The following is a 56,046-nucleotide window of genomic DNA, read 5'->3' as shown; positions in this document are numbered from 1 at the left end:
GACAAGTACCTTCCGGAACATGCACAGTCCCTTCCTGACGTTCGCGACGGGCGCGCCCGACGGGCGCCCTCGTGACTGTTGCCCTGTCTACACCCGCTCAAGAACACCACGGGCCGAATCACCACCGGCCGGTCGCTCATCCGCGGCATCGTGAAGATCATCGTCGCGCGGTCGGCCGGCCCTCGGGCCGCCGCTGTCGCACATCGTGTGCGGCGGGCTTCCCGGGCCCCGCCCGCTCAGCCCAGAAAGCTCAACCGCACCTGGCGTTCGGGATTGGAGACGTTCGTGTCCACCAGGCACACCGACTGCCAGGTCCCCAGCTCCAGCCGCCCGCCGAGCACCGGCAGTGTCGCGTGGGGCGGGACGATGGCGGGGAGCACATGGTCGCGGCCGTGACCGGGGCTGCCGTGGCGGTGCTGCCAGCGGTCGTCGGAGGGGAGCAGGGTGTGCAGGGCCGCGAGGAGGTCGTCGTCGCTTCCGGCGCCGGTCTCGATGATCGCGATTCCGGCCGTGGCGTGCGGCACGAAGACGTTCAGCAGGCCGTCGCGTCCGGCCGCCGCCTCCCGCAGGAAGGTCTCGCAGTCACGGGTGAGGTCGACGACCGTCTCCGCGGAGCCGGTGGTGATGTTCAGGACTCGGGTGGTGAAGGCATCGGACATGCCCCGATTCTCACCCGTGCACCAGGATGCGACTACGACCGGCCCGTGGTACGAGGGGTCCATTCCACGAGACGCCATTGACCGGGCACCGGCGACCTGACTACTTTCTGCCGCATGTTGCGTTCAGCCCTGCTCACCACGCGCGGTCACATCGACCTGCTGCGGGTGGCCTCCGCCGCGTGTCGCCGCGGCCGCTGACGCCCTTTCACACCTCGCCCGTACGGCACTCGCCCCTCCCGGCGCGCCCGCGCTCCACCCCACCCGCACGTCATGAGCCCGCACCTGGTTCCTGACGCGGCGGAGTTCTGGCGCACCCCTCTCCGGCCGCTCTCCTCCCCGTGGAGCATCCATGACCGTCAGCCATGCCCCGCCCGGCCCTTCCGAGTCCGATATTCCTGGAATATCCGCGGCAGTCGAGCACACCGCGCGGGCACCGGCGTCACCCGACCTCGTCCCGATCGTGCCGAGTTCCACGCGCCGCGCCCGCGTCCCCCGCTGGCTGCGCCGCACCGCCGGCCCCCTTCTGCTGCTCGCGCTCTGGCAACTCCTCAGCGGTACGGGCGTACTGGCTTCCGGAGTCCTCGCCCCGCCGGGCACCATCGCGCGGGTCGGCGCCGATCTGGTCACCGACGGCTCGCTGCCGAACGCGATGGGCGTCTCCTTGCAACGCGTCGCCGTCGGGCTCCTGTTGGGAACCGTCATCGGCACCGGTCTCGCACTCGTGTCCGGGCTCTTCCGTATCGGCGAGGACCTGGTGGACGCGAGCGTGCAGATGCTGCGGACCGTGCCCTTCGTCGGGCTGATCCCGCTGTTCATCATCTGGTTCGGGATCGGCGAGGCCCCGAAGATCGCCATCATCACGCTGGGCGTCTCCTTCCCGCTCTATCTGAACGTGTACGCCGGTATCCGCGGCGTCGACTCCCAGTTGATCGAGGCCGGGGAGTCGCTCGGGCTCTCCCGCCGGGGGCTCGTGCGGCACGTCGTGCTGCCGGGCGCGCTGCCCGGGGCCCTGACCGGGCTTCGCTACTCCCTCGGCATCGCCTGGCTGGCGCTGGTCTTCGCCGAACAGATCAACGCGGACGCCGGGATCGGCTTCCTCATGGTGCAGGCCCGCGACTTCCTGCGGACCGACGTGATCGTGGTCTGTCTGATCGTCTACGCCTTCCTCGGCCTGCTCGCCGACTTCGTCGTCCGCTCCCTCGAAAGGCTGCTGCTGCAATGGCGACCGACATTCACAGGCCGGTGACCGCGGAGAAGGCCGCATCGGCGGCGCACATACCCGCGCGGACACAGACCCCCGCACACGCGCCCGCACAGGTCCGGTCGCACGCGCAGGCGGAGGCATCCGCGCCGCTCCCGGCCGTACGCGTCCAGGGGCTGACCCGCGTCTTCGAGGGCCGCGCCGTCATCCAGGACCTCCATCTCGACGTACGGCCGGGGGAGTTCGTGGCGCTGCTCGGTCGCAGCGGCTGCGGCAAGTCCACGCTGCTGCGCATCCTCGCCGGGCTCGACCGTGACATCGAGGGCTCCGTCCTCGTCCCGCGCCGCAAGGCCGTCGCGTTCCAGGCACCGCGGCTGATGCCGTGGAAGAAGGTGTGGCGCAACGTCCTGCTCGGACTGCCCGGCAAGCCCGAACGCCCGGTCGCCGAGCAGGCGTTGACGGAGGTCGGTCTCACTCACCGCTCCGACGCGTGGCCCAAGACGCTCTCCGGTGGCGAGGCCCAACGTGCCTCACTGGCACGCGCGTTGGTGCGCGAGCCCGATCTGCTGCTGCTCGACGAGCCGTTCGGCGCGCTCGACGCCCTCACCCGGATCACGGCGCAGCGGCTGGTCGGCGAGTTGTGGCAGCGGCGCGGCTGCGCGGTCCTGCTGGTGACGCACGACGTGGAGGAGGCCGTGCTCCTCGCCGACCGGGTCCTGGTCATGGACGAGGGCGCCATCGCGTACGAGACCCGGGTCGGGCTGGACCGCCCGCGTGACATCGCCGACCCCCGTTTCGCCGCTCTGCGTGCCGGGCTCCTGGAACGCCTGGGCGTCGACAGCACGTCCTGAACTCCCCGCGCCCCGGACCTTCGTCCCCTCCACCGGCCGTGCGACGCCCACGACCGCCCCACCTCCGGACCGACCGAACGGAAATCGCCATGCGACGACGCCTCGTCCCCGCCGCTCTCCTCCCCCTGGCCCTGCTGCTCACCGCCTGCGGCGGCACCTCGGTCGCCGGCACCGCCGCGGGTGCCGGAACCGACGGCAAGGGTTCCCTCACGCTCGACGTCGGTGACCAGAAGGGCGGTTCGGAGGCGGTGCTGCGGGCCGCCGGGGAGCTCAAGAACCTCGACTACAAGATCAAATGGTCGACGTTCACCTCCGGCCCGCCTCTCCTCGAGGCCGTCAACGCCAAGGCCGTCGACATCGGCGGGGTCGGCAACACCCCACCGGTCTTCGCGGCCGGCGCCGACTCGAAGATCTCGGTGGTGGCCGCCTGGCGCGGCACGTCCAAGGGTGAGGCCGTCCTCGTACCGAAGAACTCGTCGTTGAAGCGCCCCGCGGAGCTGAAGGGCAAGTCCATAGCCGTGGCGCAGGGTTCGTCCGCGCACTACCAACTGATCGCCTCGCTCAAGAAGGCCGGTCTGAAGCTGAGCGACGTGAAGGTCAAGTACCTCCAGCCCGCCGACGCGCTGGCCGCGTTCACCGGCGGCAAGGTGGACGCGTGGGCGGTGTGGGACCCGTACACCTCGCAGGTGGTCGAGGCCGGACGGGGCCGGATCCTGACGGACGGCGACGGGGTGGTCAACGGGCTCAGCTTCCAGGTGGCCGCGCCCGGCGCGCTCAGGGACAGCCGGAAGGCGGCGGCGGTCAAGGACTACCTGGAGCGGCTGCGGCGCGCCCAGGACTGGGTCTACGACCACCCGGACGCCTGGGCGAAGGTGTGGGCGAAGGACACCGGGCTGCCGTACGGGGTGGCGCTCGCCTCGGTGAAGCGGACCAACGCCAGCCGTATCGCGGTCGCCGTCGACAAGCCGCTCATCGCCTCCGAGCAGCGGATCGCCGACACCTTCACCGGCCTCGGGCTCATCCCGCGCAAGGTCGACTTCTCGGCGTTCGTCGACACCCGCTTCAACGGCGGGCTGCCGGCCTCCACCACCACTCCCCGCGTCTACAAGGAGTCGTGACATGACCGTCCATCTCCACTGGTTCCTGCCGACCGGCGGCGACGGCCGCACCCTGGTGGACCGGCACGCGTACGCGTCCAACGCAGTCGGCCGCGCGCGGCAGGCCGAGGGGGTCCGGGCCCCCGACATCGGGTATCTGGCCCAGATCGCGAAGGCCGCGGAGCAGTTGGGCTTCGAGGCCGTGCTCACTCCCACCGGCACGTGGTGCGAGGACGCATGGCTGACGACGGTGGCGCTGGCCCAGCACACCGAACGGCTGAAGTTCCTGGTGGCGTTCCGGCCCGGTGTGGTGTCGCCGACCCTGGCGGCGCAGATGGCCGCGACCTACCAGCGGATCACGCGGGGACGGCTGCTCCTCAATGTGGTCACCGGTGGCGACTCGGCCGAGCAGCGGCGTTTCGGCGACCGTCTCGGCCACGATCAGCGGTACGCGCGTACGGACGAGTTCCTGTCCGTGGTGCGCGGCGTGTGGAGCGGGCAGCCGTACGACTTCGACGGGAGCCACTACCGGATCGAGGGTGGCCTGACGGCGCTGCCGCCCGACCCGCTGCCGGAGATCTTCTTCGGCGGTTCCTCGGCCGCCGCGGGGCCGGTCGCGGCACGGCACGCGGACGTCTATCTCACCTGGGGCGAGCCTCCGGCCCAGGTGCGGGAGAAGATCGACTGGATTCGCTCGCTGGCCGAGCGCGAGGGGCGGACGGTCCGCTTCGGCATCCGGCTGCACTCCGTCTCCCGCGACTCGTCCGCCGCGGCCTGGTCGACCGCGGACCGGCTGCTCGACGACCTCGACGCGAACACGATCGCGGCCGCGCAGTCTGCGCTCGGGCGCAGTGAGTCGGTGGGCCAGCAGCGCATGCTGGCGCTGCACGGCGGTTCCCGCGACGAGCTGGAGATCTCCCCGAATCTGTGGGCGGGCGTGGGTCTCGTACGCGGTGGCGCGGGCACCGCTCTCGTCGGCAGCCACGTCGAGGTCGCCGACCGGATCGAGGAGTACCACGCTCTGGGTATCGAGCACTTCGTGCTCTCCGGGTATCCGCACCTGGAGGAGGCGTACTGGTTCGGGGAGGGCGTGATCCCGGTTCTGGCCGCCCGGGGGCTGCTGCCTCCGGCCCCGGAGCCGCTGCCTCCGGCCCCGGAGCCGCTGCCACGTACGGCGGCGGGAGGTGGTGCGCCGCTGCTGGTCGCGGGCGGCCGTTGAGGAACTCCCGTCGGGTGGATCACACCTGGTCCACCCGGGGGAAGATCTCCGGCTCCGGCCGAGTTGGTAGAAGCGTGAACAACTCTGGGGCGCGGGCGCGCGCGGTCGATGTCGTGGTGGTCGGTGCCGGTCAGGCGGGACTGTCCAGCGCCTACCACCTGCGGCGCACCGGTTTCGAGCCGGAGCGCGACTTCGTGGTGCTGGACCACGCGCCGCGGCCCGGCGGCGCGTGGCAGTTCCGCTGGCCGTCGCTGACCTACGGCAAGGTGCACGGAATGCACTCGCTGCCCGGGATGGAGCTGGAGGGCGCGGACCCGGCCCGGCCGTCCTCGGAGGTCATCGCCGCATACTTCGACGCTTACGAGCGCAGGTTCGATCTGCGGGTGCGGCGGCCCGTCGAGGTGACGGCGGTCCGGGAGGGCACCGAGGGACGACTGCTCGTCGAGACCTCTGACGGTACGTGGTCGGCGCGGGCGCTGATCAACGCGACGGGCACCTGGGACCGGCCGTTCTGGCCGCGCTATCCGGGACAGGAGACCTTCCGGGGACGGCAGTTGCACACGGCGCAGTACCCCGGGCCCGAGGAGTTCGCCGGGCAGCGGGTGGTCGTCGTGGGCGGTGGCGCGTCCGGCACCCAGCACCTGATGGAGATCGCTCGGTACGCGGCCGCGACGACCTGGGTGACACGGAAGCCGCCGGTCTTCCGCGAGGGGCCGTTCACCGAGGACTTCGGCCGGGCGGCCGTCGCGCTCGTGGAGGAACGGGTACGGCAGGGCCTGCCGCCCAAGAGCGTCGTCTCGGTGACGGGGCTGCCGTTGAACGACGCGATCCGTCAGGCCCTCGCCGACGGAGTGCTGGAGCGGCAGCCGATGTTCGACCGCATCGTCCCGGACGGCGTCGAGTGGGCCGACGGACACCGCGTGGCCGCCGACGTCATCCTGTGGGCGACCGGCTTCCGCGCCGCCATCGACCATCTGGCGCCGCTGCGGCTGCGCGAGCCGGGCGGCGGTATCCGCGTCGAGGGCACCCGTGCCGCGGCCGATCCGCGGATCCATCTGGTCGGCTACGGGCCGTCGGCCAGCACCATCGGCGCCAACCGGGCCGGACGCGCGGCGGTACGGGACATCAGGCGGCTGCTGGCCGGAGTGCCGGCCGGCGCCTGACGTCCCGCACGGCCGCCGTTCAGCTGGAGGGCGACGAGGCCGCGGACGCGCCCGCCCGGTTGTTCCGGTTGAACTCGGCGACGTTCCTCTGGTGCTCCTCGTAACTGGCCGTGAAGCGGGTGTCGCCGGGCTTGACGGTGACGAAGTACAGCCAGTCGCCCGGGGCCGGATTGATCGCGGCGCGCATGGCGTCCTCGCCGGGGTTGGCGATCGGGGTGGGCGGCAGACCCATGCGCTCGTAGGAGTTGTAGGGGCTCTTGAGCTTCGTGTCGCTCGCTGTCGTGTTCAGAGTGGAGCGGTTCAGCGCGTAGTTGAGCGTGGAGTCCATCTGCAGCGGCATGCCCTGCTGGAGCCGGTTGAAGATCACGCGGGAGACCTTGGCCATGTCGGCCTTGGTGGCGGCCTCCGCCTGGATGACGCTCGCGATGGTGACGACCTGGTAGACGTCCATCGCGTTGTGCTGGGCTCCCGCGGTGATCGGGTTCCGGTGGAATCGCCTGTCCGCCGTGTCGACCATGAAGCGCAGCAGCGACTGCGGTGTCGCCCCCGCGTCGACCGGGTACGTCGCCGGGAACAGGTATCCCTCCGGATTGCCCGCCGCGATGTCGGGCAGTTTCAGATGAGCCTTGGCCAGGGACTTCTTGGTGGCGCCCGCGGGCAGGGCGAGCACCTTGTCGACGGCCCGGTAGACCTGGCCCGAGCGCCAGCCCTCCGGGATCACGAGGGACGCGCGGGGTGCCTCCTCGCCTCCGACGATCAGCAGCGGCACCGCCACGGCGGTGACCGCCACGACGGCTCCGGTCGCGACGAGGGCGACCCGGCCCCGGCGCGTCAGTCGAATCGTGCTCCGTCGCGGAGTGTTCATCTGCATGCGGGCACGGTAACCCGCTAATCGTCACAATTCCGGCATATCGTCATCTTGTCGGCTCCAGTTGTGCGTCTCGGCGGACGAGAGCCGCGTAGCGCCCGCCCCGCTCCAACAACTCCTCGTGCGTGCCGCGTTCGACCGCGTGGCCGGAATCCAGGACCACGATCTGGTCCGCACCCCGGATGGTGGACAGCCGGTGCGCGATGGTGAGCGTGGTCCGGTTGGCCGACAGCGCGTCGATCGCCTCCTGCACGGCGTGCTCCGTGCGGGTGTCGAGGGCACTGGTCGCCTCGTCGAGGATGAGCACCGGCGGGTCGCGCAGGATGGTGCGCGCGATGGCCAGGCGCTGCTTCTCCCCGCCGGAGAAGCGGTGGCCGCGCTCGCCCACGACCGTGTCGTACCCGTCGGGCAACGACGCGATGTGGTCGTGGATCTGGGCCGCCCGCGCCGCCGCCCGCAGCTCCTCGTCGGTGGCGTCCGGCCTGGCGAAGCGCAGGTTGTCCGCGACCGAGGCGTGGAAGAGGTACGTCTCCTGGGAGACGACGCCGATTCCCCGCGCGAGCGTGTCGAAGTCCAGGTCGCGCACGTCGATCCCGTCGAGCGTGACACGGCCGCCCGTGACGTCGTACAGCCTGGGCACCAGATAGCTGAGCGTGGACTTGCCGGAACCGGTCGGACCGACGACGGCGAGGCTGCCGCCGGCGGGCACCGTGATGTCGATGCCGTCGAGGATCGGACCGCTCTTGTCGTCGTAGCGGAACTCGACGTCCTCGAAGCGGATCTCGCCCTTGACCTGGTCGAGGTGGATCGACCGCTCCGGCTCGGTGATGTCGATGGGCAGGTCCAGGTACTCGAAGATGCGCTGGAAGAGCGCGAGCGAGGTCTGGATCTGGACACCGGTGGACAGCAGGCTCACCGCCGGGCGGAACAGGCCCTGTTGGAGCGAGACGAAGGCGACGAGCGTACCCAGCGAGACGGACGGGCCGCCGAACTGGATGGCCATGCCCGCCGCCCAGTAGATGACGGCGGGCATGGCGGCCATCACGATGCCGATGACGGACATCCGCCAGCGCCCCGCCATGTTCGACTTCACCTCGAGGTCGACCAGGCTGTCCGACTCGGCCGCGAAGGCCTTGGTGAGCGAATCACCGCGGCCCATCGTGCGGCCGAGCAGGATGCCGCTGACGGAGAGCGACTCGGTGACGGTGGCGGCCATCGCGGCCATCTGCTTCTGCCGCTCGGTGGCGATCTTCTTGCGTTCGTTGCCCACACGGCGGCTGATCCACACGAAGACCGGCAGCAGGAGCAGCGAGACGACGGTGAGCCGCCAGTCGAGGGCGATCATCGCGACGATCGTGGCGACGACGCTCGTGAGGTTCGAGACCAGCGAGGTGGCGGTGGAGGTCACCGTCGCCTGCATGCCGCCGATGTCGTTGGCGATGCGGGACTGGACCTCTCCCGTGCGGGTGCGGGTGAAGAAGGCGAGCGACATGCGCTGCAGCCGGCCGTAGACGGCGGTGCGCAGGTCGTGCATGACCCGCTGGCCGACCGTCGTGGAGATCAGGGTCTGCAGTACGCCGAAGATGCTGGTGACGACCGCGCTGAGGATCATGCCGAGCGCGAGCAGGCTGAGCAGACCCGTACGGCCCTGGGGGATGGCGACGTCCAGGATCTCCCTCAGCAGGAAGGGTGTCGCGACCGTGACGAGGGACGAGGCGCCGACCAGCACGCCCACGATCGCGAGGCGGCCGCGGTAGGGCCGGAAGAGCTTCAGGATGCGGCGCACCTGCCGCGGCTGTTCACTCTCGGCGGGTGACGGGGTCCAGGTGGATCGCTCGGGGCGCATGGGCTCCTACGGAGGGTGAGGGAATGGTTACGGAGACGGATGAACGGTGACTCACGGAGCTTAGCTCATTGTTACCTATACTCACAATGAACCGCATCCTGATATTGTTCCCGCATGACCACCCCCGATGCCGACGGCCTCCTCGCCGAGCAGTTGCTGCGGCTGACCCGCCGCGTGCACCGCATCCAGAAGCGGCATCTGGAGCAGCGCGGGCTGGGCATCACCCCGGCCCAGTCCCGGCTGTTGCGCACGCTCGCGCACTACGGCTCGCCGCCGCGCATGGCCGATCTCGCCGAGCGGCTCGAGGTGGTCCCGCGGGCGGTGACCACGCTGGTCGACGGCCTGGAGGCGAGCGGAAAGGTGCGCCGGGTCCCCGATCCCAGCAATCGGCGGGTGATCCGGATCGAGGTCACGGACCAGGGTCGCACGGCACTGCAGGAACTGCGGGGCGCACGCCGGTCGGCCGCGGAGGAGATCCTCGCCCCGCTCTCGGACGAACAGCGCGAGGTGCTGGGCGGGCTGCTGGACACCCTCGTGGACGGGATGCCCCGGCTGGAAAAGCGCTGCTGAGGGGCAGCTGACGGGGCTCGGCACACACGACGGTCCCGCGCACCGGCTCCGCGGTGCCGGAGCGGGTGCGGGTACGGGTACGGGTGCGGGTGCGGGTGCGGGTGCGGGTGCGCAACCGTCGGGTCCACGCAGGGCGTAGTGCTCGCTCGTCGTCCCGACCGCGTGCCGTTGATCGCGCGGCACGTCGGCCGTGTAGGTCGCGTCGCCGTCATAGGTGTCGTCGAGCCGTGACCACGCGGTGGTCGTCACCCGGCCGTGCGAGGTGTCGACGTAGCCGGAGACCGTCAGCCGGTGCCCCTCCCCCACCGTGTCGAGCCGCTCCGGCGAACCGGGTGTGTACGACGAGGTGTTGGCGAGGCCATCCGCCGTGGCCTCGGTGAGCGTGCCGCTCACGTGGGCGCGACGACGCGCTCACTGTCGCACGGGGTGGTGAGCGTGCCGTTCTGTAGGGTGAGAACACGGCTGGGGGTGTCGGGGGTCGCAGCCGGCCGCGTGGTCCTCCCCTTCGCGTACAAGGTCAGCGTGACCTTCACGTCGAGGACGCCGGTGTGCGTGTCGTCGACGACGTTCCCGATGAGCATCTCGACGTCGCCACCGCGCCGGAACGTGTCGCCGTAGCGCGTCACGTCCTTCGCGACGGGCCACTCGACGCCGTCGCGAGGGTGAGTCTGTCGCCCAGGGTTCGGGAGTGGACGTGCGGAAGATCTCCACGCCACCGACGTGCAGATGGCCCAGCCGGTCGTACTGGCGGCCCTTGACCTTCCCGTCGAGCCGCAGGGCGCCCTTCCGCCGGCGGTCGCCGCAGCCACCCGCCGGTGCGTAATTCCCCCGGTACGGCGTGAAGTCCCTGAACTGAGACTCGGGAGACTCGGCGGGGGTCACCACACAGGACCTGGCGTCGGGCCTGGAGATCGCCGGGGCGGCGGTCACGGGATCGTGCCAGTCGGTGCCGAACTCCGCGGGGGCGGCGACGCGCGCGTGAGGAGTCGTGACCGGACTGCCGGGGGGTGGCGGGGGACAGGGGCCGCCGGGGTGACTACGCGGCCAGATCCGCCCTGTCCCCCATCACCACGACGGGGTGCCGGCGCGGGTCGAGCGTACGCAGCAGATGCTCCATGGCCGGCTTGGGCAGACTCACGCAGGCCGACGTACCGCTGCCGTGGTCCAGGTGCAGCCAGATGCCGCCGCCCTTCGACCGGCCCTGCGGACGGCTCGGGTCGTCGGGCGGTGTACCCGGGCGGCGGTTGAAGTTGATGGCGATGACATAGTCGAAGTCGTGCCAGTAGGACTTGGCCCAGCCGCGGGGGGCCTGGTACGCCCGCGACCGGTCGTACGGGAGAAGGGCGCCCGGGTCGTCGAGCACTCCGCCGGCGTCGGTGAGTGTGAACACCCCTACGGGACTGCGCTTGTCGTCCTCGTGGTGGTCGGTGGTCCAGCCCTTCACCCCGTTGTGCGCCTTCCCCACACGCTGTGTGTCCCAGGTGGATCCGGACTTCGTGTAGAGAACGACCGTCGAGTCGGCGGAGTTCCTTCCCGCGCCGTAGACGGCCACGACCTGACGGGAGTTGGACGGGATGCGCGACCGCAACCCGTCGCCGACCCCCGGGATCCGCGTACCGCCGACGCCGCCCGCGGGGGCCCGCTCGGTCTCCCCGCCCAGCCCCTTCGCCGAACCGCTTCCTCCGCCCGGACCGCCGCATGCCGAAAGGGTCATCGCGAGGACTCCGCACGCGGCCGCGGCGATCCCCGTCCGCATCGCACCGTTTTTTCGCATGCGGTCCATCGTCGCACCACTTATCGGACGAACAGCCCCTTACCCCAGCCCCTTTGAACACAAGGCGCCCTCCCGGACCCGCGTCCGGCGGCCCGGAACGCGGGCGAGACCGGGGGCCTCGTGCTGCCCGGGGCAGGTCACGCCGGGAATGTGCCGGACGGGCCGAAACCTTCCCCCAAGGGAAAAAACCGCTTGCTTCGGACGGTGTCCTGCCGCGAACCTTTCACGGTTTGCTGCCGGCCTCCGCGACCGGCTTGGTCGCCGAAACGTTACGGCTTCCCCTCACCCCTGAACACACCCCTTACACGAGCCACTGGGACGCCATGCAGATTCAAGACCTTCCCTATCCAGACCCGGGTGTGCCGGACGCCCGTTCCGGCCCTCGTTTCCTGCGGTGGCTCGGCCGGAATCAGCTGGGCGGCCAGTTCAAGGCCCTGGCCTGGGGACTGCTGCACTTCGTCGCCGTCGCCGGGCTTCCGTTCTGTGTGGGCCTGGCCGTGCAGGCCGTCGTCGACAGATCCGGCACACGGCTCGCTCTGACCGGTGGGCTGATGGCGCTGTGCGGTGCCGGCATCGCGCTGGGCGAAACCATGCTGCACCGGGCCGCGGTCACCAACTGGATCACCGCCGCCGCACGCGTCCAGCAGTTGCTGGCGCACAAGACCGCCCAGCTCGGCTCGGCGCTCACCCAACGCGTCGCGGCCGGCGAGGTCGTCGCCGTCTCCACCGGCGACGTCGAGAAGATCGGCTGGTTCGTGGAGGCTCTGTCGCGGTTCGCGGCGGCCGCGCTGACCGTCGTCCTCGTCTGCGTCGGCCTGGTCGTCTACCAGCCGGCCCTGGGCGTGATCGTCGCCGTGGGCGTGCCCGTCCTGGCACTCGCCGTGCTGCCGCTGCTGCCCCGCGCCACCCGCCGCGCCGACCTCCAGCGGGAGAAGGCCGGACGCGCCACCGAGCTGGCCTCGGACACCGTCGCGGGTCTGCGCGTACTGCGTGGCATCGGCGGCGAGGAACTGTTCCTCGACCGCTACCGCCGCGCGTCCCAGGAGGTCCGCCGGGCAGCCGTGCGCAGTGCCCGGATGTGGTCCCTGATCTCGGCCGTCCAGGTGCTGCTGCCCGGCCTGCTCATGATCGCCGTCATCTGGCACGGCGTGCACCTGGCCCGCGACGGCCGGATCACGGTCGGCGAACTGGTCACCGTCTACAGCACCGTCATGCTGCTCACCTATCCGCTGCGGCACTTCGAGGAGATCGCCATGGCGTACTCCTTCTCCCGTCCGTCCGCCAAGCGCGCCGCCCGGGTGCTGTCCCTGGAGCGGGCCACGGACAGTGGCGGGTCGCGCTCGGCCGAGGTGCCGGGCGGCGACCTGTACGACCCCGTCACCGGGCTTCTCGCGCCCTCGGGGCGGCTCACCGCCGTGGTCTGCGGCGACCCGGACGTGGCGGGCGTGCTCGCCGAGCGTCTGGGCGGCCATCCCTCCGTGGAGGGCACCTCGGTGCTCCTGGGAGGGGTACCGCTCGACGACCTGCCGCTCGGCTCCGCGAGGACGGCCGTCCTCGTCCAGGACAAGGACCCGGTGCTGCTGTCCGGCTCACTGCGCGAGCTGCTGGACGTGCCCTCCTCGGGTGAGGTGAGCGCCGCCGAGGCGCTGGCCGCCGCGCAGTGCGGCGACGTCCTGGACGCGCTGACACAGGGCTCACTGGACACCGAGGACCCGATGGACGCCCGCATCACCGAGCGCGGACGCTCCCTGTCGGGCGGCCAGCGCCAGCGTCTGGCCCTGGCCAGGTCACTGGTCACCGATCCCGGCGTGCTGGTCCTGGACGAGCCGACCTCCGCGGTCGACTCGCACACCGAGGCCCGGATCGCCGACGGTCTCCGCGCTCTGCGCACCGGACGCACGACGGTCGTCCTCACCTCCTCACCCCTGCTCCTGGACCACGCGGACCGGGTCGTACTCGTCCACGAGGGCGAGGTCGTGGCCGTCGGAGTGCACCGCGAGCTCGTGCTCGGCGAACCGCGGTACCGGGCGGTGGTCACCCGCGAGACGGACGAGGAAGCCGCCGCCGACGGTGTACGGGCGGGCGTCAAGACCAGCGACGCGACGGACGGGCTCGACAAGATCGACGAGCGCGACAGGCACGACAGGCACGACGAGCACGACAGGCACGACGGGCTCAGTAGGAACAGCAAGATCGACGCACTGGAAGAAATCGAGGAAACCGCATGATCGGCGTGGCGCCACCGGCGTACGACCCGGCGGCCCCGACGACGGCGAACACCCTGCCCGTCGGCGCCGCCGCGACCGTACGCGCCTACATCACCGAACTCTTCCAACGGCACCGCCGGGCCTTCCTGCTGCTCGTCACCGTCAACACGGTGGCCGTGGTGGCCTCGATGGCCGGGCCCTATCTGCTGGGCGCGATCGTCGAGCGGGTCTCGGACCATGCGCGGGATCTCCACCTCGTACGCACCTCCGCGCTGTTCCTCGCCGCACTCGTCGTCCAGGCCGTGTTCGTGCGTGAGGTCCGGCTGCGCGGCGCCATGCTCGGCGAACGCATGCTCGCCGACCTGCGCGAGGACTTCCTCGTCCGGTCGGTCGGGCTGCCGCCGGGCGTGCTGGAACGGGCCGGTACGGGCGACCTGCTGTCCCGTATCACCACCGACATCGACCGGCTCGCCAACGCCATGCGCGAAGCCGTGCCCCAGCTCGCCATCGGCGTGGTGTGGGTCGTGCTGCTGCTCGGCGGGCTGGCCGTCACCGCACCTCCCCTCGCGCCCGCGGTCCTGGTCGCCGTCCCCCTCCTGGTCGTCGGCTGCCGCTGGTACTTCAAGCGCGCCCCGTCCGCCTACCGCTCGGAGGCGGCCGGCTACGCCGCCGTCGCCGCCGCCCTCGCCGAGACGGTGGACGCCGGACGCACCGTCGAGGCGCACCGTCTGGGCGGGCGCCGCATCGACCTCTCCGAGCGCCGCATCAAGGAGTGGACTGCCTGGGAGCGCTACACCCTGTGGTTGCGCTCGGTGCTCTTCCCCGTCGTCAACCTCACCCATGTCACGGTCCTCTGTTCGGTCCTCATGACCGGCGGGGTCTTCGTCCTCCAGAGCTGGATCGACGTGGGTCAGCTGACGACGGGCGCGCTCATCGCCCAGATGCTGGTCGACCCGGTGGGCCTGATCCTGCGCTGGTACGACGAGCTGCAGGTCGCCCAGGTCTCGCTCGCCCGGCTGGTCGGCGTCCGCGACATCGAACCGGCCGCCGGTGATCCGGAGGTGAGGCCGGACGGGCGCGACGTGCACGCGGACGAGGTGCGGTTCGGCTACCGCGCCGGCGTGGACGTGCTGCGGAAGGTCTCCCTGGAGGTCCCGCCGGGCACCCGCCTCGCGCTGGTCGGCCCGTCCGGTGCGGGCAAGTCCACCCTGGGAAGGCTGCTGGCCGGGATCTACGCCCCCAGAGCCGGCCGCATCACGCTCGGCGGCGCCGAACTCTCGCGGATGCCCGCGGAAGCCGTCCGGACCCACGTGGCCCTGGTCAACCAGGAGCACCACGTCTTCGTGGGCTCCCTGCGTGACAATCTGCTGCTCGCCCGGACGGGAGCGGCCGACGCGGAACTGTGGGCGGCCCTGGGCGCGGTCGACGCCGACGGCTGGGCGCAGGCTCTGAGCGACGGTCTGGACACCGAGGTCGGTTCGGGCGGTCTTGCGCTCACCCCGGCGCAGGCCCAGCAGATCGCGCTGGCCCGGCTGGTCCTCGCCGATCCGCACACGCTGGTGCTGGACGAGGCGACCTCGCTCCTCGACCCGCGGGCGGCCCGTCATCTGGAACGCTCGCTGGCGCGCGTGCTCGACGGCCGCACCGTGGTCGCCATCGCCCACCGGCTGCACACCGCCCACGACGCGGATGTCATCGCCGTCGTGGAGAACGGCCGGATCAGTGAGCTGGGCAGCCACGACGACTTGGTCGCCGCGGACGGCGCCTACGCGGCCCTGTGGAGGTCCTGGCACGGATGAGGTGATCGCGACCGACCGGCGCGGCACGGACGCGCGGGCCGCGCCGGTCCGGTCAGGGGCCCGTGCGTGGACCCCCGTGGAGCGGCCCGCGCCGGTCCTGTGGGGCCCGCGCACCGGTGTCCTGGTCCTCGCCGCGTGCACGGGTCCGTCCCGCGTCGGAGCCTGTGGCGTTGCGCGGTGCCGAACCGGGGTGGAAGGCTGGATGTCGGCACCGATTCGGGGAGCGGCCGGGAACCACCCGGTTCGCGCGGGGCGGGGCCGGTGTCCAGTGACCGTGCCCGCCGTCGAGGGTGGTGGGACCGGACTCACCCGCATCACCTGGAGGTACCCGTGGAGAGCGCCGACGGATGGGGAGACGACGTCTACCAGCCCGATGGATCCGAGGTGCAGGACGACGCGGGGCTGCTCGACGTCGAGGACACCCTGGACTCCGACGGTGTGGGTGACCCACTCGATCGTGGCTGGTCCCCGCCGGAGCGCCCGTGGGCGGTGGAGCACTCGGGGGTGACCGCCTCCGAACGCAGGCACGGCGAGACCTTGGACCAGCGCCTCGCGGAAGAGCTTCCCGATGTCACGGAACCCGGTGGCGACGGCATCGGGGACTACCAGGACGGGGACGGCGAGCCCCTGGACAACGAAGTGGGCACCGCCCGCTCCGGCCGTCTCGTCGCCCCTGCCGAAGGAGCGCACGAGGACGGGGAGAGCGGGCTGATCGCCACCGACGTCGGCATCGACGGCGCGGCTTCCTCGGCCGAGGAAGCGGCGATGCACATCGTCGACGAGGACACCCTGTCCGGCTGACCGGGCCCTCCCCGGCCCGCCCTTCCCACGCAAGGAGAACCCATGCAGCAGGAGAAGCAGCCCGACTACCACGCTGTGGTCTTCCGTGACCGGGCCGCCGGATTCGCCTTCCTCACCCGCTCCACGGCGACGAGCGAGCGGACCATCGATTGGGACGACGGCGAGACCTACCCGGTCGTCGACGTCGAGATCTCCTCGGAGAGCCACCCCTTCTACACCGGCAAGGCCCGGACGGTCGACTCGGAGGGCAGGATCGCGCAGTTCGAGAAACGCTACGGAAGCTCCGGACCGGCCGGGGACGGGAAAGATACGGCGTGAGGCCCTGAGTCCGTCGCAGCCGGCCGCCCGCGCGCCACATCCGGCGGGTGCGGGAGCACCGCGTCCACGGGGCGCGGGAGGACCGCTACCCACGGGTGCGGGAGCGTCGCCACCCACGGGTGCGGGAGCGTCGCTACTCACGGGTCCCGGAGCACCGCGTCCATGGGGCGCGGGAGCACCGCTACCCACGAGTCCGGGAGCGTCGCTACCCACGGGTGCAGGAGCACCGCATCCACAGGGCATGGGAGCACCGCATCCAATGGGTACGGACGCACCGCATCCGACGGGTGCGGGAGCACTGTCGTCGCCGGACGCGGCGCTCGCCCGGCCGGTCAGATGAAGTTGAGCGCCGCCGCGCAGCCCACCCCGCCCAGCAGCATGAACACCGGCATCAGCACCTTGAGCTCCACCCAGCTGCCGGCCCGGAAACGCAGCACCTTGGGCGGCCCGATCGGGTACCACCGCTTGCGGCCGAGCGGGATCGGCCACAGGATCGGGCACCCGGACACCGTCAGCGCGTCCCCGATGTCGTGCACCAGGGCACCCAGGACGATCGGCAGACCGAGCCACAGGTACTCCTGGCCGGGCGTGGTGAACAGCCAGTCCGAGCCGTTGCCCGGCTTGTCCAGGATCCCGGCGAGGATCCAGGCGCTCGTCGCGGCCAGGAGCCAGACCAGGACATCGCTGCTGGACCCGCGCGCGGCCCGCCACAGCAGCCCCTCGATCGCGAGCACCATGTGCACGAACAGGAGCGCCAGGACCGCCCAGCGCCCACCGGTGATCGCCAGCAGGGAGGACCCCGCACCGATGGCCACCGCCCACAGCCAGGTGTGCGTCAGCGTGCGATGGCCACCGGAGCGCCGCGGGTCGCCGGCCTTGCGTGTCGACTTGTAGACCGCGTACGAGAGCTTGTCGACGATCTCGCACAGACCTCGTGAGATCGGCCCGAAGGCCCGCGAGATGGTCGCCGCCTTGTGGTCCAGGTCGGGGGCGAGCGCGGCCCCCGCGCAGATCAGGGCCCCGACGAGGAGAACCGGCCAGGGCATGGTGTGACCGGTGGCGGCGGCCGCCGCCCCGACACCGAGCCAGGCCGCGGCCCCCGACAGTGAGTGTGCTGGTCCCATCATGGCCGTTCCCCGCCCCATTCCACTTGTACCGCTGTCCAGTTGCCCGCGTGCGGTGACGCCGCGCAGGCGCCACAGCGTAACGTTCATGATCTTCGGCCGGACATCCGATTCCCCCATCGGGCGGGTCGACAGGCAAGATGGGGGCGTGACCCTTATCGATCAGCTGCCGCAGACCGCAGATCCCGACGCCCTCTACGAAGCCTTCGAGTCGTGGGCCGGGGAACGCGGTCTCACGCTCTACCCCCACCAGGAGGAGGCGCTGATCGAGGTGGTCTCGGGGGCGAACGTGATCGTCTCGACCCCCACCGGCTCGGGGAAGAGCATGATCGCTGCGGGTGCGCACTTCGCCGCGCTCGCCCGGGACGAGGTCACTTTCTACACGGCACCGATCAAGGCGCTCGTGTCGGAGAAGTTCTTCGAGCTGTGCAAGATCTTCGGCACCGAGAACGTGGGCATGCTCACCGGCGATGCCTCCGTCAACGCCGACGCGCCCGTGATCTGCTGTACCGCCGAGGTGCTGGCGTCCATCGCGCTGCGGGACGGCAAGCACGCCGATGTCGGCCAGGTCGTGATGGACGAGTTCCACTTCTACGCGGAGGGCGACCGCGGCTGGGCGTGGCAGATCCCGATCCTGGAACTGCCCCAGGCTCAGTTCATCCTGATGTCGGCGACGCTCGGCGACATGTCGATGTTCGAGAAGGACCTCACCCGGCGCACCGGCCGCCCCACGTCGGTGGTCCGCTCGGCGACCCGGCCCGTGCCCCTCTCCTACGAGTACGTGCTGACTCCGCTGACGGAGACGCTCACCGAACTGCTCGCGACCAGGCAGGCCCCGGTCTACATCGTCCACTTCACCCAGGCGCAGGCCGTGGAGCGGGCGCAGGCGCTGATGAGCATCAACATGTGTACCCGGGAGGAGAAGGACCAGATCGCCGATCTGATCGGCAACTTCCGGTTCACCACCAAGTTCGGCCAGAACCTCTCCCGCTACGTACGCCATGGAATCGGCGTCCATCACGCCGGCATGCTGCCCAAGTACCGTCGGCTGGTCGAGAAGCTGGCCCAGGCCGGCCTGCTGAAGGTCATCTGCGGCACGGACACCCTCGGCGTGGGTGTCAACGTCCCCATCCGCACCGTGCTGTTCACCGCGCTGACGAAGTACGACGGCAATCGCGTACGTACGCTGCGCGCCCGCGAGTTCCACCAGATCGCGGGGCGCGCCGGACGGGCGGGCTTCGACACGGCGGGGTACGTCGTCGCTCAGGCCCCCGAGCACGTGATCGAGAACGAGAAGTCCCTCGCCAAGGCCGGCGACGACCCGAAGAAGCGCCGCAAGGTGGTGCGCAAGAAGGCTCCCGAGGGTTTCGTCGGGTGGACGGACAGCACCTTCGAGAAGCTCATCTCCTCCGATCCCGAGCCGCTCACCTCCCGCTTCCGGGTGACCCACACGATGCTTCTGTCGGTCATCGCCCGGCCCGGGAACGCCTTCGAGGCGATGCGGCATCTGCTGGAGGACAACCACGAGCCGCGCAAGCAGCAGTTGCGGCACATCCGGCGGGCGATCGCGATCTACCGCTCGCTCCTCGACGGCGGCATCGTCGAGAAGCTGGACACGCCGGACGCCGAGGGCCGCATCGTGCGTCTCACCGTCGACCTGCAGCAGGACTTCGCGCTCAACCAGCCGCTGTCGACGTTCGCGCTCGCCGCGTTCGACCTCCTGGACCCCGAGTCCCCGTCCTACGCCCTGGACATGGTCTCCGTCGTGGAATCCACGCTGGACGACCCGCGGCAGATCCTCGCCGCCCAGCAGAACAAGGCGCGGGGCGAGGCCGTGGCCGCGATGAAGGCGGACGGCGTCGAGTACGAGGAGCGTATGGAGCGGCTCCAGGACGTCTCGTACCCCAAGCCGATGGAGGAGTTGCTCTTCCACGCCTACAACACCTACCGCAAGAGCCACCCGTGGGTCGGCGACCATCCGCTGTCGCCGAAGTCCGTGATCCGTGACATGTACGAACGCGCCATGTCCTTCACGGAGTTCGTCTCCTTCTACGAGCTCGCGCGCACCGAGGGCATCGTCCTGCGCTACCTGGCCAGCGCCTACAAGGCTCTGGAGCACACCGTCCCGGACGACCTCAAGTCCGAGGACCTGGAGGATCTGATCGCCTGGCTGGGCGAGTTGGTGCGCCAGGTCGACTCCAGCCTGCTGGACGAGTGGGAGCAGCTCGCCAACCCGGAGGTGATGACGGCCGAGGAGGCACAGGAGAAGGCCGACCAGGTCAAGCCGGTCACCGCGAACGCCCGCGCCTTCCGTGTCCTCGTCCGGAACGCGATGTTCCGCCGCGTCGAACTCGCCGCGCTCGACAACGTCCACGAGCTGGGTGCGTTGGATACCGACTCCGGCTGGGACGCCGACGCCTGGGGTGAGGCGATGGACAAGTACTGGGACGAGTACGAGGACCTCGGCACCGGCCCCGACGCCCGCGGTCCCAAGCTGCTGTCCATCGTGGAGGAGCCGCAGAACAGCCTGTGGCGCGTCCGTCAGACGTTCGCCGACCCGAACGGCGACCACGACTGGGGCATCAGCGCGGAGGTCGACCTCACGGCGTCCGACGTGGAGGGCCGTGCCGTCGTCAAGGTCACCGACGTCGGCCAGTTGTGAGCACAGGAGAATCCCCCGCATGACGAACCCAGCCGAGAGACTCGTCGACCTGCTCGACCTGGAGAAGATCGAGGTCAACATCTTCCGTGGCCGCAGCCCGGACGAGTCGCTGCAGCGTGTCTTCGGTGGCCAGGTGGCGGGCCAGGCGCTGGTCGCCGCCGGGCGCACCACGGAGGGTGACCGACCGGTGCACTCGCTGCACGCGTACTTCCTGCGCCCGGGCCGGCCGGGCGTGCCGATCGTGTACCAGGTCGAACGGGTCCGGGACGGGCGCTCTTTCACCACGCGGCGTGTCACCGCCGTGCAGCAGGGGCGCACGATCTTCAACCTGACCGCCTCCTTTCACAAGCCTGAGGAAGGGACCTTCGAGCACCAGCTGCCGCCGGCTCGCGAAGTCCCCGACCCCGAGTCCCTGCCGACGCTGCCGCAGGAGATCACCAGGCATCTGGGCACGCTTCCGGAGGCGTTGGAACGCATGGCGCGCCGCCAGCCGTTCGACATCCGGTACGTGGACCGGCTGCGCTGGACGCCGAACGAGATCAAGGACGCGGAGCCGCGCAGCGCGGTGTGGATGCGGGCCGTGGGACCGCTGGGCGACGACCCGCTCGTGCACACGTGCGCCCTCACGTACGCGAGTGACATGACGCTCCTGGACGCCGTCCGCATTCCGGTGGAGCCGCTCTGGGGTCCGCGAGGCTTCGACATGGCCTCGCTGGACCACGCCATGTGGTTCCACCGGCCGTTCCGGGCGGACGAGTGGTTCCTGTACGACCAGGAGTCGCCCATCGCGACCGGCGGGCGAGGGCTGGCCCGCGGACGCATCTACGACCTGAAGGGACGCCTGCTCGTCTCCGTCGTCCAGGAAGGCTTGTTCCGGGCGCTGTGACCATGTGCCGGGCCCCGTCAGGCCCTCAGGTGCTTCTGCGGTCCAACCAGCCGAGCAGCCCGCGTCGCCAGCCGCGTTCCCCGGTCGCGGGCAGGTCTTCGGGGCCGGCTGTCCCCGGCCGCGAAGCCATTGCCGTGGAGACGACCGCGGTGGCGGGCGACACCGGTGCGGTCGGAGCGAAGGCAGCCGGAGCGGGGACCACCGGCCGGGAGGCCACCGGGGATGTACGGGCCTGGGACGCATGGGCCGGGAGTGAATGAGCCGGGGACGATCCGGCCGGTTCCGGGACGACGCCGGGCTCGGCCCTCTGCGTCGGACGCGGTGCGGGGTGCGTTTCTCGGGCCTCGGCGACGGCCTGACCCAGGTCGGCGCGGAGCCAGCTGATCTCGTCGGGGTCCTCGGCTGTCATGATCCGGGCGACGAGGTGCGCGGCGGGCGAGTCCGGCGTGCCGTGGGAGGGGCGTTCGGGGCGGAAACGGCTCAGGCAGGCGCGCTCGTACGGATCCCTGATGACCTCCGCCACCTGCACGGGGTCGAGCAGGGAGGCCACGACCGCCGCCCTCGCCCAGGGGCCCTCGGTCTGGCGCAGCAGGAATCCCATGTGCCGTCCCCGCCAGTTGCGGGGCCGGAGGTCCAGGCCGGCCTCCAGTTGGTCCCGCAGTCCTTCGGGCGTACGGCCCCTGAGCAGCGGAGCGTTCTGCTTGTCGGCCGGGAAGCGGTGCAACTCCTCGGCCAGGTAGAGCCAGACCACGGCTCGATAACGGTTCAGGTAGAACTTGACCGGCACCACGAGGCCCAGGCGTGCGAGGCGTGTGAACCGGGCGGTGGAAATGCCCAGGAGGGCGGCACCCTCTGCCGTGCCGACAGCCTTGACGCGCTCTCGCAGCGCCTCGGAAAAGCCCTCTTGAGAACGCACGCGGTCGGTCTCCGCACGGGTGACCCGGCGTCCCCCTCCCCCTTCGTCGGGAACTGTGCGCACGTATCCGAGGTGCACGGCCAGGTCGAACTCGCCGCGCCTGAGCTCCAGTTCCCGGGCGGCGCGGGCGAGCGACCAGGTGGCGGACTGCGTGGCTGACTGCGTGACGGTGTTACCGGACATGACGGTCTCCCCCGTGGAGTGCGGTGCTCGCGCCGGTGTGCGCTTGCCTCGAGAAAAACCGTAGCGGGTCCGGACGATCCCGCGGCGCGCCTGTGGATAACTCCGCGGCGTGACCCGTCTCCGCAGGTCAGGAGTCCAGCGAGGGCGATCGCTCCGGTTGGCGTGTGTCCACCCGCAGGTGTTCGCCGACACGGTTCACCAGCAGGGTCATCTCGTAGGCGACCTGCCCGATGTCGGCCTCCGCGGCACTGAGAACGCACAGGCAGCTGCCGTCTCCCGCCGCGGTGACGAAAAGCACCGCCTCGTCGAACTCGATCATCGTCTGACGCACCTCGCCCGCGCCGAAGTGCCGACCGGACCCCTTGGCCAGACTGTGCAGACCCGACGAGACCGCCGCCAGGTGTTCGGCGTCCTCGCGTCGAAGTCCCGTACTCGCGCCCGTCACCAGCCCGTCGTTGGAGAGCACCAACGCGTGCCGTACGTGTTCGACGCGCTCGGTCAGGTCGTCCAGCAGCCAGCCGAGCCGTGTGTTCTGCTCCATGTCCGTCTCCCCGTGTCGTCTCTCCCCCTGACCGGAGGATTCGACCAGCCAGCCTTCCCCACGGCCGCCCTGCGAGCAAGGAGGATGGAGGCATGGCACAGAAGATGACCGACGAGCAATGGCGGGCCTTCGTCTCGCACGGAACCCGTACCGCGAAACTGTCGACCGTCCGGGCGGACGGCAGTCCGCATGTGGCGCCGATCTGGTTCCTGCTGGACGGCGACGACCTGATCTTCAACACCTCGAAGGAGACCGTGAAGGGACGGAACCTCGCCCGTGACGGCCGAGTCGCCCTCTGTGTGGACGACGACCGGCCGCCGTTCGACTTCGTGGTGCTGGAGGGTCGGGCCGAACTGTCCGAGGACCCCGACGAGTTGCGCCTCTGGGCCGCCCGCATCGGTGGCCGCTACATGGGTGCGGATCGGGCGGAGGAGTTCGGGAAGCGCAACGGAGTCCCGGGCGAACTCCTCGTACGCGTGCGGATCGACAAGGTCCTCGCCTACTCCGCGGTGGCGGATTAAGGGGTGCCGTTCGGGTCAGCCGGCTGAGAGAAGCGGTGCCTCGCGGCCGGGTCGCCCCAGCGACGCCTGCATGTTCCGAACGGCACGCCCTGGATCCTTTCGCCCGTGGGCCTCCGGCGACCCGGCGGTCTCAGCCGACGGAGTCGAGCAGCCGGGCGGTGTGCACCCGCCCGGCGTACTCCACCAGTCGGATCAGCACCTCTTTCCCGGAGTCGCGGTCACGGGCGTCACAGAGCACCACCGGCGTGCCCCGGTCGAGGTCGAGGGCACGGGACACGTCCTGGGCTCCGTAGGCCCGGGCGCCTGCGAAGCAGTTGACGGCCACCACGAACGGGATGTGCCGGTGCTCGAAGTAGTCGACCGCGGGGAAGCAGTCCTCGAGGCGCCGGGTGTCCGCGAGGACGACGGCGCCGAGTGCGCCCAGCGACAACTCGTCCCACAGGAACCAGAACCGGTCCTGGCCCGGGGTGCCGAACAGGTAGAGGGAGAGACCGGACCGGATGGTGATGCGGCCGAAGTCCATGGCGACGGTCGTCGTGGCCTTGCGGTCCACTCCCTCGGTGTCGTCCACCGACTGCCCTGCCTCGCTCAGCAGTTCCTCGGTGCGCAACGGGCGGATCTCGCTGACCGCGCCCACCAGGGTGGTCTTTCCCACGCCGAACCCGCCGGCGACCAGTATCTTCAAAGCCAGCGCGGACGACTCGGCGGCCGAGGCGTCGGAGTTCTCGGAGACCATCGATCACTTCCCTCGGGAGTGCCGACCAAGGTCGGCATGGCCCTTGCGCACACGCTGTGGTGGGACCCAGGTGCACGGCGGGCGCTTCGGTGCATTCGGTACATGTCTGCGGGTGCGCGAAGTCAGCATCATGGCAACTGCGTCTTCCCCGCGCGGGACCGGACCGCTAATGGACCGTTGCGACCGTCTCGCGGCTGTTCGGTGTCCGGATGCGGGCGACGGCGGGTGCGGGTCAGGCCGACAACGTTCATCTGGGGCGTGTTGCGAAAGTCCCGTCGTCCGCCCGGAGGGCGGGCCTCGCGGCGTCCGGTGCGTGCTCTCGGCGTGCCGGGCGGAAGCCCGCGTACTGGACCGTACTCGGGTTTTCGCCCGGTGCGGCGAGAGTACGTGCCAGGCGTCGCGAGGCAGGCGGGACTTTCGCAACATGCCCTAGAGCGCCCTCAATCCTGCGATCACCTCGTGGAGGATCCGCTCGTCGGGCAGTTGTGCGGGCGGCACCGGGCGGCTGACCGTTACGCGGCCGCGTTCCAGAAGGTCGCCCAGCAGGACTCTGACCACGCCCACCGGCAGGTCGGTGTCCGCGGCGAGTTCGGCCACCGACTGGGTCTCGACGCGGCACAGGTCGATGAGGTGGCGGTGTTCCGGCCCGAGCAGCGAGTCGTCGGCCCCGGACGCGGTCGTGTCGAGCGTGACCAGGGCGATCAGGTCGAAGCGGACCCCGGTGGGGCCGGGTTGGGTGCGGCCGCCCGTCATCGCGTACGGGCGGACCAGGGGCCCGGCCTCGTTGTCGTACCACTGGCTGCCCACCGCGTCCTCGCTCATCCGTATCGGCCTTCCTCGGCCGATCCGGCGGCGGGCGGCGGCGCGGCGGCGCGCGGAGGTGCGTGGAGATGCTCGCCGACGCGCTTGACCAGCCGCGCCATCTCGTACGCCACCAACCCGATGTCGGCCGTCGCGGCGGTGAGAACGGAGAGACAGGAGCCATCGCCCGCCGCCGCCACGAGCAGAAAGCCGTCGTCCATCTCGACCAGTGTCTGGCGTACGCCTCCGGCGCCGAAGTGGCGGCCCGCGCCCTTCGCCAGGCTGTGGAAGCCGGAAGCGACGGCGGCCAGGTGTTCGGCGTCCGCGCGTCCGAGGCCGGTGGAGGCGCCGACCGCCAGCCCGTCGTTCGACAGCACCACCGCGTGCCGTACTTCGGCCACACGCAGCACCAGGTCGTCCAGCAGCCAGTCGAGCTCGCCGGATCTCTGGGCAGCCCGCAGGCTCGGGTCCTGAATCACGCGGGGTCTCCTTCGCCGCTGTCGCCACCCGCATCGGGGGCTGAGGTGCCGCCGCGACCGGCTGTCCGGCCGCTACCACGCGCCCAGCCGGCGCGATAAGCGGCCATTCGGTCCCGTACGAGTTCGGGGGTGCGGGTGTCCTCGCTCCTGGGACCGGGGACATGTGCCGGCTCCTCGGGGCGCTGTTCACGCAGTTGGGGTGCGAGACTGGCCTGCCGTACGCGTCTGGGGAGGCCGTCGTCACCGTCGGAGGCTTCCGGAGGACGGTGCAGCCGCAAGGTGGTGACTCCTGGTGGCGGCGTCTCGGGTGAGGTCTTCCCGGGGGCTTCGACGGCGGCCGGCACGGGAGCCACGAGGACGGGCCGCTCGGCCGGCGCCTGGACGGCCTCCCTTTCGGGCGCTGCCGACACGCGCGCGTACTCGCGTTCCGCGGGCCCTTCGGTGTCCGCCCTGCGAGGGGCTCGTTCCGCCGGACCCGGCTGCAGCAGCGCCGTGGGCAACAGGACGACCGCGGTGGTGCCTCCGTAGGGCGAGGTCCGCAGGTGCACCTTGATGTCGTGCCGGGCGGCGAGTCGGCTGACCACGAAGAGACCGAGCCGGTCACTGTCGGACAGGTCGAGCGTCTCGGTCTCCTCGATGCGCCGATTGGCCTCGTCGAGCGTCTCCTTGCCCATCCCGAGCCCCCGGTCCTCGACCTCCAGCGCGTAGCCGTTGCCGACCGGCTCGCCGGTGATACGGACATGGGTGTGCGGAGGTGAGAACTGCGCGGCGTTCTCGACGACTTCCGCCAGGAGGTGCGTGAGGTCCGCGACAGCGGCGCCGATGACGGACGCCTCCGGGAACTGCCGTACCTCCACGCGCGCGTAGTCCTCGACCTCGGACACGGCCGCACGGACCACGTTCGTCAGTGAGACCGGCATGCGCCAGGCCCGGCCGGGAGCCGCGCCCGAGAGAATGATCAGGTTCTCCGCGTGCCGCCGCATACGGGTGGTGAGGTGGTCGAGCCTGAAGAGGTCGCCCAGTTCGTCCGGATCCTCGGACCGGCGCTCCATGCTGTCCAACAGGCTGAGTTGACGATGTACCAGGACCTGGCTGCGCCGGGCGAGGTTGACGAAGACTCCGGAGATCCCGCTCGCGAGTTCCGCGCGTTCGACCGCGGCGCGCAGGGCGGCCCGGTGGACGGTGCTCAGGGCCTCCGCGACCTGACCGGTCTCGTCCTCGGAGGGCGGTCCGGACGGGGCCTCGGCCCGCACGTCGATCTCCTCCCCCGCGCGCAGTTTGCGCATCGCGTCGGGGAGTTTGCGCCGGGCGATCTCGAGGGCCCTGTTGCGCAGGGCCACCAGTTCGACGACCAGGCCGCGGCCGATGCGCACGGAGATGACGAGTGACGCGGCGACGGCGGCGAGACCGAACACGACGGCGGCGCCGGCGGGCGTTCGCAGACCGCGGGTCAACGGGTACTCCCGGCCCTCGACACCTCGGCCCGCGTGGGCCTCGATCGTGCGCATGGCGTCACGCACGCGCGCGTGAGGCGCGTTCCAGTCGGCCTCCGACGCGGCGGCGAGGGCGGCGGCGCCCGGCCGGGAGGCGAGCGCACTGTCCTCGACGGCGCCCACGTCGGCGTACGCGCTCCCGCCCATGAGGTCGCGCCAGGACGCTTGTTCAGCCCCCCGTAGATCCGCGACGGACGCGTCGGTCAGCGCACGGCGGGTGGCGACGGCTCCGGTGAACAGCCGCAGTCGTTCCCCCTCCAGCGTGCCCGCGAGCCGCGCGCCGGCCAGCACCGTGTCCTCCTGCGCGAGCGCCTCCCTCGCCCGGGAGAACTCGAGGAGCACGCGCGCCTCGGATCCAGGTCCCGGGTCCTGGACGCTGGTGAGCGCGCCGGTCACCGTGAAGGCGGCCGAAATGGCCTTGGTGTACTGCCCGTAGACCTCGTTCCACCCGGCACGGCGCTCGCGTACGGCGATACGCAGTGTTCGCAGGTCCTCCGCCGCGGTGACGAAGGAGTCGAGGCGGCCGGCCACCCCGGCAGGCAGGTCGGCGCCATCGGCGACGGTGTTGCGGTCGCCGAGCCGCAGTTTCGCCACCGCGCGGTCGGTACGTTCCGCGAACGTCCTGAGGTCGCTCGGCCGCTCGGACTCCGGATCGGTCGCGTAGCGGACCGTGGCCGTCCGCTCAGCCTGCAACGCGGTGACGGCGTTGTCGATCGGGACACGGATCATCGAGTCCACGCGTTGCAGCTGTCGCAGTCGCGCGACGTCCTGAGCCGTGGTCACCGTGGCGTACGCCCACAGCGCGAACAGGGAGACGACCGGCACCATCAGCAGGCAGACGATCTTGGCCCGCACGGTGCGGGGGCGCGGGTTCCAACGACCCCCGCGACGCGGGATCGCGCCGGGACGCGGGTTCCCCTCGGGTCCCGTCCCGTCGGCGTCCTCGTCGAGGCCGCCGTACTCCTCGGCGGGCGGGCCGGCGTGGGCGCGACGGCCGCGCGCCGGAGCCTGGGACGGCGACTCGGCGCCGGTTGCGGGGGTTTTACGGGGTGTACGCATGGCCTCCTCACTCAATGAATCGGGGGCGTTCCGGGCAGGTCGGCCGGGCACCGGGCCGCGGCTAGCGGGCGGCGCTCTCGACCGGCCGCTGGGCCGCCGCGGACGCCTCACGCTCGCGAGCCGTGGGTGACAGTGCGACGAACGCCGAGGTCAGGAAGAGATAGGACCCGAGGCCCACGGCGAGGGGGAAGACGAACTGCATCACCGTGGCCCCGGGAAGAGCCTCACCGGAAGGGCTGACGCGGACGCTCACCGCCAGCATTCCGGTGTAGTGCATGCTGCTCACGGCGCCGCCCATGACGAGTGAGGCCCCGACGACCGCGACGGGCGACTTGATGTTGAGCCCCGCCCACAGGGCCGCGGTCGCCGCGACCACGGCGATCACCACCGAGAGTCCGACGAGCATCGGGTCGTAGCGCACGGAGCCGTGCAGTCGCAGCGCGGCCATGCCGAGGTAGTGCATGCTCGCGACCCCCAGCCCCGTGGTGAGTCCGCCGAGGGCGAGCGCACGTCCCCGGTCACGGCCGTACCCGACGGCGAAGATGCCCGCGCCCACAACGACCAGGGCCACGAGCAGGCTCAGGATCGTCAGCGGGACGTCGTAGCGGATCTCCGTGCCACTGACGCCGAACCCGAGCATCGCCACGAAGTGCATCGTCCAGATGCCGGTGGCGATCGCCGAGGCCGCCGAGAGGAGCCAGTTGCGACGCGCGCGTCCGGTGGCGGCGAGCGCGCGGACGGTGCAGCGCAGCCCGAGAGCGGCGCCGGTACAGGCCATCGCGTACGACAGCACGGGGGTCAGCCACCCGAAGGCGGCGTGGTCCAGGTGTCCCATGGCCCACGGACGCTAGCCCGACCCGGGGCGCACAAAGGGGGCGCATTTCGAAAGGTGTTGCAATATGGCGCAGAAAGGCGGGCGAGCGATCACATCACGCTCGAACGTGTGCGCAGCGTCGTCCTTCATGTCGGTGCGGGATCATGCGGAACATGAGCGACGACCACACACACGTCCGGGAGTTCTTCTCACCGCGCGCCGCCGGCTGGGACGCCAGATTCCCCGACGACGGGCCCGCCTACGCGGCCGCGGCGGCCGAACTCGGCCTGCGTGAGGGCGACCGGGTACTCGACGCGGGCTGCGGCACCGGGCGCGCCCTGCCGCCGCTGCGGGCGGCCGTGGGACCGTCCGGAGTGGTCATCGGGGCCGATCTGACCCCGGCGATGCTGGCGGCCGCCGTACGGGCCGGGCGGGGCCGCGAGGGGCAGCTGCTGCTCGCCGATGTCGCCGCGCTGCCGCTGCGCACCGGGTCGCTCGACGCCGTGTTCGGCGCGGGCCTCATCGCCCATCTGCCGAACCCGGAGGCGAATCTGCGGGAGTTGGCGCGTGTGGTGCGTCCCGGTGGCACGCTGGCGCTGTTCCATCCCATCGGCCGGGCGGCGCTCGCGGCCCGCCAGGGTCGCAGGATCACGCCGGACGATCTGCGCGCGGAGGCGAATCTGCGTCCCCTGCTGGCGGGTTCCGGATGGGACATGACGTCGTACGCCGACGAGGACGAGCGCTTCCTGGCGCTCGCCGTGCACCGGAGCTGAGACCTCACACTATTGCGGCGATCTCGGCCACGAGGGCGTCGGGGTTGTCGAACATGATGTTGTGCCCCGCCCCGGGGACGCTCACCACGCGCACACCGGCGGCCTCCAGCCCCCTTCTGTCGTCCAGTTCGCCGCTCAGTTCCCCTTGCAGGTAGACACGGGCCACCGTCGACCGCTCCAGCAGGTGGCGCATGGTGGGCGTGGTGCCGCGCGCGAGCCCGGTCGCGGTCCGGTGGAGGGCGAGCGGGTCGGCGAGTCGCATGGTGGCGGCCCAGGCGGGGCCGACCTTGTCGAGCACGCGCGCGTGGCCGCCGTTTTCGACGTACTCCCGCTCCGCGTACGAGGCGATACCGCTGCCGCCCGCGTCGCCCGGGGCGTACGGGTCGAGATTCGCTTCCACGAGGACGAGCCTCGACACGAGGTCGGGCCGGCGGTCCGCGAGCACGATGGCCACGGCTCCGCCCATGCTGTGGGCGACGAGCTCCGCCGCCGTGACACGGGCCTCGTCCAAAGCGGCGGCCAGGGCGTCGGCGTGGTCCTCCAGGGTGTAACCGAAGTCCACGGGCCGGTCACTGATGCCATGACCCGGCAGGTCGACGAACAGGGAGCGACGTCCTGCCAGTTCGGGCCGGGCGGCGATGTGGGCGTTGTAGACCGCCGATGCCGATCCCAGGCCGTGCACATATACCCGGGCCGGATCCACCCCCGCGACTTCCGTCCAGCGGATCCGACTTCCGCTGCCGTCGAACTCTGCCTGCTTCATCGCTTCTCCTCCTGGAGCCGTTCCGTCGGCCGCGACGTTCCCGTCTTCCCGTGGAGAATACATCGCCTCCGAGGTATTACGAGTGCGATGTATCGGGTGTGCCGATGGCGATGGAGCGAGGTGTGGTGGAGCGGAGCTGCTGGCGGGCCGGTGCGCAGCGTCCGTGCGACACAATGCGAGACATGCTGGAACTGGCCATCCTCGGCTTTCTGTACGACTCCCCCCTGCACGGCTACGAACTCCGCAAGCGCATCACCGCGCTGACCGGGCACGTGAAACCCGTCGCCGAAAGCACGCTGTACCCCGCGATCAAGCGGCTGGAGAAGGCGGGCATGCTGGCGCGGACGACGGAGCCGGGAGCCGTGGCCGCCCCCCGCCATGTCCTGACACTCACCGAGGACGGCAAACGCGCACTGCGCCGCCGACTCGCGGAACCCGCGCGGAGCGACATCTCCGACGAGAACCGATGGTTCACCGTGCTCGCCTTCCTGCGGCACCTCGACGACCCGGCGGCCCAGGTCTCGGTGCTGCGCCGCAGGCTCGCCTTCCTGGAAGAGCCGGCGAGCTTCTTCTACGAAGGCGACCGGCCACTGCGTGCCGAGGAACTGGACGACCCCTTCAGGCGAGGCGTCCTGACCATCGCGCGGGCCACGAGTGTGGCCGAACTGTCCTGGCTGCGGGCCACTATCGCCTCACTCGACGCGAGTGACGGGTGAGGCGGAGCAGCCGCGCACACCCGGCACCGGGCATGTTCCCAGCTCGGCGACGCGGTAGCCGTTCGGATAACCCTTGATCTCCCGATTCTGCCGTGCGTAGTGCGGGGCCCGGCGGGGCGGCAGCAGCCGGACCAGACGGCCGCGCGCCCGTACCGCACGGCGCACCAGCGCGCGAGTGGCGGCGCCCGGTGGCTCGTACCGGAACGCCCGCAGCAGCGGTTCGTCGAGCAGTGCGAGCGTCGAGGCGCGCAGCAGGGGCGCCAGCGGGCGCGGGTACCAGGAGGCCATCAGGTCGAGGGTCGCGTCGGAGACGCGACGCGCGCCCTCGTCCCACCCGAAATGGGCCTCTTCATAGGCGTCGAGGCATGCCTCGAACTCCTCGTACGTCTCCGGGATGTCCTGGATGCCCATGTGCCGCCCCAGGGTGCCGTAGTGGACGGCGGACGCGACGATCTCGTGCCGGGACATCCTGCGCCACCCGTAGGCGTCGATCCACCGTTTGGGCACGACCACGAAGGTGCAGAGCACGTACCGCATGTCCGCGTTGCAGATGTCGTAGCTGCGGTGCATCTGGTTGATGCGCCGGATCGCGGTACGCCCCTCCCCGGAGTCGAAGCCATGCTCGACGACGGTGTCCAGAAGCAGCGCGGTGTCGTCGTAGCGCTTCTGCGTGCGGTCGGTGAGCTCCGCCGTCTCGGCGAGCAGCCTGCCGATGCCTGGGACGGCGTACGTGCGGTACAGGGCCAGCTCCAGGGCGCGGGCGAGGTCCCAGGGGAATTCGTAGACGGAGCTGAGCCGGTAGATCTCCGACGCCTCTTCGCGCGGGTCCATCCGCCGGATCCGCTCGAGCCGCTCGTAGCGCTTCACCGAGCCGTCCCCCTTCTGCCGCCGAGGCTCCAACTCTACGTTGAGTAGCAGCACAGGAACGGTCAGCGATGACGAGCCCGCAGGGGAAGGCGGTCCGATGTCCGGCATGTTCGCCAGATTCCGCAGGTTGTGGGGCCCCAGGACGGCCGAGGAGACCGGAGGGCGGCGGCCTGCGAAGCAGCGCCCCGAGAAGCGCGCGCACAACTTGTTCGAGGCCGCCGCCGCATATGTGTCGGCGTGCGCGGAGGACGACCAGGAGCGGATCGACGAGGCCGCGACCTGGGTGTCGCCCGAGGCCCTGTCGTTCGGGGTGAACGAACTGGCCTGCCGCGCCGTCATCGCCCTGGCCCGCGAGCGTGATGAGTCACCCCGTACCGTGGCGCGGACGCTGCTCGGTCTGCCGACCGGCTGAAAGCCGGGGGCCGCGACGGTCGTTTCGCCCCTGTCCAGCCGGATAACTGCAGCTCCGCGTGTGCTTCGGGCCCGTGACAAGCACCTTCCGGTCGCACTAGGGTGCGCCGACGAACGTAGCGATGGGGAGGTTGGGATGGCCGGGACGGACGATGACACCGTCACCACCGGGGACGATGACACCGTCGCCACCGGGGACGACGACGCGCTGTATGTGTTGACGGCGGTGCTGCTGACGCCCGCGAAGTTCCCCAGCGTGCTGGGGGACGACTACCCGGAGGCCTGCGCGGCGCTGGATCTGGCGCCCCTGTCCGACGGGTACGGGATCGTGCTCGGCCAGGACGGCGACGGCGCGCGGTGGACGGTCGTCATCGACGATGTCTCTTTGGTCGCCGTCGCCATCGCGTCCTGGGACTGCGGCATGGAGCACGAACTGTCCCCCGACGAGCGGACGGTCGTCTGCGCGCTGCCCGGCTGGCCCCTCGCGGTCGCCGTCGCGGCTCCGGGGGTTCCCGCCCCGCACGATCCCGCTCCCGAACTCGCGGAGCGGCCGCCGCTCAGCCCCCCGGACACCACCGGCTGGGGGCCGGCGCAACGGCGTCTCGGCGCCGACGAGATCGCCCTCCAGTGGTCGACATGGCGGGAACAGATCGACGACGACGAGTTCGTCACGGCGGAGAGCGACGATCAGGCCGGGGACAAGGCTCACGTGGAGGACAGGGCGCAGGACAGGACTGAGGACGAGAACACGCCTCAGGACGAGTCCGCGAGCGGCGGCAGGAGCCGCAGCGGTGTCCGCCGGGTGCTCGCCGAGGCGCGGTCCTACGTGGACACGCCGCCGCCACTCGGCCGTGTGCGCTCGTCGTTCGCCACCGGCGACGCCCGGACGCTGCGGGCCGACGGCCCGGGCTGGTCGATGGTCGCCCGGACCGACGACATCGCGTTCGTCCTCCTGGACGACGAACCCGGTGAGGTGCTGCCCGTCGGGCGCGGCCCCGAACTGCCCGGTCTCCTGGAAGCCCTCGACAAGATGGCCGTTCGCCCCAGCTGAGCGAGCGCGTCGCGCGACCACCGCGGACGGTGCGTGCTGCCGCCCACGGACCGTAGGGCCGGCAGGTCCGCGAGCGGCGGCGTAACCGCCTCCCGCTACGCCGGGCCCGGGACCGGGCCCAGGCCGGGCCGCACCGGCCCGGCAGCGCTCAGCGTCCGAGCTCCTTGCGGGTGATGCGGCGCAGCCGGCGCCGCTGCGAGGGGTCCAGCGTCAGGTACGCGGCCGCGGGAACCCCCACCACGATCAGGAAAGCGGCCCACCAGGGCAGCCAGATCAGCAGGATGAGGCCGACCGCCACACCCCCTGCGGCGATCTTCGCGTTCTTCGACATGTGTCGCCTCCTTCGCGGCTACTGCCGCTCTCTGTCTTGAAAACGGGTCCGCGCCGTCCACGGTTCCGGTGCGCGACCCTGAGACATCCCTGAGTCGCTCCCCTACTCGCCCCTGAGTCCTTCCGCACACACCACCGAGTCCTTCCGCGACTACTCGGCCCTGAGCGGCTCACCGACCTCGTACATGTGACGCAAGGCCTGCCGGTAGGAGTCGACGAGCCCCGTTTCCGCATAGGGGATACCCAATTCCCGACAGTGTGCGCGTACCAGCGGCTGGGCGCGCCTCAGATGAGGCCGGGGCATGCTCGGGAACAAGTGGTGCTCGATCTGGTAATTGAGGCCGCCGAGGAACCAGTCGGTCAGGACGGCGCCGCGAATGTTGCGCGAGGTGAGCACCTGGCGTTGCAGATGGCCCCAGCGTTCACCGTCCGGGTCGGGCATCTCCATACCCTTGTGGTTCGGTGCGAAGGCCATGCCCAGGTGCAGGCCGAACAGCGCCTGGTGCAGTGCGGCGAAGGCCAGCGCCTTGCCGAGGGACATGGAGGTGAGCAGCAGCGTCGCGTACGCCGTAACGTGCGCCACCAGCAACAGGGCCTCCACCGCCCGCTCGCGTGGCGTCTGCCTCCGCAGATCCCGGAAGCCGTGGACCTTCAGAGCGACACCCTCCAGGAGAGTGAGCGGGAAGAAGAGCCAGGCCTGGTTGCGGGTGAGCCAGCGCCGGAAACCGGCCCGCTCCTTGGCCTGCTCACCGGTGAAGACCAGGACGTCGGCGACGACGTCGGGGTCCTTGTCGATGTGGTTGGGGTTGGCGTGGTGCCGGTTGTGCTTGTCGTTCCACCAGCCATAGCTCATTCCCAGGAGCAGGTTGCCGTGGATCAGACCGATCACGCGGCCGGTCCTCTTGCCGACGGTGATCTGGGAGTGGCCCGCGTCGTGACCTATGAAGGCCGTCCGGGCCGAGACCACGGCGAGCGGCGGGGCGAGGAGCGTCGTCCACCACGTGTCGCCGAGCAGGACGACGCCGGTCACGATCGCGGCCAGGAAGAGCGTGTTCACGGTGATCGTGAGCGCGTACCAGCCGCGGCGCCGCTCCAGGAGACCCTGATTTCTGACGACGCGCAGGAGGGGTGCGAACCCGCTTCCTGGGGACTGCCCGATGCCTACCCCTGGAGGGTGTTCCGCGACGGCTGCGGCGGTGTCGGGCATGGTTGGGTCTCCGGTTCTCTCAGGGTATGGGCTGACCTGATGAAACGTACGAATCGGGGCCCATCGGCAACCATGGCGCCATCACCCGGATGGGTACGGAGGCTTCCCCCGCACGCGCAGGGGGGTTACCTGCACCCCCGTTGCGAGTGAGCCGTTTCAGTGCGGCGGCGTACCCGCCCGTGCGGGGGAAGTGCTGTACCCTCGGCGGCTCCGGCCCCCAGTAGTCAAACTTGAGGAATGCGTCATCGCCGTGCAGAGAATTCCTGCGGCCACATCCGCCGAGATCTCCGAACTGGCCCTCTGTTGTGCCGTTTTCATGCCCGCCGAACCCGCCCGCACCGGGCGCGTCGCCTTCTGGCGGCCCGAGGGTGACATCCCTCCCGCGGTGGCGTCGGGCACGACGCGGGACCTGACCGTCGTACTTCCCGGCGACGGGGGTGTCGAGCTGGTGACCGTCGCCGCCGTCGAACTTCCCGTCCGGGCCGCGCTGCCGGTCCTCACACGCGCGCGTGCCGTCGCGCAGGCGCACCGGGCGACCACGTTCTGGGGTGCCGCCTCGGTGCTCGCCCTCCAGTTCGCCGCTCGGGGTCTGCTGCTGCCGGGGCTGACGGGCGACGGCCACGACGCGTGGCGTGCCGGGCCGCTGCGCGCCGACGATCTGGAACGGATGCGCGAGCTCGCCTCCGCGATGCCACCGGAGGCGCACGCCGTACCAGTGAGTGACGTCGAGCCACCGCGGCTGCCCGACCCGGGGCGGTTGCTGCACGCCTTCCTCGACGCGGTGGCCGACGCGCTGCCCCGCTCACCCGCCGCGACGCTCGCCGCCGGTGGTCCGGCCTTCACGGCCCAGGAGCCGCAGCACGTGCCACAGCAGCGCGCCTGGACCGCCGAGGTGGCCGCGGGACACGACGCGGGCGTACGCGTCTCACTGCGCGTGGAGATCCCGGGCCTGTCGTCGGTCGAGGGGGATGCGACGCGGGCGCCTTTCCGCGGGGTGCCGCAGGTGCACAGCGTGAGCGATCCCGGCGTCGTCGCGGACGCCTCCGCGGTCTGGGCCGGTGCGCCGGGTTTTGGCCCGCGGGCACGGATGGACGTCCTGCTCGCACTGCGCCGCGCGGCCCACGCCTGGGCCCCGCTCACACCGCTGCTCTCGGCGACGGTTCCGGATGCCCTGGAACTCGCGGACGAGGAGGTGACCGAACTCCTCGGCGAGGGCGCCCGACTGCTGGCGTTCGCCGGTGTCGACGTGCACTGGCCCAAGGAGCTGGCACGCAAGCTGACCACGCGCGCCGTCGTCGGTCCGTCCGAAGAGGGACGGAGGCTGAAGAAGGTCGCGTGGGACACGCCGTCCCTTCTGTCCGCGGACGCCCTGCTCACGTTCAACTGGCGGTTCGCGCTGGGCGATCAGGAGCTCACCCGGCAGGAGTTGGACCTGCTCGCCGAGGCGAACCGTCCGATGGTGCGGCTGCGCGACCAGTGGGTCCTCGTCGACCCTCACGCGGTGCGTCACGCCCGAGCACGGCAGGACCGCGAGGTCACACCCATCGACGCGCTGAGCGCCGCTCTGACGGGCTCGGCGGAGGTCGACGGCCACCGGGTCGACGTACGGCCCTCGGGGTGGCTGGCGACGCTGCGGGAGCAGCTGGCGGACCCGGAGGCGCAGGAGCCGGTCGGCCCGCCGGTCGCACTCCACGGAACACTGCGGGACTACCAGCTGCGCGGTCTCAACTGGCTGGCCCGGATGACCTCCATGGGACTGGGCGGCTGTCTCGCGGACGACATGGGCCTGGGCAAGACGATCACCCTGATCGCACTGCATCTGCACCGGCAGACCGAACCGTCCGGCGCGGGCCCCGCACTCGTGGTCTGCCCGGCCTCCTTGATGGGCAACTGGCAGCGCGAGATCGAGAGATTCGCCCCTGGTACGCCGGTGCGCCGGTTCCATGGTTCGCGGCGCAGCCTGGACGGTCTGAAGGACGGGGAGTTCGTGCTCACCACCTACGGCACGATGCGGCTCGACGCCGTGCGGCTCGGCGAGGTGTCCTGGGGCATGGTCGTCGCCGACGAGGCCCAGCACGTGAAGAATCCTTATTCCGCGACGGCTCGGGCCCTGCGCACCATCGGCGCACGCGCGCGCGTGGCGCTGACCGGCACGCCGGTGGAGAACAGCCTCTCGGAGCTGTGGGCGATCCTGGACTGGACGACACCGGGTCTGCTCGGAAGTCTCGGCTCCTTCCGGACGCGGTACGCGCAGGCCGTCGAGGGTGGTCAGGATCCGGCGGCCTCCGAGCGGCTCGCCCGCTTGGTGCGGCCTTTCCTGCTGCGACGCGGCAAGTCGGATCCCGGTATCGCGCCCGAGCTGCCGCCCAAGACCGAGACCGACCACGCCGTCTCGCTCACGGCGGAGCAGACGGGTCTGTACGAGGCGGTGGTGCGCGAGACGCTCGCGGAGATCTCGGGCGCGGACAGCATGGCGCGGCGCGGCCTGATCATGAAGCTGCTCACCGGACTCAAGCAGATCTGCAACCACCCGGCGCAGTACCTCAAGGAGGACCTGCCGAGGATCCCCGGCAGGTCCGGGAAGCTGGAGCTGCTGGACGAACTGCTCGACACCATCCTCTCCGAGGGCGCGAGCGTTCTGGTCTTCACCCAGTACGTGCGGATGGCACGCCTCATCGAGCGCCATCTCGCGGCACGTGGCGTTCCGACCCGGTTCCTGCACGGAGGGACACCCGTCAACGAGCGCGAGGCGATGGTGCGGCGCTTCCAGGAGGGCGGGATCCCCGTCTTCCTGTTGTCGTTGAAGGCCGCGGGAACGGGCCTGAACCTGACGCGGGCCGAGCATGTCGTGCACTACGACCGCTGGTGGAACCCGGCGGTGGAGGCACAGGCCACGGACCGCGCGTACCGCATCGGCCAGAGCCGGCCCGTGCAGGTGCACCGGCTGATCGCCGAGGGGACCGTCGAGGACCGCATCGCCGAGATGCTGCGGCGCAAACAGCGATTGGCCGACGCCGTCCTGGGTGCCGGGGAGGCGGCGCTCACGGAACTGACCGACGTGGAACTGGCCGAACTGGTGGAACTTCGCGGGGGCACACGATGACGGACGGTGACAAGGAGCGTACGTTCGCGGCGCTGCCTCCCTCGCGCGGGCGGGGCTTCGCGCACACGTGGTGGGGGCGCGCCTGGGTGAAGGCCCTGGAGGACGCCGCGCTGGACTCCGAACAGCTCAGAGCGGGACGCGGGCTCGCGCGCGCGGGAGCGGTGGGTTCCGTGTCGGTGCGTCCGGGACGCATCACGGCCGTCGTCCGGGATCGCGATCACACCACGCATCGGGCCGACGTCCTGGTTCAGGAAATGACCGATGAAGGGTGGGACCGCTTCCTGGACATGGCCGTCGAACGGGCCGGACACGTCGCGGCGCTGCTCGACCGTGAGATGCCGCCGCACCTGGTCGAGGACGCGGCGGACGCGGGCGTCGAACTGCTCCCGGGGCTCGGCGACCTGGAAGCCGACTGCGACTGCGGGGCCTGGGACCACTGCGGGCACACCTCGGCGCTCTGCTATCAGATGGCGCGCCTACTGGATCAGGACCCGTTCGTCCTGCTGCTCCTGCGCGGGCGCACCGAACCGACGCTGCTCGACGAACTCCAGCAGCGCGGCGGTAGCGTCGGCGGCGCGAACGTACGGAGCCGGCGTCCCCGGGCAGTGCCGCAAGCCCGTTCACAAGGCGTGGCCGCCGCCGAGGCGTACGCGGCCGGTGACATCCTGCCTCCCCTGCCCGTCCTTCCCGGACTGCCCGCAGGGCCCGGACGGCCGCCTTCCTTGGACACGGGGGCCGCGCCCGCGCCCGGCGTCGACCCGCCCGCCCTGGAGTTCCTGGCCATGGCGACGGCGGCCGAGGCGTACCGACTGCTGGCCCGTTCGATCGGACCGGACCGTGGATCGCGGTCACCGGAGGAGGAGTTGACGCTCGAGCAGGACGCGGTCCGCCTCGCGGCGGCCGGTCCGGACACGTCGATCGCCCGGCGACTCGCCCATGGATCGGGGCGGGACGGCCAGGAACTGACGCTCGCGGTGCGTGCCTGGCAGTTCGGCGGAGCGGTGGCGCTGACCGTGCTCGAGGACGAGTGGACCGTGGGCGCCGAGGCTCTCGCACGCGCGCGTGCCGCGCTGGCGTCCGCCTGGGACGAGGACGAGCGGCCGTCGCTGATCGCGTCCCGCAACCACTGGACCGTGGTCGGCGCGCCGGTCCAGCTGCGCCTTGGGCAGGACGGCCGGTGGTGGCCGTACCGCAAGGAGCATGGCCGTTGGACGCCTGCGGGACCCGCGGTCGGCGATCCGGCCACGGCTCTCGCGATGGCGGCGGGAGACCCGCGCGGCGTCTCGACCAACGGATGAAGCAGCACGCCCGTCGCCTCGCGGCCGGGCGTACGCGCGTCTGAGGCACCGAATCAAGAGCTCAGGACCGTTCGCGTACGAGACGCGTGCGTGCGGCGCGAACAGCGGCCACGCGTGCGTGCCGGTCACGCCAGAGGTGCGGTGAGCCTGCGCGTGCCGCCGCCGATGTCCGCGGCCAGACTGCAGGCCACCTTGTCGATGCCTGTCCTGTAGGTGCCGGAATCCGGGTACTGCACGAGCGTGCCGCGGACGGTGCCCGCCGGCTGCTGTGCCGCCTTGCGTTCCAGGGGTGCCGCGCAGAGGGACGAAGCGGCCTTCTTGAGGGCGGCGTCCGTGGAATAGGTGCCGTTGAGCTCGCCCAATTCGACGACTTCCGCGTCGTGCGGCGCGCGGCACGAGCGCTTGGCGGCCTGCCCGGGCCGGGCCGCGCTGGTGTCGAAACAGTCGCCTGTCCCCAACATGTAGTACGGCACTTCGTCGTCGGCCAGATCGGGGACGAGTGACCGGAGATCACTCGGCAGATCGCTGAGCAGACCGCTCGGCAGTTCCGACGGAAACTCCGAGGGCAGCCCTGAAGGCAGCGCAGTGGGCAGTTCACTGGGCAGCCCGGACGGGATGCTCAGTGAGGGTGAGGGAGAACTCTCCGTGCCGCTACTGGTCTCGGCGGGCCCCTTCTTGTCGGGCTTGTCGCTGCCGCCGCCGACCAACAGGATCACGGTGACGACGGCTGCGAGGGCCACGACCGCGACGAGCACCAGGAGCAGGGGGTTTCGGCGCCGCCCTCCACGATGCCCTCCAGGGCCACCGGGCGGCGCCGGAGGCGGTGGCGGGGGCGGTGGCGGGGGGTACCAGCCGCCGCCTCCGTCCTGGGACGGGGGGCCGTAACCTCCCGAAGGGGAGCCATGGCCGCCGGACGAGGGCACGTAGCCTTCAGGCGGCGGACCGAAGCCACCGCCTCCTGAAGGCGGTGTGTTCTCCGGCGGCCGAGGGGGCTGGGGCGGTAAGGGCGGCGTGGCCATACCACCCAGAGTCGGCTCGAACCGGTCACATGGCGACCCCCGCGCGGAAGTTGATACGGACTCATGCCACGGACCGCATGATTCCGGGTAATTCCCGCGGAGATCGGCACCGGGAGGCGCGGGCCCGCAGTACCGGTAAGCGGGCCCCACGCCTCACCGACTCGTCGGTCAGCCCCGTGCGCCGAGCAGGTGGTCCATGGCGAGCTGGTCGAGCCGCTCGAAGGCCATGCCGCGCGCGGCCGCCGCTTCCACGTCGAACTCCTCGAAGGCCGCACGGTCCGCGAGCAGCGCCTGCAGGCCGTCAGCCGCGGTGGGCTGCGTCAGTTCGTCCAGGCGCGACGCGCGCAGCGCCTCCTGGACCTCGGGGTCGCCGCGGAAGGCGGCCGACCGCTCCCGCAGGATCAGGTAGTTGCGCATGCAGCCCGCCGCGGAGTCCCACACCCCGTCGAGGTCCTCGGTGCGCGGCGGCTTGAAGTCGAAGTGCTTGGGTCCCGCGTATCCGGCGCTCTCCAGGAGGTCGACCAGCCAGAACGCGGAGCGCAGGTCGCCGGCCCCGAAGCGCAGGTCCTGGTCGTACTTGATGCCGGTCTGGCCGTTGAGGTCGATGTGGAAGAGCTTGCCCGCCCACAGTGCCTGCGCGATGCCGTGCGGGAAGTTCAGCCCGGCCATCTGCTCGTGGCCGACCTCGGGGTTCACGCCGTACATCTCCGGGCGTTCCAGCCGCTCGATGAACGCGAGCGCGTGACCGACCGTGGGCAGCAGGATGTCACCGCGCGGCTCGTTCGGCTTCGGCTCGATGGCGAACTTCAGGTCGTAACCCTGGGCGATCACGTACTCGCCGAGGAGGTCGAAGGCCTCCTTCATACGGTCGAGGGCGACACGTACGTCCTTGGCGGCGCCCGACTCGGCGCCCTCACGGCCGCCCCAGGCGACGTACGTCTGGGCGCCCAGCTCGACCGCCAGATCGATGTTGCGGATCGTCTTGCGCAGCGCGTAGCGGCGCACGTCCCGGTCGTTCGCGGTGAACGCGCCGTCCTTGAAGACGGGGTGCGTGAAGAGGTTGGTGGTGGCCATCGGCACCCGCATGCCGGTCGCGTCCAGGGCCTGGCGGAACCGCTTGATGTGCGACTCGCGCTCGCTGTCCGAGGACCCGAAGGGGATCAGGTCGTCGTCATGGAAGGTCACACCGTAGGCACCCAGGTCGGCCAGGCGCTGCACCGACTCGACAGGGTCGAGGGCGCGCCGGGTGGCGTCGCCGAACGGGTCCCTTCCCTGCCAGCCGACGGTCCACAGGCCGAAGGTGAACCTGTCCTCGGGGGTGGGCTGGTAGTTCATGCCGCGGCTCCTTGCTAGCTCCGACTATTTCGTCATGGCGGTTAACAAATTAGTATGCGAAGGCGTCTCTGGGAAGAGACGAAGTGTGAAAGCTGGGCCGCGCCGGTCCAAAAGCCCACCATAAGGACAGATCCCGCGGAGCCGCGGAAGAGGGAGAGCCCGATGTCAGCAGCCGAGGGTCCGCTCGTCGTCGGGGTGGACACGTCCACCCAGTCCACCAAGGCCCTGGTCGTCGACGCATCGACCGGACGGGTGGTGGCGAGCGGGCAGGCGCCGCACACGGTCTCCACCGGAGCGGGCCGCGAGAGCGATCCGCGGCAGTGGTGGGACGCGCTCCGTGAGGCACTGCACCAATGCGGTGACGCGGCCCACGAGGCCGCGGCGGTCTCGATCGGCGGTCAGCAGCACGGTCTCGTCACCTTGGACGCCCAGGGCGATCCGGTACGCCCGGCTCTGCTGTGGAACGACGTGCGCTCGGCGCCCCAGGCCCGCCGGCTGATCGACGAGCTGGGCGGCCCGAAGGCCTGGGCCGAGCGCACCGGAACCGTCCCCGGCCCCTCCATCACGGTCACGAAGTGGGCCTGGCTGGCCGAGAACGAACCGGACGCCGTCCGCGCCACCGCCGCCGTGAGGCTGCCGCACGACTACCTCACCGAACGCCTCACCGGGGAGGCCACGACCGACCGTGGCGACGCCTCGGGTACGGGCTGGTGGGCGTCCGGGTCCGAGACGTACGACGAGGAGGTCCTCGCGCACATCGGCCTCGACCCCGCCCTGCTCCCCCGCGTCGTCCGGCCGGGCGAGGTGGCGGGAACCGTGCACGCCCACGACGAGCTGCCCTTTTCCAGGGGCACACTGGTAGCCGCAGGCACCGGTGACAACGCGGGCGCCGCGCTCGGCCTCGGGCTGCGACCCGGTACCGCGGTGCTGAGTCTCGGCACGTCGGGCACCGTGTACGCCGTCTCCACGCGGCGCCCCACGGATCCGACGGGTACCGTCGCGGGATTCGCCGACGCGCGCGGCGACTGGCTTCCGCTGGCCTGCACCCTGAACTGCACCCTCGCCGTCGACCGCATCGCCGCCCTGCTGGGGCTCGACCGCGAGGCCGTGGAACCCGGCGCGGGCGTGACCCTGCTCCCCTACCTGGACGGCGAGCGCACCCCCGATCTGCCGCACGCCTCGGGCCTGCTGCACGGGCTGCGGCACGACACGACGGGCGGGCAGCTCCTCCAGGCGGCGTACGACGGCGCGGTCCACTCGCTGCTCGGCGCCCTGGACCTGGTGCTCGACGCGGACGCCGATCGTTCCGCACCGCTGCTTCTCATCGGCGGGGGTGCCCGGGGCACGGCCTGGCAGCAGACGGTACGCCGGCTGTCGGGACGTCCGGTACAGGTGCCGGCGGCCAGGGAACTGGTCGCGCTGGGCGCCGCCGCGCAGGCCGCGGGTCTGCTGACCGGCGAGGATCCGGCCGCGGTCGCTCGGCGCTGGGGTACGGCCCGCGGCCCGGTGCTGGATGCCGTGGAACGGGACGAGGACACCCTCGCGAGGATCGCCGGGGTACTCTCCGACGCGGCCCCGCTGCTGGAACGGGAGTCGAACAGGAACTGACCGCGCACAGACCAGGACAGCCCCCACGGGGACCGGCCGGACGAGGACTGACGGAGGCATGAGCGCACCGCTGCACGAGGCCCACCCGGCCGGTTCCGCCCCTCGGCTGCCCGACACCCAGCAGGGCATGCGCCGTCGCAACCTCGCCCGGGTCATGCACACCGTGAGAGCCGACGGGCCGCTGTCGCGTGCCGCCGTCGCCTCGCGCATCGGTCTGACCCGGGCGGCCGTCTCCACGCTGGTCGACGAGCTGATCCGTACCGGACTCCTCGAAGAGCTCGGCCCCGAGCGTCCCGGCCGGGTGGGGCGCCCCGGCTCGGCCCTCGCGGTCAGCGGACACGGACCCGCCGGGGTCGGCGCCGAGGTGGGCGTCGACCATCTGGCGGCGTGCGTGGTCGATCTGCGCGGAGACGTACGGGCCCGTGCGGTGCGGCACGGCACGAACCGCGGTCGTCCCCCCGGCCCCGTGATCAGGGAACTGACCGCCCTGGTCCGTCAGGTCGTCGCCGAGGCCGAGCGTGAGGGACTGTGGCCCGCGGGCCTCGCGGTCGCCGTGCCCGGCCTGGTGGCACGCGACGCCCGGACCGTGGTCCGCGCCCCCAACCTCGACTGGCACGACACGGACCTCGGTGCGCTGCTGCCCGCCGAACTGCCGCTGACCGTGGACAACGAGGCGAACTTCGGCGGCCTCGCCGAACTCTGGCTCGGCAAGGCGACCGCTCGCGACTTCCTGCACGTGTCGGCGGAGATCGGTATCGGCGCGGCGGTGCTCGTGGACGGGCACCTGCTGCGCGGGACACGGGGTTTCGCCGGCGAGCTCGGCCATGTCCCGGTGCGTCCGGACGGGCCGGAGTGCCCGTGCGGCAGCCGAGGATGCCTCGAGCAGTACGCGGGTGAGGAGGCCGTCCTGCGCGCGGCCGGTCTGGAACCGGGCGGCGACCGCGTCGGGGTACTGGCCGAGCGTGCCGCCCGAGGCGACGAAGAGGTTCGACGCGCCCTGCGCGACGCCGGAACCGCGCTCGGCATCGCGCTGACCGGGGCGGTCAACCTGCTCGACCCGGAGACCGTCGTGCTGGGCGGAGCGCTGTCCGGCCTCGCGCCGTGGCTGCTGCCCTCGCTGGAGGACGAGCTGGCGCGACGCACGGCGGGTCCCGCCTGTGCCGTGGCCGTCTCGCGGCTGGGTCCGCAAGGGCCGCTGCTGGGAGCCGCCCACTCGGTGGTGCGGGCCGTGCTCGACGATCCGTCGTCGGTCGCTGGGCGGTCGTAGGCAGGTCGCGGCGCCCGGCCGCGGCCGTCACGGAACGCGGCGCGGAGCTCCCGTTCCCTCCTTCGGGTGGCCGGATTGTCCACAGTCCAGGACTTGTCCACCGACTCACGCCTCGCTCTTCCAGCCCAACCGGCAAGCGCCGTAACGTGATTCACGCGAGGCGCAGCCATCGGGGCCGACGGCTCGGTGTCCGGGCGGATCGGGGGATCACATGTCGGGGGAGACTGTTGCGGGACTGCGGCGCGACGCCATCGGGCTGCGCGAGGTCCTGTTCCAGAGTGTCACGGCCATGGCGCCGGCCGCCGCGGTCGCCGCGTCCATCCCGTCGGGCGCGGCGTTCGCGGGCGGCAGCCTGCCGCTGTCCGTACTGATCGCGCTCGTCGCGTGCCTGTTCACCGCGTCGTGTGTGGCCGAGCTCGCGCGGCAACTGCCCTCCGCGGGCTCGGTGTCCACGTACGCGGCGCAGGGACTGCACCCGACCGTGGGGTTTCTGGTCGGCTGGGGCTATGTGTTCGTCGAAGCACTGGTGCCCCCGCTGCTGCTTCTGCAGCTCGGGTTCACCACGGCGGGCACGCTGCACCAAGAGTGGTCCTCGTACCCCGACGACCTGTGGTGGCCGTGGTCGCTCGCCGGAGCCGCGGTCATCGCGGTGGCGGGCTACTTCGGAGTGCGTGCCTCGGCCCGCTTCGGGACCGTTCTCGGCGTCTTCGAGGTGCTGGTCTTCCTCGTCTTCGCCATCTGGCTGATCGTCAAGGCGGGCGGTGACAACACCCTGTCGGTGTTCGGGACGTCGCACACCGCCGAGGGATACGACGGCATCGGCGGCGTGTTCGCGGGATCGGTCTACACCGTGCTGGCCTTCGCGGGGTTCGAGGCGGCGGCCCCGCTCGCCGAGGAGACGAAGGATCCGCGCCGGACGATGCACCGCGCGGTCCTCGGCGCGGCGCTGGCGATCGGTCTTGTCTACGTCCTCACCACCTACGCCATGGCCGTGTACGTCGGCCCTGACCGTTTCGCGGGTTTCTCAGCCTCCGGAGCCGCGTCCTGGGAGGGTGTGGCGCGCGCCTCGTTCGGGCTGTTCTGGGTGCTCGTGTTCCTGGCCGTGGTCAACTCCACCATCGCCAACGCCAACGCCTGCGCGACCGTCTCCACCCGGACGGCCTTCGCCCTGGGCCGGATCAAGGTCTTCCCGGAGTTGTTCGCGCGCTTGCATCCCCGGCACCGCTCCCCCGTCGCGGGGGTGGCCATACAGTGCGCCGTGGCGATCGCGGCCATGCTCGGGCTCGGTTTCGCCTACGACCCGGTGACGGCTTTCCTGCTGCTCGCGACGGTGATCGTGACGGTCGTGATCGGTGTGTACATCGTGGTGAATCTCGCCTGCGCGGGCTACTTCCTGCGTCGCAGACGTGAGTTGTTCCGTCCGGTACGGCATCTGCTGTTCCCGCTGCTGGGCATCGTCGCCTTCGTCCCGGCTCTGTTGACCGCCGCGGGTCTGCCCGTCTTCGACTTCGTCTCCGAGCTGACCGCACCCGTGTCGTACGCGGGACCTGTCGTCGGGGTGTGGATGATGACCGGAGTCGTGGTGCTGATCATCCTCTCGCGCCGGCACCCCGGGCGCATAGCCGAGACCGCCCGTGTCCACCTCGATGAGCTCGATGAGACCTCGTCCCCCGATCCCCGGCAGAGCGGAGCCACACAGCCATGAGCGACCCTCGTATCCTGACCGTACGGCCCGGACCCGGTGAGTACGCGTGGACCTTCGGCGGGGCGCCGCCGGTGGCGCGCGTCGCGCCGGGCACCATCCTCGATCTGTACACGGAGGACTGCTTCGCCGGGCGGGTGCGCTCCGAGAAGGACCTGGTGTCCGAGGTGTGCGAGTTCCCGTTCCTCAATCCGCAGACCGGCCCCTTCCACGTGGAGGGCGCGGAGCCGGGTGACACCGTGGCCGTGCACTTCGTGTCGATCGAGCCGGCCCGCGACTGGGCGGCCTCGACGACGGTCCCGCTGTTCGGCGCGCTCACGTCCACGCACACCACGGCCACGCTGCAGCCGGCGCTGCCGGAGACGGTGTGGATCTGGCAGCTCGACCGGGAGCGGCGTACCGCCCTGTTCCGCGCGCGGGACAGCGACATCCGGATCGAGCTGCCCATGGATCCGATGCACGGCACCGTCGGGGTGGCGCCGGCGAATCTGGAGGTGCGCTCGGCGCTGGTGCCGGACGCCCACGGCGGGAACATGGACACGCCGGAGATGCGAGCCGGCGTCACCTGTTATCTCGGGGTGAACGTCGAGGGGGCCCTGTTGAGTCTCGGTGACGGGCACGCGCGGCAGGGCGAGGGCGAGACGTGTGGCGTGGCGGTCGAGTGCGCGATGAACACGGTGGTGATCGTCGAGCTGCTCAAGGGAGTCGCCACCCCCTGGCCGCGCATCGAATCCGACACGCACATCATCTCGACCGGTTCGGCACGCCCGTTGGAGGACGCGTTCCGCATTTCCCAGCTCGACCTGGTGCAGTGGCTGGTGCGTGACTACGGGTTCAGCGAACTGGACGCCTACCAGTTCGCGACACAGGCGGTCGAATCACCGCTCGCCAATGTCTGCGACACCAACTACACCTGCGTCGCGAAACTCCGCAAGGAGTGGTTGCCCGCGCGCGAGACGCATCGTGGTCTGCACGCGCGGTTGCGCGAGACCGCCGCGGCGCTGCGCCTCTGAACGACGGACTGCCGACGCCGCCTTGCTTCTCCCTCCCCTGCGCGTCGCCTCCGGGCTCGCCCTGTCCCGACTACCGCCGCACCGTCACAGAGCTTGTCCGGATCCTCGCTGGACGTGACGATGGTCCCAGCCGCATCGCCATGCCGGGAGGCCGAATGACCGATCCATGGGTTGCCCTGGAACCGGGTGCCGATCCCGTCGAACGAGTGCGAACCCTGCGCCGGGCGCACGAGGCGTTCACCGAGGCGGGCACGGTGCCGCGCCCGGTGCGCTCCGTGGTGGCCGAGTCGTGGCGGCGCTCGGCGCGAGCGGGCGTCGTACCCGACGGGACCGCGACGGTGGAGCTGACGGACGGGGATCTGGGTTCCTATCGGGCGGAGCATCCGCTGGCCGCGGTGATGCCGCTCTTCCGCGAGCTCATGGGGACGTTCGCCGCGGACGGCAAGCATCTTCTCGCGGTCTGTGACGCGCAGGGCAGGCTGCTGTGGGTCGAAGGCCATCCGACGACCCGACGCCAGGCGGGACGGATGAACTTCGTACCGGGCGCCCGGTGGTCGGAGACGGCCGTCGGTACGAACGCGCCGGGGACCGCGGTCGCCGTCGACCGTCCGGTGCAGGTCTTCGCGGCCGAGCACTTCATACGGCGCGTCCAGCCGTGGACGTGTGCGGCGGCTCCGGTGCACGACCCGCGCACCGGCCGGGTGCTCGGTGCGATCGACATCACCGGCGGGGACGGACTCGCGCACCCGCACAGCCTCGGTTTCGTGCAGGCGGTGGCGCGTGCGGCGGAGTCCCAGTTGGCGCTGCTCGCACCACCGAGGACGGCCGCGGACACGGTCGAGCTGACCGCGCTCGGCCGTGACGAGGCTCAACTGGTCGCGGGAGGGCGCAAGGTCGGGCTGAGCCGCAGACACAGCGAGATCCTGGTGCTGCTCTCCAGGCACCCGGAGGGCCTGACGGGCGACGAGTTGCTGTGCGCGCTGTACGAGGACGAGTCGGTGACGCCGGTGACGCTGCGCGCCGAACTGACCCGCCTGCGCCGTCTGCTGGATTCCGGCCTGCTGGCCTCGCGCCCCTACCGGCTCACGGCGCCGGTCGAGTCGGACGTCGCGGTCGTGGAGCGTCGGCTCGGCTCGGGCGCGATCACGGGGGCCATGACGGCGTACGCCGGTCCACTGCTCCCGGGTTCGATGGCCCCGGCCGTCGTGCGCCTGCGACGCCGGCTCGCCGACGGACTGCGCACGGCGCTCATCGCGCGCCGCGACCCCGACCTGCTGGCGGACTGGGCACGCGCCCCGTGGGGCGAGGACGACCTCGACGTGTGGCGGGCGCTGGCCGCCGTACGACCGACGGCCGCGGTACGGTCCCGGCTCGACGAGGTGGAGTCCGAACAGGCCGCGCCCGCGGGATGGACGCCCCCGAGGCCCGGCGGGCGAGGCCATGTGCGCCCGTCCGCAACGTCGTCGCAACGTCCGCGTTTCTAACCTCGGGGCGAGAGCTGCCCAACGGCGGGCGGCGCTTCTCCGGGAGGCAGACCAGCATGACCCGTTACGCGGCGCCCGGCACCGAGGGCGCGATCGTCTCCTACCAGGCGCGTTACGACCACTTCATCGGCGGCGAGTACGTGCCGCCGGCTCGCGGGCAGTATTTCGAGAACCCGAGTCCGGTCAACGGGCAGCCGTTCACCGAGGTGGCGAGGGGTACCGCCGAGGACGTGGAGCGCGCCTTGGACGCCGCGCACGCGGCGGCGCCCGGCTGGGGCCGGACCTCCGTCACGGCGCGCGGCGACATCCTGCTCAAGATCGCCGACCGGATGGAAGCGAACCTGGAGAAGCTGGCGGTCGCCGAGAGCTGGGAGAACGGCAAGCCGGTCCGCGAGACCCTGGCCGCCGACATCCCGCTCGCCATCGACCACTTCCGGTACTTCGCGGGGGCGATCCGCGCCCAGGAGGGCTCGCTCGGCGAGGTGGACGACGACACCGTCGCGTACCACTTCCACGAGCCGCTCGGTGTCGTCGCGCAGATCATCCCGTGGAACTTCCCCATCCTGATGGCGGTCTGGAAGCTCGCGCCGGCGCTGGCGGCGGGCAACGCGGTCGTCATCAAGCCCGCCGAACAGACCCCGGCGTCCATCCACTACTGGATGAGTCTGATCGCGGATCTGCTGCCGCCGGGCGTCGTGAACATCGTCAACGGCTTCGGTGTGGAGGCGGGCAAGCCCCTCGCGTCCAGTCCGCGGGTGGCGAAGGTGGCGTTCACCGGCGAGACCACGACGGGGCGGCTGATCATGCAGTACGCCTCCGAGAACATCAAGCCGGTCACCTTGGAGCTGGGCGGCAAGTCGCCGAACATCTTCTTCGACGACGTCTGGTCCCAGAACGACGACTTCCGGGACAAGGCGCTCGAGGGCTTCACGATGTTCGCGCTCAACCAGGGCGAGGTGTGCACCTGTCCGTCGCGCGCGCTCGTCCAGCGCGGGAACTACGGCGAGTTCATGGAGGCGGCGGTCGCCCGCACCGAGCTGATCAAGCCGGGGCACCCGCTCGACACCGACACGATGATCGGCGCGCAGGCCTCCAACGACCAGCTGGAGAAGATCCTCTCCTACCTGGACATCGGCCGGCAGGAGGGCGCCACGATCCGCACCGGTGGCGAACGCGTCGAGTACGACGGTGAGTTGAAGGGCGGCTATTACGTCCAGCCGACCATCTTCGAAGGCGACAACCGTATGCGGATCTTCCAGGAGGAGATCTTCGGCCCGGTCGTATCGGTCACGTCGTTCGACGACTTCGACGACGCCATCAAGATCGCCAACGACACCCTGTACGGCCTCGGGGCCGGCGTGTGGACGCGCGACATCAACACCGCCTATCGCGCGGGCCGCGCGATCCAGGCGGGTCGGGTGTGGACGAACTGCTACCACGCCTACCCCGCGCACGCGGCGTTCGGCGGCTACAAGCAGTCCGGCATCGGTCGGGAGACGCACAAGATGATGCTGGAGCACTACCAGCAGACCAAGAACCTCCTGGTGTCGTACTCGCCGAAGAAGCTGGGCTTCTTCTAGACACATGCGAGAAGGCGCCTGACGTGGGTTTTCACCCGTCAGGCGCCCTTCGCTCAAAGCACTCTCGACCGAGCCCGGCTTGCGCGCCAGCTCCTGATTCCTCCCACGACTGCACCCCTCATGACCAGCGCTTCCGGACCAGTCACGGACCAAATCCCCGGTTCAGCCCTCGGGTAAGTCACCTTGGCTGACGCGCTGTCACTCGTTCATGGACTGCTCGATGAGACGCTTCGCCTGCTCTCGAAGGCCGTCAACGAACTTGTCGTAGTGGCGAAAGAGAACCTCGATGCTCTGGCCGGCGCGGCGGGCGCACTCGGCCGGGTCCACTCCGGAGTAGAGCCAGAACGAGATCCCGGCGTGCCGGGGGTCGTAAGGCCGCTTGGTCAGGCGAGAAGTGCGCCCGGTACGAGTCAGGGCGTATTCCCGGGCTCGCGCCCACGTGATGCCGTAAGCCGCAGCGTCCACGTAGTCGCCAGCCTGGTTCCGGAAAAGTCGACCGTCAGGTGCCACGTCGAACCGATTCACATGGGCACGCAGCATGCGTACGAACTGCGGCGGGATGGGAACAGGCCGCGTCGCGCTTGCCGCGCGACGCTTGAGCGAGGGCACCTCGTGCACCTCACCGTCGTCGGTCCGCTCCTTGCCAGACGTGACAACCCCGTCCGAGAGGTTCAGCATCCCCCATCCCGTCTTCGGCAAGTGGCATTGATCGATCCGAAGGTGGATGACCTCAGCCGGCCGCATGGCCGCGAAGTACATGCAACCGAAGAATGCTTCAGGGGGAGGGCCACGCCCCCGCCGGCGTGCAACGGCCTCGAGTAGCTGAAGCACCCGGGGCGGATCGGGAACGGCGGCCGGATCCACCTCCTCATTGACTGCTGGCGCTTGCCACCGGAGCCCCTTGAGGGGATTCTCCGCGAAGTACCCCCTTCTCCACGGCAGTGTTGAGAACCTCGTTGAACGCAGCCCTGTTGCGTCGGGCTGTCGTAGCCGCAGCCGCTTTGCCATCCGGTTTGTGGCACATCCCATCGAGTGCCCGCCTCACAACGTCGGCTTCCGCGAGGGCACTGACCGGCAGAGAGTTCCGCTTCATCCAGTCCAGCGCGTGGAACCACTCCTCGGCTGGTTCGCGCTGCCAGGCTTTCTTGTTGATTGCCCACGAGTACAGGGCACGCCGCAGCACCCGCGGATCCGAAAACGTTACGCCTGGGCACACGCGTGTCCGGCACCAGGCGAGGCGCCTCGGGGGCATCGGTACGTACGAGGACAGGGATGTCCCACCCGTGCGTGGCGGTGGTGACGGCGTGGGGTGCCCCTGACCTCCCCATGGGGCACTCGGGGTCGCCCGTCCCGACAACTGCGGCCTGCCTGGCGGGCGTTCGCGTTATTGGCTGATGTCAGCCATGAATTTCTTGCACACAACCGGACCGTGTCAACCGTCTCGCTGGGATGAAAATCGCTTCCTCCGTGACCACAGGCTTCAAACATCCCTTTTGTCAGACTTGCCACTGGACATGCATCCCATGTCTCACTCGGGGCAAGTCGACTCACGCGCGACAACCACACCTCGGGCTTCCCCCGAGAGATGGGATGGATAGCCCTCCCCGACCACGCGGGATCAAATCAGCACCAGCCTGAACTGGACTGTTCCGATCACCTTGCGCATGCATCTGGACACCGGCCTGATGAAGCCTCTATAAACATCCCATCTCCCGAGGGGACGCGCCGGCACAGAGTGCTCACACCCGCGAAACATGTCCCCACAGATTCGGAGCCATCCAGAAAGGAGCACCCATGAGACTCAGAAGCACGCTGGTCACCGCCGTCTCGACGGCCTCCGCGCTCGTGCTGATCACCGCCTGCGGCGGAGGCTCGGGCACAGCCGCGTCGTCGGACGGCAAGCCGCTGGTCGGCGTCGACTACCCGCGCTCCGACACCGACTTCTGGAACTCGTACATCAAGTACACGCCGGACTACGCCAAGCAGCTCGACCTCTCCCTGAAGACCACCAACTCGCAGAACGACATTGCCAAACTCGCTTCCAACGCACTGACGTTCATCAGCCAGGGCGTCAAGGGCATAGCCATGGCACCGCAGGACACCGCCGCCATCGCGCCGACACTGGCGCAGCTGGAGGCGAAGAAGATCCCGGTCGTGACCGTGGACACCCGCCCCGACAGCGGCAAGGTCTTCATGGTGGTGCGGGCCGACAACCGGGCGTACGGCGAGAAGGCGTGTCAGTACCTGGGCACCAAGCTGGACGGCAAGGGCAAGGTCGTGATGCTGGAGGGCGGTCTCGACTCCATCAACGGCCGTGATCGTACCGAGGCGTTCAACGAGTGCATGAAGAAGAACTACCCGGACATCAAGGTGTTCGGCGAGGCCACGAACTGGGAAGGCGCCGTCGCCGCACAGAAGCTGCAGACGGACCTGACGGCCCACCCGGACATCAAGGGCGTCTACATGGAGTCCAGCTTCGCCCTCGCCAGCACGCTCCAAGTCCTCAAGCAAAAGGGCCTGTTGGTCGGCCCGCAGGACAAGAAGCACGTGTTCGTCGTCTCCAATGACGGCATTCCCGAGGAACTCAAGGACATCGCCGCCGGGAAGATCGACGCCACCGTCTCCCAGCCGGCCGACCTCTACGCCAAATACGCCCTGTACTACCTGAAGGCCGCGATCGACGGGAAGAGCTTCAAGCCCGGCAAGACCGACCACGACAGCACCATCATCCAGGTCCGCGAGGGCCTGCTGGAGGACCAGCTCTCCGCCCCGCTCGTCACCGCGGACGGCGGCACCTACGGCGGCGTGGCCAGCGTCAAGAGCGACGACACGTCCCTCTGGGGCAACAACCTCGGCTGACGCCGTGTCGGACCAGCAGCGACTCACCCGAACAAGGCGGTCGGCATGAACGACGAGGAGCGAGCTGTCATCCACGGGCCCGCGCCGCGGGACACCACTCGGGGTCCCACTCACCCGCCCGTCGTCGAGGCGGCGGGCATCGTCAAACGGTTCGGACAGACGGTTGCTCTCGACGCCGCCCGAATCACCATCAGGCCCGGCGAGACCCACGCTCTCGTCGGCCGCAACGGAGCCGGCAAGTCCACCCTGGTGTCCGTCCTGACCGGACTGCAGGCCCCGGACGAGGGAACGGTCACCTTCGGCGGCCGGCCGGCCCCCCGGCTCACGGACCGCGACGCCTGGCGCCGCAACGTGGCCTGCGTCTACCAGAAGTCGACGATCATCCCCACCCTGACCGTCGCCGAGAACCTCTTCCTGAACCGGCACCAGCACGGCCCTGCCGGGCTCATCAGCTGGCAGAGCCTGCGTCGACGCGCCCAGGAACTGCTGGAGGCCTGGTCCGTCCACGTCGACGCACAGACCCTGGCCGGCGATCTCGACGTGGAGCAACGGCAGTTCATCGAGATCGCCCGCGCGTTGTCCTTCGGGGCACGCTTCATCATTCTCGACGAGCCGACCGCCCAGCTCGACGCGGCGGCCATCAGCCGGCTCTTCGACCGTATCCGCGACCTGCAACAGCAGGACGTGACCTTCCTCTTCATCAGCCACCACCTCGGGGAGGTTTACGAGATCTGCGACATGGTGACGGTGTTCCGCGACGCCCGGCACATCCTGACCGCCCCGGTCGCCGACCTTCCCCACACGGAGTTGGTCGCCGCGATGACCGGCGAGGCGGCGGCCGACGCACGCGAGGACAGGGCGAGCAGCCTCGACACCCGTGTCCCGGCCGCGCTGAGCGTGCGCGACCTGAAGAGCGGCGCCTACGGGGACGTCACCTTTCAGATCGCGGCCGGGGAGATCGTCGGCCTCGCCGGGGCCGCGGGCAGCGGTCGTACCGAAGTGGCCGAGACCGTCGTGGGACTACGGACCGCGGAGAGCGGCGCTGTGGAGATAGCGGGCAGCCGTCCACGTCCGGGTAGCGTACCGGCAGCGCTCGCGGCCGGCGCCGGGTTCGTTCCACAGGACCGGCATCACCAGGGCTTCGTGCCCGCAATGTCGATCGCGGACAACGCCACGTTGTCCGTGCCGCGCAAGCTCAGCAGGAACGGGTTCCTCAGCCGCACCCGGCGCGACCGGCTCGCCGCGGCCATGATCGAGAACCTGGCGATCAAGACGCCCGGCCCCGACCTGCCCGTCTCCGCTCTGTCGGGGGGCAACCAGCAGAAGGTCGTCATGGCACGCGCCCTGGCCGACGACCCTCGGCTGCTTGTCCTGATCAACCCGACCGCGGGTGTGGACGTGCGCTCCAAGGAGTTCCTCCTCGACAAGGTGGAGGAGACCGCGGACACCGGCACCGGAGTGCTCATCGCCTCCGACGAACTGGACGACCTGCGCATGTGCGACCGGATCCTGGTGATGTTCCAGGGCCGAGTGACCCATGAGATCGCCCGCGGCTGGCACGACCACGACCTCGTGGCCGCGATGGAAGGAGTGGATCTCGATGCCTGAAACCGTCCTCGCGGACACGGCCGCCCAGCAGGCCGCCGAGCCGACGGCCAAGCGGACGGCGCTGTTCGGTGGCCGCGTACCGGTGGCCCGGCTGCGTGACCTCGCCCTGGTCCCGGCGATCGTGGTCATCGCGATCGTCGGCCAGGTCGTCAGCCCGGTGTTCCTTCAGCCGGACAACCTCATCAACGTCCTGCAGACCATGTCCGAGATGGCTCTGCTGGTCCTCGCCCAGACGATGATCCTGATCGTCAAGAAGATGGACCTGTCCCTGGAGTCCACCATGGGCCTGGCCCCCGGTGTCGCGGCCTGGTTGGTGGTACCCACCGGCGCGGGTCACGGCCTCGGGCTGCTCCCCGGCGGCTGGGCGATCCCGGTCACGCTCGCCGTGGGCGCGATCGTCGGCGTGATCAACTCACTGCTGATCATCCGTTTCGGGCTCAACGGCTTCATCGTCACGCTCGGTATGCTGATCGTTCTGCGCGGCGTCCTGACCGGCATCTCCGGCGGCCAGACCTTCTTCCAACTGCCCCAGTCCATGCTCTACCTGGGCACCACCGAGTGGCTCGGCATGCCCGCGTCGATCTGGATCTGCCTCGCGCTGTTCGCCGTCGCCATCGTCGTCCTCGGCTGGACCAGCTTCGGCCGCTCGCTGTACGCCATCGGCGGCAACGTCGACGCGGCCAAGGCGGCCGGCGTCCGCACCGACCGGGTGATGTGGATCGTCATCGTCACCGGCAGCGTGCTGGCCGCCCTCGCCGGGCTTCTGCTGTCCGGACGGCTGGCCTCCGTCGCCTCCGCGCAGGGCAACGGCTATATCTTCACCGTCATGGCCGCAGCCGTCATCGGCGGGATCAGCCTCAACGGCGGCAAGGGCACCATGTTCGGAGCCTTCAGCGGCATCCTGCTCCTCTTCATGATCCAGAACGTGCTCACCCTGGGAGGCGTCCCCGCCCAGTGGATCGGCGCTCTCAACGGCCTGATCATCCTGATGGCGCTGACCATCTCTCGTATCACGGGCGGCAAGGTCCAGGAGTGACCCGGGGCCCCCGCCGGCCGCCCCACTCCCCTCCTTCGCCGTGCCCGTCGTCTCGTCGCAGGGGTCGTAACCCGCCCTGTTCCCACAGGAGTTGCCGCCATGTCCTCAGCCGTGTCCGCATCCGCCCGTATCACCGCCCTGGACGTCCTGGACGTACGGTTCCCGACCTCCGAGCACCTGGACGGTTCGGATGCGATGAACCCCGAACCCGACTACTCGGCGGCTTATGTCGTCCTGCGCACCGACGACATCGACGAACTGGAGGGCCACGCCCTGGCCTTCACCACCGGCCGCGGCAACGATGTGCAGGCCGCCGCCATCGCCGCCCTCGCCCCCTATGTGGTGGGCCTGTCCGTCGAAGAGGTCTGTGCCGACCTCGGCGCGTTCTCCCGCTCCCTGGTCCACGATCCCCAACTGCGCTGGCTGGG

The 56,046-nt window shown here is 70.6% G+C and carries 50 protein-coding genes and 1 pseudogene (2 of these 51 only partly in view); 30 read left to right on the top strand and 21 right to left on the bottom strand.

Annotated elements, in window-relative coordinates; all coding sequences use genetic code 11:
• Nucleotides 1–21: the beginning of a pyruvate carboxylase gene (locus tag ACFVTC_RS01475; RefSeq protein ID WP_390122767.1), read on the bottom strand. It extends 3,360 nt beyond the left edge of the window; only the first 21 of its 3,381 coding nucleotides appear in the window; the start codon lies at nucleotides 19–21; its stop codon lies beyond the left edge, outside the window.
• Nucleotides 22–236: 215 nt separating this feature from the next.
• Nucleotides 237–659, bottom strand: a complete 423-nt coding sequence (locus ACFVTC_RS01470; protein WP_390122765.1) for a secondary thiamine-phosphate synthase enzyme YjbQ — start codon at nucleotides 657–659, stop codon at nucleotides 237–239.
• 114 nt (nucleotides 660–773) lie between these two features.
• Here ACFVTC_RS01470 and ACFVTC_RS01465 point away from each other — a divergent pair, with 114 nt between their 5' ends.
• From ACFVTC_RS01465 to ACFVTC_RS01440, 6 genes are all read left to right on the top strand, one after another.
• Nucleotides 774–857: a putative leader peptide gene (locus ACFVTC_RS01465; protein WP_313884353.1), complete on the top strand. Its 84-nt coding sequence runs from the start codon at nucleotides 774–776 to the stop codon at nucleotides 855–857.
• Between the two features lie 151 nt (nucleotides 858–1,008).
• Complete coding sequence (locus ACFVTC_RS01460) at nucleotides 1,009–1,905, top strand: ABC transporter permease (RefSeq protein ID WP_390122763.1); 897 nt, start codon at nucleotides 1,009–1,011, stop codon at nucleotides 1,903–1,905.
• Nucleotides 1,878–2,711, top strand: coding sequence for an ABC transporter ATP-binding protein (locus ACFVTC_RS01455; RefSeq protein ID WP_390122761.1), 834 nt, complete (start codon nucleotides 1,878–1,880; stop codon nucleotides 2,709–2,711). Before ACFVTC_RS01460 ends, ACFVTC_RS01455 begins: the two co-directional genes overlap by 28 nt.
• Nucleotides 2,712–2,800: 89 nt before the next feature.
• The gene (locus ACFVTC_RS01450) at nucleotides 2,801–3,829 is read left to right on the top strand and encodes an ABC transporter substrate-binding protein (protein ID WP_390122759.1); all 1,029 of its coding nucleotides are present in this window, start codon (nucleotides 2,801–2,803) and stop codon (nucleotides 3,827–3,829) included.
• A gap of 1 nt (nucleotide 3,830) precedes the next feature.
• On the top strand, nucleotides 3,831–5,027 hold the full coding sequence (locus tag ACFVTC_RS01445; protein ID WP_390122757.1) for an LLM class flavin-dependent oxidoreductase: 1,197 nt from the start codon (nucleotides 3,831–3,833) through the stop codon (nucleotides 5,025–5,027).
• Nucleotides 5,028–5,101: 74 nt separating this feature from the next.
• Nucleotides 5,102–6,190, top strand: coding sequence for an NAD(P)-binding domain-containing protein (locus tag ACFVTC_RS01440; protein WP_390122755.1), 1,089 nt, complete (start codon nucleotides 5,102–5,104; stop codon nucleotides 6,188–6,190).
• Nucleotides 6,191–6,209: 19 nt separating this feature from the next.
• Here ACFVTC_RS01440 and mltG read toward each other — a convergent pair whose 3' ends face one another.
• Nucleotides 6,210–7,061, bottom strand: coding sequence for an endolytic transglycosylase MltG (gene mltG / locus ACFVTC_RS01435; RefSeq protein ID WP_390122753.1), 852 nt, complete (start codon nucleotides 7,059–7,061; stop codon nucleotides 6,210–6,212).
• A 43-nt stretch (nucleotides 7,062–7,104) separates the two neighbouring features.
• Complete coding sequence (locus ACFVTC_RS01430; RefSeq protein ID WP_390122751.1) at nucleotides 7,105–8,904, bottom strand: ABC transporter ATP-binding protein; 1,800 nt, start codon at nucleotides 8,902–8,904, stop codon at nucleotides 7,105–7,107.
• A gap of 114 nt (nucleotides 8,905–9,018) precedes the next feature.
• Between ACFVTC_RS01430 and ACFVTC_RS01425 the strand changes: the two genes are divergently transcribed.
• Nucleotides 9,019–9,474, top strand: a complete 456-nt coding sequence (locus tag ACFVTC_RS01425; RefSeq protein WP_390122749.1) for a MarR family winged helix-turn-helix transcriptional regulator — start codon at nucleotides 9,019–9,021, stop codon at nucleotides 9,472–9,474.
• Nucleotides 9,475–9,585: 111 nt separating this feature from the next.
• Here the strand turns inward: ACFVTC_RS01425 and ACFVTC_RS01420 are convergent.
• Nucleotides 9,586–10,524: pseudogene (locus ACFVTC_RS01420) on the bottom strand (peptide-N4-asparagine amidase); the annotation flags it as partial.
• A complete protein-coding gene (locus ACFVTC_RS01415; protein ID WP_390122747.1) occupies nucleotides 10,511–11,248 on the bottom strand; it encodes a hypothetical protein in 738 nt (245 codons plus the stop codon). The pseudogene ACFVTC_RS01420 and the gene ACFVTC_RS01415, both read right to left, overlap by 14 nt.
• Nucleotides 11,249–11,571: 323 nt before the next feature.
• On the opposite strand from ACFVTC_RS01415, the gene ACFVTC_RS01410 reads away from it, so the two are divergent.
• The 4 genes from ACFVTC_RS01410 to ACFVTC_RS01395 all read left to right on the top strand — a co-directional run bounded on the left by ACFVTC_RS01410 (nucleotide 11,572) and on the right by ACFVTC_RS01395 (nucleotide 16,373).
• Entirely contained in the window at nucleotides 11,572–13,476 is a 1,905-nt protein-coding gene (locus tag ACFVTC_RS01410; RefSeq protein WP_390122745.1) for an ABC transporter transmembrane domain-containing protein, read from the top strand.
• The gene (locus ACFVTC_RS01405; protein WP_390122743.1) at nucleotides 13,473–15,254 is read left to right on the top strand and encodes an ABC transporter ATP-binding protein; all 1,782 of its coding nucleotides are present in this window, start codon (nucleotides 13,473–13,475) and stop codon (nucleotides 15,252–15,254) included. The genes ACFVTC_RS01410 and ACFVTC_RS01405 overlap by 4 nt, the downstream gene beginning before the upstream one ends.
• 330 nt (nucleotides 15,255–15,584) lie before the next feature.
• Nucleotides 15,585–16,055 carry a DUF5709 domain-containing protein gene (locus ACFVTC_RS01400; protein WP_390122741.1) on the top strand — a complete coding sequence of 157 codons (471 nt, stop codon included), beginning with the start codon at nucleotides 15,585–15,587 and terminating at the stop codon, nucleotides 16,053–16,055.
• Nucleotides 16,056–16,097: 42 nt separating this feature from the next.
• The gene (locus ACFVTC_RS01395) at nucleotides 16,098–16,373 is read left to right on the top strand and encodes a type B 50S ribosomal protein L31 (protein WP_390122739.1); all 276 of its coding nucleotides are present in this window, start codon (nucleotides 16,098–16,100) and stop codon (nucleotides 16,371–16,373) included.
• A gap of 332 nt (nucleotides 16,374–16,705) precedes the next feature.
• On the opposite strand, the gene ACFVTC_RS01390 is transcribed toward ACFVTC_RS01395, so the two are convergent.
• Nucleotides 16,706–17,500: a metal-dependent hydrolase gene (locus ACFVTC_RS01390; protein ID WP_390122737.1), complete on the bottom strand. Its 795-nt coding sequence runs from the start codon at nucleotides 17,498–17,500 to the stop codon at nucleotides 16,706–16,708.
• 145 nt (nucleotides 17,501–17,645) lie between these two features.
• Here ACFVTC_RS01390 and ACFVTC_RS01385 point away from each other — a divergent pair, with 145 nt between their 5' ends.
• Entirely contained in the window at nucleotides 17,646–20,159 is a 2,514-nt protein-coding gene (locus tag ACFVTC_RS01385; protein ID WP_390122735.1) for a DEAD/DEAH box helicase, read from the top strand.
• A gap of 19 nt (nucleotides 20,160–20,178) precedes the next feature.
• Entirely contained in the window at nucleotides 20,179–21,045 is an 867-nt protein-coding gene (locus ACFVTC_RS01380; RefSeq protein WP_329285805.1) for an acyl-CoA thioesterase II, read from the top strand.
• Nucleotides 21,046–21,070: 25 nt separating this feature from the next.
• On the opposite strand, the gene ACFVTC_RS01375 is transcribed toward ACFVTC_RS01380, so the two are convergent.
• Nucleotides 21,071–22,144 carry a DUF6397 family protein gene (locus tag ACFVTC_RS01375; protein ID WP_390122732.1) on the bottom strand — a complete coding sequence of 358 codons (1,074 nt, stop codon included), beginning with the start codon at nucleotides 22,142–22,144 and terminating at the stop codon, nucleotides 21,071–21,073.
• Between the two features lie 127 nt (nucleotides 22,145–22,271).
• Nucleotides 22,272–22,685, bottom strand: a complete 414-nt coding sequence (locus ACFVTC_RS01370) for a roadblock/LC7 domain-containing protein (RefSeq protein ID WP_390122730.1) — start codon at nucleotides 22,683–22,685, stop codon at nucleotides 22,272–22,274.
• Between the two features lie 92 nt (nucleotides 22,686–22,777).
• Here ACFVTC_RS01370 and ACFVTC_RS01365 point away from each other — a divergent pair, with 92 nt between their 5' ends.
• The gene (locus ACFVTC_RS01365) at nucleotides 22,778–23,206 is read left to right on the top strand and encodes a PPOX class F420-dependent oxidoreductase (protein ID WP_390122728.1); all 429 of its coding nucleotides are present in this window, start codon (nucleotides 22,778–22,780) and stop codon (nucleotides 23,204–23,206) included.
• A gap of 130 nt (nucleotides 23,207–23,336) precedes the next feature.
• Here ACFVTC_RS01365 and ACFVTC_RS01360 read toward each other — a convergent pair whose 3' ends face one another.
• From ACFVTC_RS01360 to ACFVTC_RS01340, 5 genes are all read right to left on the bottom strand, one after another.
• Entirely contained in the window at nucleotides 23,337–23,942 is a 606-nt protein-coding gene (locus ACFVTC_RS01360; protein WP_153292055.1) for an ATP/GTP-binding protein, read from the bottom strand.
• 429 nt (nucleotides 23,943–24,371) lie between these two features.
• On the bottom strand, nucleotides 24,372–24,764 hold the full coding sequence (locus ACFVTC_RS01355; RefSeq protein WP_390122726.1) for a DUF742 domain-containing protein: 393 nt from the start codon (nucleotides 24,762–24,764) through the stop codon (nucleotides 24,372–24,374).
• Nucleotides 24,761–25,222 (bottom strand): roadblock/LC7 domain-containing protein, encoded by a 462-nt coding sequence (locus ACFVTC_RS01350; RefSeq protein WP_390122724.1) that lies wholly within the window; start codon nucleotides 25,220–25,222, stop codon nucleotides 24,761–24,763. The genes ACFVTC_RS01355 and ACFVTC_RS01350 overlap by 4 nt, the downstream gene beginning before the upstream one ends.
• The gene (locus tag ACFVTC_RS01345; RefSeq protein ID WP_390122722.1) at nucleotides 25,219–27,774 is read right to left on the bottom strand and encodes a nitrate- and nitrite sensing domain-containing protein; all 2,556 of its coding nucleotides are present in this window, start codon (nucleotides 27,772–27,774) and stop codon (nucleotides 25,219–25,221) included. Before ACFVTC_RS01345 ends, ACFVTC_RS01350 begins: the two co-directional genes overlap by 4 nt.
• Before the next feature lie 61 nt (nucleotides 27,775–27,835).
• Nucleotides 27,836–28,609 carry an MHYT domain-containing protein gene (locus ACFVTC_RS01340; RefSeq protein WP_390122720.1) on the bottom strand — a complete coding sequence of 258 codons (774 nt, stop codon included), beginning with the start codon at nucleotides 28,607–28,609 and terminating at the stop codon, nucleotides 27,836–27,838.
• A gap of 152 nt (nucleotides 28,610–28,761) precedes the next feature.
• Here ACFVTC_RS01340 and ACFVTC_RS01335 point away from each other — a divergent pair, with 152 nt between their 5' ends.
• Nucleotides 28,762–29,361: a class I SAM-dependent methyltransferase gene (locus tag ACFVTC_RS01335; RefSeq protein WP_390122718.1), complete on the top strand. Its 600-nt coding sequence runs from the start codon at nucleotides 28,762–28,764 to the stop codon at nucleotides 29,359–29,361.
• 4 nt (nucleotides 29,362–29,365) lie between these two features.
• Here the strand turns inward: ACFVTC_RS01335 and ACFVTC_RS01330 are convergent, their stop codons facing one another.
• Nucleotides 29,366–30,124, bottom strand: coding sequence for an alpha/beta fold hydrolase (locus tag ACFVTC_RS01330; RefSeq protein ID WP_390122716.1), 759 nt, complete (start codon nucleotides 30,122–30,124; stop codon nucleotides 29,366–29,368).
• Between the two features lie 182 nt (nucleotides 30,125–30,306).
• On the opposite strand from ACFVTC_RS01330, the gene ACFVTC_RS01325 reads away from it, so the two are divergent.
• On the top strand, nucleotides 30,307–30,840 hold the full coding sequence (locus ACFVTC_RS01325; protein ID WP_390122715.1) for a PadR family transcriptional regulator: 534 nt from the start codon (nucleotides 30,307–30,309) through the stop codon (nucleotides 30,838–30,840).
• Here the strand turns inward: ACFVTC_RS01325 and ACFVTC_RS01320 are convergent.
• Complete coding sequence (locus ACFVTC_RS01320; protein WP_390122713.1) at nucleotides 30,817–31,707, bottom strand: oxygenase MpaB family protein; 891 nt, start codon at nucleotides 31,705–31,707, stop codon at nucleotides 30,817–30,819. The two genes, ACFVTC_RS01325 and ACFVTC_RS01320, sit on opposite strands and share 24 nt — an antisense overlap.
• Before the next feature lie 106 nt (nucleotides 31,708–31,813).
• Between ACFVTC_RS01320 and ACFVTC_RS01315 the strand changes: the two genes are divergently transcribed.
• Nucleotides 31,814–32,119 carry a hypothetical protein gene (locus ACFVTC_RS01315; RefSeq protein ID WP_381235954.1) on the top strand — a complete coding sequence of 102 codons (306 nt, stop codon included), beginning with the start codon at nucleotides 31,814–31,816 and terminating at the stop codon, nucleotides 32,117–32,119.
• Between the two features lie 135 nt (nucleotides 32,120–32,254).
• Nucleotides 32,255–33,169: a hypothetical protein gene (locus ACFVTC_RS01310; protein ID WP_390122711.1), complete on the top strand. Its 915-nt coding sequence runs from the start codon at nucleotides 32,255–32,257 to the stop codon at nucleotides 33,167–33,169.
• A 148-nt stretch (nucleotides 33,170–33,317) separates the two neighbouring features.
• Here the strand turns inward: ACFVTC_RS01310 and ACFVTC_RS01305 are convergent, their stop codons facing one another.
• A complete protein-coding gene (locus tag ACFVTC_RS01305) occupies nucleotides 33,318–33,500 on the bottom strand; it encodes a hypothetical protein (protein WP_148008078.1) in 183 nt (60 codons plus the stop codon).
• A gap of 150 nt (nucleotides 33,501–33,650) precedes the next feature.
• Nucleotides 33,651–34,706 (bottom strand): fatty acid desaturase family protein, encoded by a 1,056-nt coding sequence (locus ACFVTC_RS01300; RefSeq protein ID WP_390122709.1) that lies wholly within the window; start codon nucleotides 34,704–34,706, stop codon nucleotides 33,651–33,653.
• 250 nt (nucleotides 34,707–34,956) lie between these two features.
• Between ACFVTC_RS01300 and ACFVTC_RS01295 the strand changes: the two genes are divergently transcribed.
• Both ACFVTC_RS01295 and ACFVTC_RS01290 read left to right on the top strand, forming a co-directional pair.
• Complete coding sequence (locus ACFVTC_RS01295) at nucleotides 34,957–37,809, top strand: DEAD/DEAH box helicase (protein WP_390122707.1); 2,853 nt, start codon at nucleotides 34,957–34,959, stop codon at nucleotides 37,807–37,809.
• Nucleotides 37,806–39,107, top strand: coding sequence for an SWF or SNF family helicase (locus ACFVTC_RS01290; RefSeq protein ID WP_390122705.1), 1,302 nt, complete (start codon nucleotides 37,806–37,808; stop codon nucleotides 39,105–39,107). Before ACFVTC_RS01295 ends, ACFVTC_RS01290 begins: the two co-directional genes overlap by 4 nt.
• Before the next feature lie 125 nt (nucleotides 39,108–39,232).
• Here ACFVTC_RS01290 and ACFVTC_RS01285 read toward each other — a convergent pair whose 3' ends face one another.
• Together ACFVTC_RS01285 and xylA are read right to left on the bottom strand one after the other, a co-directional pair.
• The gene (locus tag ACFVTC_RS01285; protein WP_390122703.1) at nucleotides 39,233–39,847 is read right to left on the bottom strand and encodes a hypothetical protein; all 615 of its coding nucleotides are present in this window, start codon (nucleotides 39,845–39,847) and stop codon (nucleotides 39,233–39,235) included.
• Nucleotides 39,848–40,294: 447 nt separating this feature from the next.
• Nucleotides 40,295–41,461, bottom strand: coding sequence for a xylose isomerase (xylA, locus tag ACFVTC_RS01280; protein WP_168526900.1), 1,167 nt, complete (start codon nucleotides 41,459–41,461; stop codon nucleotides 40,295–40,297).
• A 162-nt stretch (nucleotides 41,462–41,623) separates the two neighbouring features.
• Here xylA and xylB point away from each other — a divergent pair, with 162 nt between their 5' ends.
• The 6 genes from xylB (at nucleotide 41,624) to ACFVTC_RS01250 (ending at nucleotide 50,115) form a co-directional block, all read left to right on the top strand.
• Entirely contained in the window at nucleotides 41,624–43,069 is a 1,446-nt protein-coding gene (gene xylB / locus ACFVTC_RS01275; RefSeq protein WP_390122701.1) for a xylulokinase, read from the top strand.
• A 58-nt stretch (nucleotides 43,070–43,127) separates the two neighbouring features.
• Nucleotides 43,128–44,336, top strand: coding sequence for an ROK family protein (locus ACFVTC_RS01270; protein WP_390122699.1), 1,209 nt, complete (start codon nucleotides 43,128–43,130; stop codon nucleotides 44,334–44,336).
• A 211-nt stretch (nucleotides 44,337–44,547) separates the two neighbouring features.
• A complete protein-coding gene (locus tag ACFVTC_RS01265; protein WP_390122697.1) occupies nucleotides 44,548–46,041 on the top strand; it encodes an APC family permease in 1,494 nt (497 codons plus the stop codon).
• A complete protein-coding gene (locus ACFVTC_RS01260; protein ID WP_390122695.1) occupies nucleotides 46,038–47,051 on the top strand; it encodes an acetamidase/formamidase family protein in 1,014 nt (337 codons plus the stop codon). Before ACFVTC_RS01265 ends, ACFVTC_RS01260 begins: the two co-directional genes overlap by 4 nt.
• A 155-nt stretch (nucleotides 47,052–47,206) precedes the next feature.
• A complete protein-coding gene (locus ACFVTC_RS01255; protein ID WP_390122693.1) occupies nucleotides 47,207–48,535 on the top strand; it encodes a GAF domain-containing protein in 1,329 nt (442 codons plus the stop codon).
• Between the two features lie 56 nt (nucleotides 48,536–48,591).
• Nucleotides 48,592–50,115, top strand: coding sequence for an aldehyde dehydrogenase family protein (locus ACFVTC_RS01250; RefSeq protein WP_148008068.1), 1,524 nt, complete (start codon nucleotides 48,592–48,594; stop codon nucleotides 50,113–50,115).
• A 198-nt stretch (nucleotides 50,116–50,313) separates the two neighbouring features.
• Here the strand turns inward: ACFVTC_RS01250 and ACFVTC_RS01245 are convergent, their stop codons facing one another.
• On the bottom strand, nucleotides 50,314–50,874 hold the full coding sequence (locus ACFVTC_RS01245) for a hypothetical protein (protein WP_390122691.1): 561 nt from the start codon (nucleotides 50,872–50,874) through the stop codon (nucleotides 50,314–50,316).
• A 1,035-nt stretch (nucleotides 50,875–51,909) separates the two neighbouring features.
• On the opposite strand from ACFVTC_RS01245, the gene ACFVTC_RS01240 reads away from it, so the two are divergent.
• The 4 genes from ACFVTC_RS01240 to ACFVTC_RS01225 form a co-directional block, all read left to right on the top strand.
• Nucleotides 51,910–52,974: a sugar ABC transporter substrate-binding protein gene (locus ACFVTC_RS01240; RefSeq protein WP_390122689.1), complete on the top strand. Its 1,065-nt coding sequence runs from the start codon at nucleotides 51,910–51,912 to the stop codon at nucleotides 52,972–52,974.
• Nucleotides 52,975–53,019: 45 nt separating this feature from the next.
• Complete coding sequence (locus tag ACFVTC_RS01235) at nucleotides 53,020–54,582, top strand: sugar ABC transporter ATP-binding protein (RefSeq protein ID WP_390122687.1); 1,563 nt, start codon at nucleotides 53,020–53,022, stop codon at nucleotides 54,580–54,582.
• Nucleotides 54,575–55,618, top strand: coding sequence for an ABC transporter permease (locus tag ACFVTC_RS01230; RefSeq protein ID WP_390122685.1), 1,044 nt, complete (start codon nucleotides 54,575–54,577; stop codon nucleotides 55,616–55,618). The genes ACFVTC_RS01235 and ACFVTC_RS01230 overlap by 8 nt, the downstream gene beginning before the upstream one ends.
• A gap of 99 nt (nucleotides 55,619–55,717) precedes the next feature.
• A protein-coding gene (locus ACFVTC_RS01225; protein WP_390122683.1) for an L-fuconate dehydratase crosses the window boundary here: on the top strand, nucleotides 55,718–56,046 show its 5' portion. Its footprint extends 997 nt past the window's final position; only the first 329 of its 1,326 coding nucleotides appear in the window; the start codon lies at nucleotides 55,718–55,720; its stop codon lies beyond the right edge, outside the window.

This window comes from Streptomyces sp. NPDC057950, assembly GCF_042887295.1.
Lineage (GTDB): Bacteria > Actinomycetota > Actinomycetes > Streptomycetales > Streptomycetaceae > Streptomyces > Streptomyces kaempferi.
The sequence above is the reverse complement of the archived record's forward strand: the minus strand, read 5'-3'. Positions and strand labels throughout refer to the sequence as shown.

Bases quoted from the DNA above. Each gene is read 5' to 3' on its own strand.
- ACFVTC_RS01345 (WP_390122722.1), bottom strand. From the start codon at position 27,774: ATGCGTACACCCCGTAAAACCCCCGCAACCGGCGCCGAGTCGCCGTCC.
- ACFVTC_RS01300 (WP_390122709.1), bottom strand. From the start codon at position 34,706: ATGCCCGACACCGCCGCAGCCGTCGCGGAACACCCTCCAGGGGTAGGC.
- ACFVTC_RS01465 (WP_313884353.1), top strand. From the start codon at position 774: ATGTTGCGTTCAGCCCTGCTCACCACGCGCGGTCACATCGACCTGCTG.
- ACFVTC_RS01415 (WP_390122747.1), bottom strand. From the start codon at position 11,248: ATGCGAAAAAACGGTGCGATGCGGACGGGGATCGCCGCGGCCGCGTGC.
- ACFVTC_RS01370 (WP_390122730.1), bottom strand. From the start codon at position 22,685: ATGGAGCAGAACACACGGCTCGGCTGGCTGCTGGACGACCTGACCGAG.
- ACFVTC_RS01315 (WP_381235954.1), top strand. From the start codon at position 31,814: ATGTTCGCCAGATTCCGCAGGTTGTGGGGCCCCAGGACGGCCGAGGAG.
- ACFVTC_RS01425 (WP_390122749.1), top strand. From the start codon at position 9,019: ATGACCACCCCCGATGCCGACGGCCTCCTCGCCGAGCAGTTGCTGCGG.
- ACFVTC_RS01335 (WP_390122718.1), top strand. From the start codon at position 28,762: ATGAGCGACGACCACACACACGTCCGGGAGTTCTTCTCACCGCGCGCC.
- ACFVTC_RS01470 (WP_390122765.1), bottom strand. From the start codon at position 659: ATGTCCGATGCCTTCACCACCCGAGTCCTGAACATCACCACCGGCTCC.
- xylB (WP_390122701.1), top strand. From the start codon at position 41,624: ATGTCAGCAGCCGAGGGTCCGCTCGTCGTCGGGGTGGACACGTCCACC.
- ACFVTC_RS01450 (WP_390122759.1), top strand. From the start codon at position 2,801: ATGCGACGACGCCTCGTCCCCGCCGCTCTCCTCCCCCTGGCCCTGCTG.
- ACFVTC_RS01325 (WP_390122715.1), top strand. From the start codon at position 30,307: ATGCTGGAACTGGCCATCCTCGGCTTTCTGTACGACTCCCCCCTGCAC.
- ACFVTC_RS01260 (WP_390122695.1), top strand. From the start codon at position 46,038: ATGAGCGACCCTCGTATCCTGACCGTACGGCCCGGACCCGGTGAGTAC.
- ACFVTC_RS01330 (WP_390122716.1), bottom strand. From the start codon at position 30,124: ATGAAGCAGGCAGAGTTCGACGGCAGCGGAAGTCGGATCCGCTGGACG.
- ACFVTC_RS01360 (WP_153292055.1), bottom strand. From the start codon at position 23,942: ATGGTCTCCGAGAACTCCGACGCCTCGGCCGCCGAGTCGTCCGCGCTG.
- ACFVTC_RS01410 (WP_390122745.1), top strand. From the start codon at position 11,572: ATGCAGATTCAAGACCTTCCCTATCCAGACCCGGGTGTGCCGGACGCC.
- ACFVTC_RS01235 (WP_390122687.1), top strand. From the start codon at position 53,020: ATGAACGACGAGGAGCGAGCTGTCATCCACGGGCCCGCGCCGCGGGAC.
- ACFVTC_RS01365 (WP_390122728.1), top strand. From the start codon at position 22,778: ATGGCACAGAAGATGACCGACGAGCAATGGCGGGCCTTCGTCTCGCAC.
- ACFVTC_RS01255 (WP_390122693.1), top strand. From the start codon at position 47,207: ATGACCGATCCATGGGTTGCCCTGGAACCGGGTGCCGATCCCGTCGAA.
- ACFVTC_RS01290 (WP_390122705.1), top strand. From the start codon at position 37,806: ATGACGGACGGTGACAAGGAGCGTACGTTCGCGGCGCTGCCTCCCTCG.
- ACFVTC_RS01245 (WP_390122691.1), bottom strand. From the start codon at position 50,874: ATGTACTTCGCGGCCATGCGGCCGGCTGAGGTCATCCACCTTCGGATC.
- ACFVTC_RS01240 (WP_390122689.1), top strand. From the start codon at position 51,910: ATGAGACTCAGAAGCACGCTGGTCACCGCCGTCTCGACGGCCTCCGCG.
- ACFVTC_RS01445 (WP_390122757.1), top strand. From the start codon at position 3,831: ATGACCGTCCATCTCCACTGGTTCCTGCCGACCGGCGGCGACGGCCGC.
- ACFVTC_RS01250 (WP_148008068.1), top strand. From the start codon at position 48,592: ATGACCCGTTACGCGGCGCCCGGCACCGAGGGCGCGATCGTCTCCTAC.
- ACFVTC_RS01405 (WP_390122743.1), top strand. From the start codon at position 13,473: ATGATCGGCGTGGCGCCACCGGCGTACGACCCGGCGGCCCCGACGACG.
- ACFVTC_RS01265 (WP_390122697.1), top strand. From the start codon at position 44,548: ATGTCGGGGGAGACTGTTGCGGGACTGCGGCGCGACGCCATCGGGCTG.
- mltG (WP_390122753.1), bottom strand. From the start codon at position 7,061: ATGCAGATGAACACTCCGCGACGGAGCACGATTCGACTGACGCGCCGG.
- ACFVTC_RS01430 (WP_390122751.1), bottom strand. From the start codon at position 8,904: ATGCGCCCCGAGCGATCCACCTGGACCCCGTCACCCGCCGAGAGTGAA.
- ACFVTC_RS01390 (WP_390122737.1), bottom strand. From the start codon at position 17,500: ATGATGGGACCAGCACACTCACTGTCGGGGGCCGCGGCCTGGCTCGGT.
- ACFVTC_RS01305 (WP_148008078.1), bottom strand. From the start codon at position 33,500: ATGTCGAAGAACGCGAAGATCGCCGCAGGGGGTGTGGCGGTCGGCCTC.
- ACFVTC_RS01340 (WP_390122720.1), bottom strand. From the start codon at position 28,609: ATGGGACACCTGGACCACGCCGCCTTCGGGTGGCTGACCCCCGTGCTG.
- ACFVTC_RS01395 (WP_390122739.1), top strand. From the start codon at position 16,098: ATGCAGCAGGAGAAGCAGCCCGACTACCACGCTGTGGTCTTCCGTGAC.
- ACFVTC_RS01310 (WP_390122711.1), top strand. From the start codon at position 32,255: ATGGCCGGGACGGACGATGACACCGTCACCACCGGGGACGATGACACC.
- ACFVTC_RS01455 (WP_390122761.1), top strand. From the start codon at position 1,878: ATGGCGACCGACATTCACAGGCCGGTGACCGCGGAGAAGGCCGCATCG.
- ACFVTC_RS01380 (WP_329285805.1), top strand. From the start codon at position 20,179: ATGACGAACCCAGCCGAGAGACTCGTCGACCTGCTCGACCTGGAGAAG.
- ACFVTC_RS01230 (WP_390122685.1), top strand. From the start codon at position 54,575: ATGCCTGAAACCGTCCTCGCGGACACGGCCGCCCAGCAGGCCGCCGAG.
- ACFVTC_RS01375 (WP_390122732.1), bottom strand. From the start codon at position 22,144: ATGTCCGGTAACACCGTCACGCAGTCAGCCACGCAGTCCGCCACCTGG.
- ACFVTC_RS01355 (WP_390122726.1), bottom strand. From the start codon at position 24,764: ATGAGCGAGGACGCGGTGGGCAGCCAGTGGTACGACAACGAGGCCGGG.
- ACFVTC_RS01270 (WP_390122699.1), top strand. From the start codon at position 43,128: ATGAGCGCACCGCTGCACGAGGCCCACCCGGCCGGTTCCGCCCCTCGG.
- xylA (WP_168526900.1), bottom strand. From the start codon at position 41,461: ATGAACTACCAGCCCACCCCCGAGGACAGGTTCACCTTCGGCCTGTGG.
- ACFVTC_RS01460 (WP_390122763.1), top strand. From the start codon at position 1,009: ATGACCGTCAGCCATGCCCCGCCCGGCCCTTCCGAGTCCGATATTCCT.